Source organism: Pseudomonas sp. TH08 (assembly GCF_016651275.1).
In the GTDB taxonomy this organism is placed as follows: domain Bacteria; phylum Pseudomonadota; class Gammaproteobacteria; order Pseudomonadales; family Pseudomonadaceae; genus Aquipseudomonas.
The window spans coordinates 178225-235895 of the sequence record NZ_JAEKEE010000002.1; the positions used below are offsets into that span (position 1 = coordinate 178225).

At 59.0% G+C, this 57671-nt stretch carries 49 protein-coding genes (2 of these 49 only partly in view); 16 read left to right on the plus strand and 33 right to left on the minus strand.

Annotated features, from left to right (window positions below):
- The 3 genes from serC to mtnA form a co-directional block, all read right to left on the minus strand.
- Nucleotides 1-232 carry the beginning of a 3-phosphoserine/phosphohydroxythreonine transaminase gene (serC, locus tag JFT91_RS10455; protein ID WP_201232349.1) on the minus strand. The gene continues 854 nt to the left of window position 1, outside the view, so only the first 232 of its 1086 coding nucleotides appear in the window; its start codon is at nucleotides 230-232; its stop codon lies beyond the left edge, outside the window.
- 253 nt (nucleotides 233-485) lie between these two features.
- Nucleotides 486-3260: a DNA gyrase subunit A gene (gene gyrA / locus JFT91_RS10460; protein WP_201232350.1), complete on the minus strand. Its 2775-nt coding sequence runs from the start codon at nucleotides 3258-3260 to the stop codon at nucleotides 486-488.
- A gap of 425 nt (nucleotides 3261-3685) precedes the next feature.
- Nucleotides 3686-4762, minus strand: coding sequence for an S-methyl-5-thioribose-1-phosphate isomerase (gene mtnA / locus JFT91_RS10465; protein ID WP_201146747.1), 1077 nt, complete (start codon nucleotides 4760-4762; stop codon nucleotides 3686-3688).
- 108 nt (nucleotides 4763-4870) lie between these two features.
- Here mtnA and JFT91_RS10470 point away from each other — a divergent pair, with 108 nt between their 5' ends.
- The 5 genes from JFT91_RS10470 (at nucleotide 4871) to JFT91_RS10490 (ending at nucleotide 9853) form a co-directional block, all read left to right on the plus strand.
- Nucleotides 4871-6205 carry a TRZ/ATZ family hydrolase gene (locus JFT91_RS10470; protein WP_201232351.1) on the plus strand — a complete coding sequence of 445 codons (1335 nt, stop codon included), beginning with the start codon at nucleotides 4871-4873 and terminating at the stop codon, nucleotides 6203-6205.
- 58 nt (nucleotides 6206-6263) lie between these two features.
- Nucleotides 6264-6962 (plus strand): bifunctional 2-polyprenyl-6-hydroxyphenol methylase/3-demethylubiquinol 3-O-methyltransferase UbiG, encoded by a 699-nt coding sequence (gene ubiG, locus JFT91_RS10475; protein ID WP_007908399.1) that lies wholly within the window; start codon nucleotides 6264-6266, stop codon nucleotides 6960-6962.
- A gap of 4 nt (nucleotides 6963-6966) precedes the next feature.
- Complete coding sequence (gene mupP, locus JFT91_RS10480) at nucleotides 6967-7638, plus strand: N-acetylmuramic acid 6-phosphate phosphatase MupP (protein ID WP_201146749.1); 672 nt, start codon at nucleotides 6967-6969, stop codon at nucleotides 7636-7638.
- Between the two features lie 186 nt (nucleotides 7639-7824).
- A complete protein-coding gene (locus JFT91_RS10485) occupies nucleotides 7825-8565 on the plus strand; it encodes a YciK family oxidoreductase (RefSeq protein ID WP_025113079.1) in 741 nt (246 codons plus the stop codon).
- Nucleotides 8566-8926: 361 nt separating this feature from the next.
- Nucleotides 8927-9853 (plus strand): GGDEF domain-containing protein, encoded by a 927-nt coding sequence (locus tag JFT91_RS10490; protein ID WP_201146750.1) that lies wholly within the window; start codon nucleotides 8927-8929, stop codon nucleotides 9851-9853.
- A 137-nt stretch (nucleotides 9854-9990) separates the two neighbouring features.
- Here JFT91_RS10490 and JFT91_RS10495 read toward each other — a convergent pair whose 3' ends face one another.
- The 7 genes from JFT91_RS10495 to JFT91_RS10525 form a co-directional block, all read right to left on the minus strand.
- Nucleotides 9991-10752, minus strand: a complete 762-nt coding sequence (locus JFT91_RS10495; protein WP_207196858.1) for an iron-containing redox enzyme family protein — start codon at nucleotides 10750-10752, stop codon at nucleotides 9991-9993.
- 79 nt (nucleotides 10753-10831) lie between these two features.
- Nucleotides 10832-13291, minus strand: coding sequence for an EAL domain-containing protein (locus tag JFT91_RS10500; RefSeq protein ID WP_201230956.1), 2460 nt, complete (start codon nucleotides 13289-13291; stop codon nucleotides 10832-10834).
- A gap of 201 nt (nucleotides 13292-13492) precedes the next feature.
- Nucleotides 13493-15319 (minus strand): ATP-binding cassette domain-containing protein, encoded by a 1827-nt coding sequence (locus JFT91_RS10505; protein WP_201232353.1) that lies wholly within the window; start codon nucleotides 15317-15319, stop codon nucleotides 13493-13495.
- On the minus strand, nucleotides 15312-15914 hold the full coding sequence (locus tag JFT91_RS10510) for a DsbA family protein (protein ID WP_201231102.1): 603 nt from the start codon (nucleotides 15912-15914) through the stop codon (nucleotides 15312-15314). Before JFT91_RS10510 ends, JFT91_RS10505 begins: the two co-directional genes overlap by 8 nt.
- A 35-nt stretch (nucleotides 15915-15949) precedes the next feature.
- Entirely contained in the window at nucleotides 15950-16891 is a 942-nt protein-coding gene (gene trhO / locus JFT91_RS10515) for an oxygen-dependent tRNA uridine(34) hydroxylase TrhO (RefSeq protein ID WP_201230959.1), read from the minus strand.
- 174 nt (nucleotides 16892-17065) lie between these two features.
- Nucleotides 17066-17365 carry a BolA family protein gene (locus JFT91_RS10520; protein WP_008079766.1) on the minus strand — a complete coding sequence of 100 codons (300 nt, stop codon included), beginning with the start codon at nucleotides 17363-17365 and terminating at the stop codon, nucleotides 17066-17068.
- Between the two features lie 12 nt (nucleotides 17366-17377).
- Nucleotides 17378-17899, minus strand: coding sequence for a DUF2059 domain-containing protein (locus JFT91_RS10525; RefSeq protein ID WP_008079765.1), 522 nt, complete (start codon nucleotides 17897-17899; stop codon nucleotides 17378-17380).
- 193 nt (nucleotides 17900-18092) lie between these two features.
- Here JFT91_RS10525 and JFT91_RS10530 point away from each other — a divergent pair, with 193 nt between their 5' ends.
- Complete coding sequence (locus JFT91_RS10530; protein ID WP_201230960.1) at nucleotides 18093-19487, plus strand: class II fumarate hydratase; 1395 nt, start codon at nucleotides 18093-18095, stop codon at nucleotides 19485-19487.
- 104 nt (nucleotides 19488-19591) lie between these two features.
- Here the strand turns inward: JFT91_RS10530 and JFT91_RS10535 are convergent, their stop codons facing one another.
- The gene (locus JFT91_RS10535; protein ID WP_201232354.1) at nucleotides 19592-20551 is read right to left on the minus strand and encodes a DMT family transporter; all 960 of its coding nucleotides are present in this window, start codon (nucleotides 20549-20551) and stop codon (nucleotides 19592-19594) included.
- Nucleotides 20552-20758: 207 nt separating this feature from the next.
- On the opposite strand from JFT91_RS10535, the gene JFT91_RS29520 reads away from it, so the two are divergent.
- A complete protein-coding gene (locus tag JFT91_RS29520) occupies nucleotides 20759-20953 on the plus strand; it encodes a DUF6316 family protein (protein ID WP_242489251.1) in 195 nt (64 codons plus the stop codon).
- Between the two features lie 97 nt (nucleotides 20954-21050).
- Here JFT91_RS29520 and JFT91_RS10540 read toward each other — a convergent pair whose 3' ends face one another.
- Together JFT91_RS10540 and pap are read right to left on the minus strand one after the other, a co-directional pair.
- The gene (locus JFT91_RS10540; protein WP_201232355.1) at nucleotides 21051-22235 is read right to left on the minus strand and encodes a thiolase family protein; all 1185 of its coding nucleotides are present in this window, start codon (nucleotides 22233-22235) and stop codon (nucleotides 21051-21053) included.
- 103 nt (nucleotides 22236-22338) lie between these two features.
- Nucleotides 22339-23853, minus strand: a complete 1515-nt coding sequence (gene pap / locus JFT91_RS10545; protein WP_201230963.1) for a polyphosphate:AMP phosphotransferase — start codon at nucleotides 23851-23853, stop codon at nucleotides 22339-22341.
- 351 nt (nucleotides 23854-24204) lie between these two features.
- Here pap and mnmC point away from each other — a divergent pair, with 351 nt between their 5' ends.
- Nucleotides 24205-26184, plus strand: a complete 1980-nt coding sequence (gene mnmC / locus JFT91_RS10550) for a bifunctional tRNA (5-methylaminomethyl-2-thiouridine)(34)-methyltransferase MnmC2/FAD-dependent 5-carboxymethylaminomethyl-2-thiouridine(34) oxidoreductase MnmC1 (RefSeq protein WP_201232356.1) — start codon at nucleotides 24205-24207, stop codon at nucleotides 26182-26184.
- Nucleotides 26185-26187: 3 nt separating this feature from the next.
- On the opposite strand, the gene JFT91_RS29525 is transcribed toward mnmC, so the two are convergent.
- The 3 genes from JFT91_RS29525 to JFT91_RS29535 are packed head-to-tail and all read right to left on the minus strand — an operon-like array spanning nucleotide 26188 to nucleotide 31021.
- Nucleotides 26188-28479, minus strand: coding sequence for an NEL-type E3 ubiquitin ligase domain-containing protein (locus tag JFT91_RS29525; RefSeq protein WP_242489252.1), 2292 nt, complete (start codon nucleotides 28477-28479; stop codon nucleotides 26188-26190).
- A complete protein-coding gene (locus tag JFT91_RS29530; RefSeq protein ID WP_518524866.1) occupies nucleotides 28476-30341 on the minus strand; it encodes a dermonecrotic toxin domain-containing protein in 1866 nt (621 codons plus the stop codon). Before JFT91_RS29530 ends, JFT91_RS29525 begins: the two co-directional genes overlap by 4 nt.
- Nucleotides 30227-31021 carry a dermonecrotic toxin domain-containing protein gene (locus tag JFT91_RS29535; protein ID WP_242489254.1) on the minus strand — a complete coding sequence of 265 codons (795 nt, stop codon included), beginning with the start codon at nucleotides 31019-31021 and terminating at the stop codon, nucleotides 30227-30229. The genes JFT91_RS29530 and JFT91_RS29535 overlap by 115 nt, the downstream gene beginning before the upstream one ends.
- A gap of 250 nt (nucleotides 31022-31271) precedes the next feature.
- Here JFT91_RS29535 and JFT91_RS10560 point away from each other — a divergent pair, with 250 nt between their 5' ends.
- The 5 genes from JFT91_RS10560 (at nucleotide 31272) to JFT91_RS10580 (ending at nucleotide 38435) form a co-directional block, all read left to right on the plus strand.
- Nucleotides 31272-33005, plus strand: a complete 1734-nt coding sequence (locus JFT91_RS10560; protein ID WP_201232357.1) for a dermonecrotic toxin domain-containing protein — start codon at nucleotides 31272-31274, stop codon at nucleotides 33003-33005.
- 152 nt (nucleotides 33006-33157) lie between these two features.
- The gene (locus JFT91_RS10565; RefSeq protein WP_201232358.1) at nucleotides 33158-34930 is read left to right on the plus strand and encodes an N-acetylglutaminylglutamine amidotransferase; all 1773 of its coding nucleotides are present in this window, start codon (nucleotides 33158-33160) and stop codon (nucleotides 34928-34930) included.
- 3 nt (nucleotides 34931-34933) lie between these two features.
- The gene (gene ngg, locus JFT91_RS10570) at nucleotides 34934-36682 is read left to right on the plus strand and encodes an N-acetylglutaminylglutamine synthetase (protein WP_201232359.1); all 1749 of its coding nucleotides are present in this window, start codon (nucleotides 34934-34936) and stop codon (nucleotides 36680-36682) included.
- Between the two features lie 164 nt (nucleotides 36683-36846).
- Nucleotides 36847-38037 carry an osmoprotectant NAGGN system M42 family peptidase gene (locus tag JFT91_RS10575; RefSeq protein WP_201230968.1) on the plus strand — a complete coding sequence of 397 codons (1191 nt, stop codon included), beginning with the start codon at nucleotides 36847-36849 and terminating at the stop codon, nucleotides 38035-38037.
- 170 nt (nucleotides 38038-38207) lie between these two features.
- Nucleotides 38208-38435, plus strand: coding sequence for a YheU family protein (locus tag JFT91_RS10580; RefSeq protein WP_003192759.1), 228 nt, complete (start codon nucleotides 38208-38210; stop codon nucleotides 38433-38435).
- Between the two features lie 5 nt (nucleotides 38436-38440).
- On the opposite strand, the gene csrA is transcribed toward JFT91_RS10580, so the two are convergent.
- The 3 genes from csrA to JFT91_RS10595 form a co-directional block, all read right to left on the minus strand.
- The gene (gene csrA, locus JFT91_RS10585) at nucleotides 38441-38626 is read right to left on the minus strand and encodes a carbon storage regulator CsrA (RefSeq protein ID WP_201230969.1); all 186 of its coding nucleotides are present in this window, start codon (nucleotides 38624-38626) and stop codon (nucleotides 38441-38443) included.
- Nucleotides 38627-38764: 138 nt separating this feature from the next.
- Nucleotides 38765-39097, minus strand: coding sequence for a YnfA family protein (locus tag JFT91_RS10590; protein WP_201230970.1), 333 nt, complete (start codon nucleotides 39095-39097; stop codon nucleotides 38765-38767).
- Nucleotides 39098-39160: 63 nt separating this feature from the next.
- On the minus strand, nucleotides 39161-39976 hold the full coding sequence (locus JFT91_RS10595; protein ID WP_201230971.1) for an SDR family oxidoreductase: 816 nt from the start codon (nucleotides 39974-39976) through the stop codon (nucleotides 39161-39163).
- Nucleotides 39977-40300: 324 nt separating this feature from the next.
- On the opposite strand from JFT91_RS10595, the gene JFT91_RS10600 reads away from it, so the two are divergent.
- Nucleotides 40301-40459: a DUF3309 family protein gene (locus JFT91_RS10600; protein ID WP_169432680.1), complete on the plus strand. Its 159-nt coding sequence runs from the start codon at nucleotides 40301-40303 to the stop codon at nucleotides 40457-40459.
- A gap of 74 nt (nucleotides 40460-40533) precedes the next feature.
- On the opposite strand, the gene JFT91_RS10605 is transcribed toward JFT91_RS10600, so the two are convergent.
- The 10 genes from JFT91_RS10605 to JFT91_RS10650 form a co-directional block, all read right to left on the minus strand.
- Nucleotides 40534-42627, minus strand: coding sequence for an LTA synthase family protein (locus tag JFT91_RS10605; protein WP_201232360.1), 2094 nt, complete (start codon nucleotides 42625-42627; stop codon nucleotides 40534-40536).
- Nucleotides 42628-42933: 306 nt separating this feature from the next.
- Nucleotides 42934-43539 (minus strand): START domain-containing protein, encoded by a 606-nt coding sequence (locus tag JFT91_RS10610; RefSeq protein ID WP_201230973.1) that lies wholly within the window; start codon nucleotides 43537-43539, stop codon nucleotides 42934-42936.
- 41 nt (nucleotides 43540-43580) lie between these two features.
- The gene (locus JFT91_RS10615) at nucleotides 43581-43835 is read right to left on the minus strand and encodes a YkgJ family cysteine cluster protein (RefSeq protein ID WP_201230974.1); all 255 of its coding nucleotides are present in this window, start codon (nucleotides 43833-43835) and stop codon (nucleotides 43581-43583) included.
- Nucleotides 43836-44001: 166 nt separating this feature from the next.
- A complete protein-coding gene (locus JFT91_RS10620) occupies nucleotides 44002-44472 on the minus strand; it encodes a translation initiation factor 2 (protein ID WP_201232630.1) in 471 nt (156 codons plus the stop codon).
- A 78-nt stretch (nucleotides 44473-44550) separates the two neighbouring features.
- Nucleotides 44551-45990 carry an aminotransferase-like domain-containing protein gene (locus JFT91_RS10625; RefSeq protein WP_201232361.1) on the minus strand — a complete coding sequence of 480 codons (1440 nt, stop codon included), beginning with the start codon at nucleotides 45988-45990 and terminating at the stop codon, nucleotides 44551-44553.
- Nucleotides 45991-46192: 202 nt separating this feature from the next.
- Entirely contained in the window at nucleotides 46193-47005 is an 813-nt protein-coding gene (locus tag JFT91_RS10630; RefSeq protein WP_201232362.1) for an OmpA family protein, read from the minus strand.
- On the minus strand, nucleotides 47002-47358 hold the full coding sequence (locus JFT91_RS10635) for a DUF4398 domain-containing protein (RefSeq protein ID WP_201230978.1): 357 nt from the start codon (nucleotides 47356-47358) through the stop codon (nucleotides 47002-47004). The genes JFT91_RS10630 and JFT91_RS10635 overlap by 4 nt, the downstream gene beginning before the upstream one ends.
- Nucleotides 47359-47367: 9 nt before the next feature.
- Entirely contained in the window at nucleotides 47368-48201 is an 834-nt protein-coding gene (locus tag JFT91_RS10640) for a substrate-binding periplasmic protein (protein WP_201232363.1), read from the minus strand.
- Between the two features lie 79 nt (nucleotides 48202-48280).
- Nucleotides 48281-49210, minus strand: coding sequence for an electron transfer flavoprotein subunit alpha/FixB family protein (locus tag JFT91_RS10645; RefSeq protein ID WP_201230980.1), 930 nt, complete (start codon nucleotides 49208-49210; stop codon nucleotides 48281-48283).
- Nucleotides 49211-49960, minus strand: a complete 750-nt coding sequence (locus JFT91_RS10650) for an electron transfer flavoprotein subunit beta/FixA family protein (RefSeq protein ID WP_007908338.1) — start codon at nucleotides 49958-49960, stop codon at nucleotides 49211-49213.
- 550 nt (nucleotides 49961-50510) lie between these two features.
- On the opposite strand from JFT91_RS10650, the gene JFT91_RS10655 reads away from it, so the two are divergent.
- Entirely contained in the window at nucleotides 50511-52175 is a 1665-nt protein-coding gene (locus JFT91_RS10655) for a 4Fe-4S dicluster domain-containing protein (protein ID WP_201232364.1), read from the plus strand.
- A gap of 183 nt (nucleotides 52176-52358) precedes the next feature.
- Here JFT91_RS10655 and JFT91_RS10660 read toward each other — a convergent pair whose 3' ends face one another.
- Nucleotides 52359-53249 (minus strand): AraC family transcriptional regulator, encoded by an 891-nt coding sequence (locus JFT91_RS10660; RefSeq protein ID WP_201148342.1) that lies wholly within the window; start codon nucleotides 53247-53249, stop codon nucleotides 52359-52361.
- Nucleotides 53250-53440: 191 nt separating this feature from the next.
- Here JFT91_RS10660 and JFT91_RS10665 point away from each other — a divergent pair, with 191 nt between their 5' ends.
- Nucleotides 53441-54493 (plus strand): NAD(P)-dependent alcohol dehydrogenase, encoded by a 1053-nt coding sequence (locus JFT91_RS10665; protein WP_201230983.1) that lies wholly within the window; start codon nucleotides 53441-53443, stop codon nucleotides 54491-54493.
- Here the strand turns inward: JFT91_RS10665 and JFT91_RS10670 are convergent.
- The 3 genes from JFT91_RS10670 to dgoD form a co-directional block, all read right to left on the minus strand.
- The gene (locus JFT91_RS10670) at nucleotides 54490-55293 is read right to left on the minus strand and encodes an IclR family transcriptional regulator (RefSeq protein WP_201232365.1); all 804 of its coding nucleotides are present in this window, start codon (nucleotides 55291-55293) and stop codon (nucleotides 54490-54492) included. The two genes, JFT91_RS10665 and JFT91_RS10670, sit on opposite strands and share 4 nt — an antisense overlap.
- A 60-nt stretch (nucleotides 55294-55353) precedes the next feature.
- A complete protein-coding gene (locus JFT91_RS10675) occupies nucleotides 55354-56664 on the minus strand; it encodes an MFS transporter (RefSeq protein ID WP_201232366.1) in 1311 nt (436 codons plus the stop codon).
- A gap of 172 nt (nucleotides 56665-56836) precedes the next feature.
- Nucleotides 56837-57671, minus strand: partial view of a galactonate dehydratase gene (dgoD, locus tag JFT91_RS10680; protein ID WP_007903915.1) — the 3' portion only. 314 nt of this gene lie beyond the right edge of the window; 835 of the gene's 1149 nt are visible here — the last part of the coding sequence; its start codon lies beyond the right edge, outside the window; the stop codon is at nucleotides 56837-56839.

Consider the following 57671-nt stretch of genomic DNA (forward strand, 5'->3'; position numbering starts at 1 on the left):
TGGCGCCACCTTGCAAAAACAGCACTTTATAGTTCGAAGGGATATTCAGCAGGTCACGCAGGTCCTGCTCGGCCTGGGTGGCAATGGACACGAACTCATCACTGCGATGGCTCATTTCCATGACCGACAGACCCTTGCCGTGCCAATCAAGGAGTTCACCCTGGGCGCGCTGCAGGACAGCTTCAGGAAGCGCCGCAGGACCGGCGCAGAAGTTATAGGCTCGCTTGCTCACATCCAATCTCGCTCTGATTTGGTGGTATCACGCAATAAATCGTATCGACCGTCGACACTGGAACGGCGATGAAACGCTTTCCAGTGTAGGAGTGAGCCTGCTCGCGATAACGGTGTGTCAGATAAAGATTCGCTGACTGGCACACCGCTATCGCGAGCAGGCTCGCTCCCACAGGGGATCTCCATGATGTCGAAATTTAATACCGGACAAATAACAAGGGGGCGAATTCTCATCCGCCCCCTCGTTTATCCGCTTATTGCTGCGGTTCTTCGTCTGCTGCGGCGTCGAGTTGCTGGTCTTCGACAGCATCGTCGCTCACGACCTGCGCACCGGACACCAGCCCTTCTTCACCCTCGAGCTCTTCGCCCTCGACTTCCGACGGCTCCTGAACCCGCTCCAGACCGACCAGCGTTTCATCGTTGGCCAGCTTGATCAGCGTCACGCCCTGAGTGTTACGACCCAAGCTGGACACTTCATCAACACGGGTCCGCACCAGAGTGCCCTGATCGGAGATCAGCATGATTTCTTCGCCATCCTGCACCTGAACCGCGCCGACCAGACGGCCGTTACGCTCGTTGCTGACCATGGCGATAACGCCTTGGCCGCCACGCTTGTACTCAGGGAACTCGGTGATGGCAGTACGCTTGCCATAACCACGCTCGGAAGCAGTGAGGATCTCGCTGCCTTCTTCCGGAATCAGCATGGAGATCAGCTTCTGCCCTTCTGGCAGACGCATACCACGCACACCGCGGGCGGTACGGCCCATGGCGCGAACTTCGGATTCCTTGAAGCGAGTCACCTTGCCACCGTCGGAGAACAGCATGATTTCCTGCTCGCCATCGGTGATGGCAGCGGAGATCAGGATGTCGCCTTCGTCCAGCTCCAGAGCGATCAGACCGACGCTGCGCTGACGGCTGAAGGCCACCAGCGGAGTCTTCTTGACCGTACCGTTGGCAGTCGACATGAAGATGAACGGTGCCTTCTTGCGGTCGGCAGCCTTGATGCGCGCACGGCGCTCTTCGTCGGTTTCGTTGCTGTTTTCGATTTCTTCTACGTCAGCCTCAACGCCTTCGGCCTCTTCTTCTTCAGCCTGACGCTTCATGGCTTCAAGATCGATCTGCAGCATGGTGGTGATGGTTTCATCAGCTTCCAGCGGCAGCAGATTGACCAGCGGACGGCCACGCGCAGCACGCGATGCTTCTGGAATTTCGTAGGTCTTCAGCCAGTAAACCTTGCCTTTGCTGGAGAACAGCAACAGCGTGGAGTGACTGTTGGCGACCAGCAGGTGAGCGATGTAGTCCTCATCCTTGATACCGGTGGCCGATTTGCCTTTACCGCCACGACGCTGAGCCTGATACGCAGCCAATGGCTGGGTCTTGGCGTAGCCACCATGGGAAATGGTCACGACGCGCTCTTCTTCCGGGATCATGTCGCCCAGGGTCAAGTCGAGACGGGCATCGAGAATCTCGGTGCGACGCTTGTCGCCGTATTCGGCGCGGATCACTTCCAGTTCTTCGCGGATCACTTCCATCAGGCGCACAGCGCTGTTGAGGATGCGGATCAGCTCGCCGATCTGGTTGAGGATTTCTTGATACTCGGCCAGCAGCTTTTCGTGTTCCAGACCGGTCAGGCGGTGCAGACGCAGTTCCAGGATGGCTTGCGCCTGTTCTGGCGACAGGAAGTACTTGCCTTCACGCAGACCGTATTGCGGATCGAGGTTTTCCGGACGGCACGAATCGGCACCGGCACGTTCAACCATGGCCACCACCGCCGAGGATTCCCAAGGCGTGCTGATCAGCGCTTCCTTGGCTTCCGACGGAGTTGGCGACGCCTTGATCAGCGCGATTACCGGGTCGATGTTCGACAGGGCAACGGCCTGGCCTTCGAGAATGTGGCCACGCTCACGCGCTTTGCGCAGCTCGAAAACGGTACGACGGGTGACGACTTCACGACGGTGACGTACAAAGGCTTCCAGCAGATCCTTGAGGTTGAGGATCCGCGGACGGCCATCGATCAGCGCCACGATGTTGATGCCGAATACCGATTGCAACTGAGTCTGGGCGTAGAGGTTGTTGAGGATCACCTCAGGCACTTCGCCACGACGCAATTCGATCACGACGCGCATACCGTCCTTGTCGGACTCGTCGCGCAGTTCGGTGATGCCTTCCAGTTTCTTCTCTTTAACCAGCTCGGCGATCTTCTCGATCAGACGCGCCTTGTTCAACTGGTAAGGGAGTTCGGTGATAACGATCTGCTGACGACCACCGACCTTGTCGATGTCTTCAACCATCGAACGCGCACGCATGTAAATGCGGCCACGACCGGTGCGGTAGGCTTCGATGATGCCGGCGCGACCGTTGATGATCGCAGCGGTCGGGAAGTCCGGACCAGGGATGTATTGCATCAGTTCGTCGACAGTCAGCTCGGGATTGTCGATGAGTGCCAGGCAACCGTCGATGACTTCACCGAGGTTGTGCGGCGGAATGTTGGTCGCCATGCCCACGGCAATACCGCTGGAACCGTTGACCAGCAGGTTGGGGATCCGGGTCGGCATGACCGCCGGGATCATCTCGGTGCCGTCGTAGTTCGGCACCCAGTCCACGGTTTCTTTGTGCAGGTCGGCCAACAGCTCGTGCGCCAGTTTGGTCATGCGCACTTCGGTGTATCGCATGGCCGCAGCGTTGTCGCCGTCGACCGAACCGAAGTTGCCCTGACCATCTACCAGCAGGTAGCGCAGAGAGAAAGGCTGAGCCATGCGGACGATGGTGTCGTACACCGCAGTATCACCGTGAGGGTGATACTTACCGATCACGTCACCGACAACACGGGCAGATTTCTTGTACGGCTTGTTGAAGTCGTTGCCCAGCTCGCTCATCGCGAACAGCACGCGACGGTGCACGGGCTTGAGGCCATCGCGCGCATCCGGCAGTGCACGGCCGACGATCACGCTCATCGCGTAGTCGAGGTAGGACTGCTTCAGCTCGTCTTCGATATTGACCGGGAGGATTTCTTTGGCCAGTTCGCCCATGAGAAGCTCGATTCCTTTTTCTGGTGAAACCTCGTCACATCCATAGGGATCACGAAGCTCGTCGATGCAGACTGAGTGCCATGCGCCGACTTACGACAAATCAACAAGTTGAACCCTGGATTTGCGCAGTGAAGACAACCCCGTGGGACTGCCTCGGAAAACGCCGGATGCTACCACAATCGCCGCCACGCACCTATCCCCCATAAGCGCATGGTGCATAGTTAGTTGACCAGTAATCGCCTGAAAGGGGGACGAGAGAGGCTTAGAGAGTTAATGAATGAAGATTTTGTGATCGGTTTAGGCTTGTTTATTGACTTTTAGGGCTTCATCGCCAGCAGACTGGCTCCCACACTGATCTCCAGTGATCACAATACCTGTGGGAGTGAAGCTGCTCGCGATGGCGCCCCGACAGACGCCAGAGCCAATCAATGCAGGCGCTTGCGGCACATCAACTGGGCCATTTTGGCGGTATCCGGGCGCTCGACGATGCCTTTCTCGGTGACGATCGCATCGATCAGATCCGCCGGCGTCACGTCAAACACAGGGTTGAATGCTTCAACGTCCGCGCCAACGCGCTTGCCGCCCACTTCCAGCAACTCGGCTCCGTCACGCTCCTCAATCGGGATGTCGTCGCCGCTGGCCAGGTTCATGTCGATGGTCGAACTCGGCGCCACGACCATGAAACGCACGCCGTGGTGCATGGCGTTGACCGCCAGTTGATAGGTGCCAATCTTGTTCGCCACATCACCGTTGGCGGTGATGCGGTCAGCGCCGACGATCACCCAGGTCACGCCCTTGGTTTTCATGATGTGCGCGGCCGCGGAGTCGGCGTTCAGGGTCACCGGAATGCCTTCATTGGCCAGCTCCCACGCGGTAAGGCGTGAACCCTGCAGCCAGGGCCGGGTTTCGTCGGCGTAAACGCGTTCAACCATGCCTTCGATAAAAGCCGCCCGAATGACCCCCAGCGCCGTACCGAACCCGCCGGTGGCCAGCGCGCCAGTATTGCAGTGGGTCAAAATTGCCTGCGCATTGCCCTGATGCTTGCGGATAAGGTCGACGCCCAGTTGCGCCATGGTCAGGTTGGCTTCGCGGTCGCTTTCATGAATGGCGATGGCTTCGGCTTCCAGCGCCGCCAGCGGATCGGCATTGTCTTTCAAGCGATCGAGGCGATCGTGCATACGCCCCAACGCCCAGAACAGATTGACCGCCGTGGGGCGGGAGTCTGCCAGCAGGGCGAAATCCTCTTCCAGCGCCGCATACCAGTCGCCACCTTCAGCGACCCGCGCGCGGGCTGCGAGCACAATGCCATAGGCCGCACTGATACCGATGGCCGGTGCGCCGCGCACCACCATCGAGCGAATCGCCTCAGCGACGCCGGCGGCGCTGGTGTAGGCAATCCAGGTTTCCTCGAACGGCAAAATACGCTGATCCAGCAGGTGGAGCGCGCCATCTCGCCAATCGATGGCCTTTACTTTCTCCGCAGCCAACAGTCGATCGCGCATCCCTCACCCCGCACTCATGAACAAAAGCCGCCGATTATAGCGATCCCCCCGCCAAGACGCTCGGGTATACTTCGCCATCCTTTACAAAAGCACTGGAACCGACCCTCGATGCCGAAACCTGCCATTGCGCTCGACTTATTATTGCTGCCGACCTGGCTGGTACCCGTCGAACCTGCTGGCGTTGTGCTCAAGGAGCATGGCCTGGGTATCCGCGACGGGCGCATCGTGTTTATCGGCCCACGCGCCGAAGCGTTGAAGTGTAACGCCACTGAAGTGCGCGAATTACCGGATGTTTTGCTCAGCCCCGGCTTGATCAACGCCCATGGCCACGCGGCGATGACGCTGTTCCGTGGCCTGGCTGACGATCTGCCGTTGATGACTTGGCTGGAGAACCACATCTGGCCGGCCGAAGCCAAATGGGTCGATGAAGATTTTGTCCGTGACGGCACCGATCTGGCCATCGCCGAGCAGATAAAGGGTGGCATCACCTGCTTCTCGGACATGTACTTCTTCCCGAAGGTTGCCAGCGAGCGCGTGCACAACAGCGGCATTCGCGCGCAGATCGCGATTCCGATCCTTGATTTTCCGATTCCCGGTGCCAGCAGCGCCGATGAAGCCATTCGTCAGGGTGTCGAACTGTTCGGTGATCTGAAGCATCACGAACGGATCAAAATCACCTTCGGCCCTCATGCACCCTACACCGTCGGCGACGAGAACCTCGAGAAAATCCGCGTGATTGCCGAGGAGCTGGACGCATCGATCCACATGCATGTCCACGAAACTGCTTTTGAGGTGCAGCAATCGCTGGAGCAGCGCGGCGAGCGCCCCCTGGCCCGTCTCGGCCGTCTGGGCCTGCTCGGCCCACGCTTCCAGGCCGTGCACATGACCCAGATCAGCGATGACGACCTGGCGTTGCTGGTAGAAAGCAACACCAGCGTCATTCACTGCCCGGAGTCGAACCTGAAGCTGGCCAGCGGCTTTTGCCCGGTCGAGCGTTTGTGGCAGGCTGGGGTGAATGTCGCGGTCGGCACTGACGGCGCGGCGAGCAACAACGATCTCGACCTGCTCGGCGAAACCCGCACCGCCGCGCTGCTGGCGAAAGCCGTCGCCGGTTCGGCCACGGCGCTGGACGCCCATCGTGCGCTGCGCATGGCGACACTGAATGGCGCGCGTGCGCTGGGGATCGAAATACAGGTTGGTTCACTGGAAATCGGCAAAGCCGCCGACATCGTCGCCTTCGACCTGTCTGGCCTGGCGCAGCAACCGGTCTATGACCCGGTGTCACAACTTATCTATGCCACCGGTCGCGATTGCGTGAAACACCTGTGGGTCGCCGGCAAACAACTGCTCGACGACCGCCGCCTGACGCGACTGGACGAACAACAACTGGGCGCCACCGCCCGCGCCTGGGGCCAGCGCATCAGCGGCCACACCGAATCGTAAACACCGCGGAGCAACCTCCGCGGCTACAACCCTTTTCAAGTTTTAGAGGATTGAACACATGAGCAACGTCGACCACGCCGAAATCGCCAAATTCGAAGCCCTGGCCCATCGCTGGTGGGACCGCGAAAGCGAGTTCAAGCCACTGCACGACATCAACCCGCTGCGGGTCAACTGGATTGACGAGCGGGTCAATCTGGCCGGCAAGAAAGTCCTCGACGTCGGTTGCGGCGGCGGCATCCTCAGCGAAGCCATGGCCCAGCGTGGCGCCACCGTGATGGGCATCGACATGGGCGAAGCGCCGCTGGCGGTCGCGCAACTGCATCAGCTGGAATCCGGCGTCAGCGTCGAATACCGGCAGATCACCGCCGAAGCCCTGGCCGAGGAAATGCCCGAGCAGTTCGACGTGGTGACTTGCCTGGAAATGCTCGAACACGTGCCAGACCCATCGTCGGTGATCCGCGCCTGCTTCCGCATGGTCAAGCCGGGCGGCCAAGTGTTCTTCTCGACCATCAACCGCAACCCGAAGGCGTACCTGTTCGCCATCATCGGCGCCGAATACATCATGAAGCTGTTGCCGCGCGGCACTCACGACTTCAAGAAGTTCATCCGTCCGTCCGAGCTGGGCGCGTGGAGCCGCATGGCCGGCCTGACCGTCAAGGACATCATCGGTCTGACTTACAACCCGCTGACCAAGCACTACAAGCTGGCCAACGACGTAGACGTCAACTACATGATCCAGACCCTGCGCGAGGAGTAAGCCGATGGCCATCAGAGCAGTCCTTTTCGACATGGACGGCACCCTGCTCGACACGGCGCCGGACTTCATCGCCATCTGCCAGGCAATGCGCGCGGATCGCGGCTTGCCGCCGATCAACGACAAGCACATCCGCGACGAGATTTCCGGCGGCGCCAAAGCCATGGTCGCGGTGACGTTTTCGATGGATCCGGAGTCGCCGGGCTTCGAGGCGCTGCGTCTGGAGTTCCTCGAGCGTTATCTGGTCGGTTGTGCCGTGCACAGCAAACTGTTCGACGGCATGGGCGAACTACTCGCCGATATCGAGAAGGCCAATCTGGTATGGGGTGTGGTCACCAACAAACCACTGCGCTTTGCCGAACCGATCATGCGGCAATTGGGGCTGGCCGAGCGTTCGGCGCTGCTGATCTGCCCGGATCACGTGAAAAACAGCAAGCCTGATCCCGAGCCGTTGATCCTCGCGTGCAAGATGCTTGATCTGGATCCATCGACGGTTTTGTTTGTGGGCGATGATCTGCGTGATATCGAATCGGGGCGCGATGCCGGCACAAAAACGGCGGCGGTGACGTTTGGCTACATTCATCCTGACGACAACCCGCGGCATTGGGGAGCGGACGTGGTGGTGGATCATCCGTCGGAATTGCGCAAGGTGCTCGATAGCGCGCTCTGCAGTTGCTGACCCGACTGTTTGCAGGATGCCTTTTGTGGCGAGGGGATTTATCCCCGATCGACGGCGAAGCCGTCGTTAAATCTGCACGTCAAATCGACCTGAACGAATGCTGGGGCTGCTGCGCAACCCATCGGGGATAAATCCCCTCACCACAAAGGGTGAAGCAGGTCTTCATGAATGGATTGTGAGGTTTTTATGTTTGATTACTCCGCTCGTCCCGAATTGCTCAAGGATCGGGTCATTCTGGTCACCGGTGCCGGTCGCGGCATTGGCGCGGCTGCGGCGAAAACCTACGCCGCACATGGAGCGACCGTGCTGCTGCTGGGCAAGACCGAAGCCAATCTGACTCAGGTCTATGACGAGATCGAAGCAGCGGGCCATCCGCAGCCGGCAGTCATTCCGTTCAATCTCGAAACCGCCCTGCCGCACCAGTACGATGAACTGGCGGCGATGATCGAAACCGAATTCGGCCACCTCGACGGCTTGCTGCACAACGCTTCGATTATTGGCCCGCGCACGCCGATCGAGCAGTTGTCCGGGGAAAACTTCATGCGTGTCATGCAAGTCAACGTCAACGCCATGTTCATGCTGACCAGCACATTGTTGCCGCTGCTCAAGCTGTCGCAGGACGCCTCGGTAGTGTTCACTTCCAGCAGCGTCGGCCGTAAGGGCCGTGCCTACTGGGGCGCCTACGGCGTGTCGAAATTCGCCACCGAAGGCTTGATGCAAACACTGGCCGACGAGGTCGACGGCGTTGCGCCGGTACGCTCCAACAGCATCAATCCCGGCGGTACCCGCACCAGCATGCGCGCTCAAGCGTACCCAGGCGAAAACCCGCTGAACAACCCGACACCCGAGGAGATCATGCCGGTCTACCTCTACTTGATGGGCCCGGACAGCACCGGCATCAATGGTCAGGCATTCAACGCCCAGTAGTGCCATACGTCGCATTTGTTGCCGTGGCGGTTTACCGTCGCGGCATAGATTTGCCGCTGCCGACCACAATAAATAAGTCAATTATCCAGCGCCCTCCTTCATCGATATTGCTCAAGCCATTGAATCAAAAGGGTTTTAATAAACCTGAACTGAATGGCACGACTTTCGCTCTAAATTTCCTCAAAGCATGCCGTGTGAAGGCACTGGGGCAAGCCCGGTTTCGATAGCTTACTAATCGTCATCAGGCAGACTAAACTTACGCCAAATGTCCTACGGGACTGATGGATCAGTATGACGCGCAGCCCATAGCCGCTCTCACCCAGCCTGTAAGACAGACTTACTGCTTAGGGGCTCACGCCATATGAAATCACCCTCCCAGACCAATGCAATTGACTTCGACAGCGCCAAATTGCAACGCCTGGGCTTTGGTCAACTGCCTCCCTTGCTGGAGCGGCCGACCAGTCTTGCGCAATTGCGTCAGCAACTGAGCCTGCAACTGCAAACCAGCCTTGAACCGCAACGGATCCTCGGTCTTTTTTTCCGAGAAGTTCAGCGTCTCGTTCCGCTGGACGCCTTGAGCTACGTGCACCAAGGCAGCGACCTGCGCCTGGAGTTCGGCGCTCGTGGTCATCATTCCGTCAGCTACAGCCTGAGCCACGAAGGCGAGCACATGGGCGAACTGGTGTTCCGCCGCAATCAGCGCTTCAACGATCAGGAACAAGGCAATCTCGAATCGCTGCTGTCGTCACTGCTCTATCCGATGCGCAATGCCCTGCTCTACCGCGCCGCCACTCAAAGCGCGTTGCGCGATCCGTTGACCGGCGCTGGCAATCGCATCGCCATGGAGCAGACCCTGCAACGCGAGATCGAAATGTCACGCCGGCACCTGCAACCGTTGTCGGTGCTGATGCTCGACATCGACCATTTCAAACGGGTTAACGACAGTCATGGTCACCGCGCCGGCGATGACGTGCTCAAAGCCGTTGCCGCGTCGATCAAAGGGCAACTACGCAATGTCGACATGGTGTTTCGTTATGGCGGAGAAGAGTTTCTGATACTGCTGTCCAACACCAGCCGTGAGGCGGCGGCAATGGTTGGTGAGCGTTTGCGTTATGCGGCGCAGGCGGCGGAGTATTACGCCGATGGCCAGTTACTTGAGCTGACTGTCAGCCTGGGATGCTCGACGCTGTTGCCGGGCGAGTCGGCCGAGAGCCTGGTGCGACGTGCCGATAGCGCGCTGTATGTGGCCAAGCGTGAAGGCCGTAATCGCTTGGCGATGGCGGGCTGACATTCTTCGACCGCCACAAAACAGTGTGGGAGCGAGCCTGCTCGCGAATGCGATTTGACACTCAACAATGAGTTGACTGACACACCGCCTTCGCGAGCAGGCTCGCTCCCACATTGGGTTGTACGTGAAGCCGAAAATCAGCTTTCGACTACAGCCCTGCGCTCACGGCTTACAAGCAAACGCTCGGACGTCTCCAATTGCATACAGCGCTCCAGGAACAGGTACATGTAGTCGTAACTCTTGCACACTGCCTGACGTAGTTCGGCTTGCAGAGCCTTGCTCGGGTTCATGCCAGCCAGGGTGCAGATGATCTCCAGCGCTTCCCATGGATGAGCATCATCGTACTGGGCATGCATCTTCAGCCACTTCATCGCACGCTTTCGATCTTCCTCCGGGAATGCCGCGGCATAGACACCCGTAGAACAGACCAGCGCCGACCACTCCCCGGTCGCGCCCTCGATTGCATAGTTGGTCGCGGCGATGGCCACGATCAGCGAATCGGCCGAACTGGTGTGCCAGCACCAATGACTCAAGGCATGCAGTTCGGGCGGCACTTGCTGCGCCTGCAAGTCTTCCAGGCTCACGCCATGGGCTCGACTCCAATGCAGCCAGTAATCGGCGTGATTGAGTTCGACGCGAATATTGCGCATCAGCCAGCGTCGCGCCATGTCTTCGCCCGGATGGCGGGCAAACTTGGTCTTGGTCAGGTTCTGCGCCATGTACAACGCGAATTGCTCAACCACGGGCCAGCCTCCTACGAGGTACTGACGCATTGTTCTGGCGCTGAGCTTGTTATCACGCATGCGCATATATAACTCATGTTCGACAACCCGGCGCTTGCTCTCGCTGCAATCCTGAATGAGCTGTTGTGCCCAGGCAGGATAACTTGCAGCTTCCATGAGTGGTCCGGTTCGGTTGAATGTGTCGATCACTGTTCGGCTCCTTTTGATTTGTGATTGTAAGGATCGGCAAGAGACTTCAACGGAACGTGCCAGGCGCTTTGAATAACAGCGGCTGCGGTCTGGCGGGCCGACTTTGCAAACTGTCACAGGTAAACAATTGCGGACGTTCGATGACGTAACCCTGAGCGTAATCAACGCCGATTTCAAGCAATGCCTGCTCAATCAGCGTTGTTTCAACAAACTCGGCAATTGTCTGCTTACCCATGACATGCCCGATGTGATTGATCACTTCGACCATTGCGCGGTTAATCGGGTCGTCCAGCATATCCTTTACGAAACTCCCGTCGATCTTCAGGAAGTCTACAGGTAAATGTTTCAGATAAGCGAATGAAGACATTCCGGCGCAAAAGTCGTCCAGCGAGAAGTAACAACCTAAACCTTTGAGTTCATTAATAAATCGGATAGCGCTGCCTAAATTTGCAATGGCGCTAGTTTCGGTAATTTCAAAACAAATCATTTCAGGCGGTATGGCATAGTTAACAAACTGTTCCCGCAGGAAGTGCAAAAACGCGTCATCTCCTATAGTAATTCCTGACAGATTAATCGCACACATCGCTAACGGACCTTCATGTTGTTCCGTAATACACTGAGCAATAATCTTAAATACGTTTTGCACCACCCACCGGTCCAACTGACTCATCAAACCGTAACGCTCGGCGGCCGGAATGAAACTGTCCGGCAAAATCATCCGCCCGGCCTCGTCATGCAGTCGAAGCAGAATTTCAATGTGCGCGCGCTCTTCCTTGACGCTTCCCAGCGGAGCGATTTGCTGGGCGTAGAGACAGAAGCGGTTTTCCTCCAGTGCCATATGCAAGCGTTGCACCCAGGCCATTTCACCGAAGCGCAGCGACAATTCCGAATCGTCGGCATGGTAGACCTGCACCCGATTACGGCCCTTTTCCTTGGCCATGTAGCAAGCCATGTCGGCGGCGCGCAAAGACGTTTCGAGCGTGGTCGGTGTCTGGGTGATATGCACCAGGCCGATGCTGACGGTGGTCAGAAATGGCCGTCCCTTCCAGACAAAGTGCAGGTTTTGCACGGTCTGGCGCAGGCTTTCGGCAATCTTTTCCGATGCCTCCGGTGCGCAGTTTTCCAGAAGAATGCCGAACTCGTCACCGCCGAGCCGAGCCAGGGTATCGCCCTCTCGCAAGCCCGATTGCAACAAGGCGCAGATGTGCCGCAGCAATTCATCGCCCGCCGCGTGGCCGCAGGTGTCGTTGACCAGTTTGAATTGATCGAGATCGAGGAACATCAGCGCGTGGCGCCCACCCTGACGCGTGAGGTTGTGCAACGCCTGCTCCAGGCGATATTCGAATTCACGACGGTTGGCCAGCCCGGTCAGCGCATCGTGAGTGGCCTGCCACGACAGATTGGCGATGTATTGCCGCTCCTGAGTCATGTCGTGCAGCACCAGCACCGTGCCACTGACTTTTCCGGCATGGCGGATCGGCGCTCCCACCAGCGTCACCGACACCGTGCTGCCGTCCAGCCGCTGGATCAGCTTGGAGTGTTCGCTACCACCGCTGAGCTGGCCGCTGAGAATGTGTTCGATCAGCGTCAGCCCCTCGGTCTGAGCATTGTCATCCAGCAAATTGAACAGTGCGGCCAGCGGCAGACCAGCCGCCTGCTCGGCTTTCCAGTGAGTCAGCGCCTCGGCAGCCGGGTTCATGTAATCGATGGCCCCGGCGACATCAGTGGTGATCACCCCGTCGCCAATCGAATGCAGGGTGATGTGCGCGCGGTCTTTCTCCAGCTGCAGCGCCTCGGCAAAGGCATGGCGTTGCTTGAGCAACTTATGCGTGCGCAACAAGGCCAGCACGATCAACCCCAGTGCCGTGGCCAGGTTGGTCAACAGCAGCAGCCGCAGGATCATTCGCGATCCTTCGCCCAATGCATCGCTGAACGCCTTGGCCGCCGGCGTCACGCCATCGTTGATGGCGAAAATCTGCTCTTTCCAGCGGCGGATATCCGTATCGCTGGCGCTGTTGCCGGTGATCCTTTGGTGCATCTCGCGCGCGACGTTATCCAGCTCCACCAGATAGGCATCGCCCACGGTCCAGCGGTCGATGGCGGTTTCCAGATAACTGAAATGACGAAAATTGAGGTACAGCCAGATCAGGCTGGAGACGTCGTCCGGGTGGTTACCGCCTTTGAGAATGCCCTCGCGCGCCGAGGTCAGGTCCGGCGGCTGACGATCGAGCGCCAAACGCAGTTGATGGCCACCCTGAGGAACGGCAATCGCGTTTTTGTATTTGAGGAAAATCGCCTCGTCACGACTGTCGGCATACAGATTGAGGTAGTAGATGGCGTCCTTCTGGCCCTTGGACCAGAGGCTTTCGCCCGCCACATAACCGCGAACTGCCGACAGGACGTAAAGACTCACGCCACCCAATAACGCCTGAAACACCACGACGGCGATGAAGGGCCAGACGATGCCCAGCAACCGAGGCGTTCCGAGAGTCCGCTTTTGCTTCATGGGATCCCTTGCGCAAGCACTGCCAGTTGAACACCGGAAAATCCCGCTCCTGACAGCTCAGCCTAGGCTAATTTTCGACATGTCAAAGGGGCAGCTCTGCCGTCCACTATGTCGATCGTGCAACCTGGTTGTCTGCGGAGGTATTCCGGGCGTCTTTACTCAAAGCAATTCAAGCACTAAGCACAGAAACGCGGATAAAACTCAAGGGCGCTGGATTTGTTGCAAATGCCCATAGAGTTTGGCGTACAAACCGCCATCGGCGATCAGTTGCTGATGATCGCCATCCTCGGCCACTTGCCCACCGTCAAACACCAGCACACGGTCGGCTTGCTTCACTGCCGATAGTCGATGGGCAATGATCAGCGTGGTGCGCCCACTGAGGAAGCGCGCCATGGCCTGATGCAGGTTGTACTCGGTGGCGGCGTCGAGGGCCGAGGTGGCTTCGTCGAGAATCACGACTTTCGGCTCGGCGAGGATCATCCGCGCAATCGCCAGGCGTTGCCGTTGGCCGCCCGAGAGGCGCACTCCGGAGCGACCGACAATGCTGTCGAGGCCATCCGGCAAGGCGCGGATGGTCGCTTCGAGCTGGGCGATTTCCAGTGCCTGCCAGCAGGCCTCGTCACTGCGCGTACGGCCCATGGTCAGGTTGGCGCGTACGGTGTCGTTGAACAGCGCCGGATGTTGCAACACCACCGCGACGTTTTCGCGAACAGTATCCAGACCGATTTCCTGCTGGGTCGAACCGCCGAAACGGATAGTCCCGGAGAGCGGCGTGTACAGTCCGAGCAGCAATTGCACGAGGGTACTTTTACCACCGCCACTGGCGCCGACAATCGCGACTTTCTCACCGGGTGCAATCGACAGATCAAGTTGATCCAGCACCAGTTCATCCCCGTAACCGAAGCTCAAGCCTTGCACCTGAATGCCCACGGTGTCGCGGCCCTTGAACGGATCGACGCCACCGGGATACTGCGGCTCATCGGCGCGCGCCAGCAGCTCGTTGATGCGCGTCAGCGCGCCGCCAGCCGCGTAATAGGCATATTGCAGATTGAGCAGTTGTTCGACCGGGCCGATCATGAACCACAGATAACTGAACACCGCGAGCATCTGCCCGATCGACAAATCGGAGAACAGCACCGTAAGCATCGCTGCCGCTCGGAAGATGTCGATGCCGAACTGAAACAGCAGACCACTGGCGCGGTTGGAGGCGTCGGTTTTCCACTGCGAGTTGACCGCGTAGTTGCGCACCTCCTGCGCCCGCAACCCGAGCCGGCCGAGGAAGAAACCCTGACGATTGCCGGCGCGTATTTCCTGTATCGCCTCGAGGGTTTCGCTCAGCGCCTGGGTGAAGCGCGAGGTGCTGTCGTTCTCGAGTTTTTTCAGGTGTTTGACGCGCTTGCCCAATTGCACCGTGGCGTAGATCACCAGCGGATTGAACAGCAGAATCAGCAGCGCGAGTTTCCAGTGCATCCACATCAGGATGCTCGCAGTGCCCACCAGCGTCAGCATTGCCACCAGAAAACGGCTGAGGGTTTCGCCAACAAACTTGTCGAGGGTATCGAGGTCGGTGACCAGATGCGTGGTCACAGTGCCACTGCCCAGACTTTCGTATTCGCCCAGAGAAATGCGTTTGAGGCGTTCGATCAAGCGCACGCGGATGCGATAGACGATGTCTTTGGCCAAACGTGCAAACAGCCGCGACTGCAATACGCCAAAACACAGGGAGCCGCACCGCAACGTCAGCGTCACCAGCAACATCAGTCCGATATAGCCTGCCGCTTGTTGCCACATCGACGGCAGCACATGGTTCATCACTTTCAGCGCGGCGTCGCCGTGACCGAGCAGCACTTCGTCGACCAGCAATGGCAGCAGCAGCGGAATCGGCACGCTGCACAGCGTCGCCAGAACGGCCACGCCGTTAGCGATCCACAGGGATTTTTTGTGATGCAGTGCCAATCGCCGGACTTCTGCCCAGCTCAGCCGGTCGACACGCTTTACGGCTGGCGTGTCATCGGCCAGGTCAGGCACAGGCAGCGCGCTCCAGCCAGCGGCCGAGCAACGGCGACAGCTCGCTGAGTGGTTGATAGCCGTTGGTCAGCAGCGCCAGTTGACCATTGCGCTCGGCGAGCAGGGTCGGAAACCCGGCGATGCCGAGATCCTGCACCCAATTGAAATCCGCCGCGGTGGCTTCATGCTGATCGGCACGATCAAACAGCGCAGCAAATTCGATGCGCGGCACGCCGGCCTGCTCGGCCAGTTCCACCAGCACGCTGGCCTGGGTGACGTCGCGACCTTCAGCGTAAAAGGCCTTCTGAATCAGCCCCAGCAATGTCCACGCGCAATCCGGCGCCAGACTGCGCGCGGTGACGATCGCACGGCAGGCAGGCTCGGTGTCGTAGACAAAACCATCGGGCAACGCGCCGTCGAACTTGAACGGCTGGCCGGTGGCCTCGGTGACCGCTTGCCAGTGCTCAAGAATGTAACGGCGGGTCGTCGGTTCCAACGCTGCACCGCTGCCGGTGCGCAAGCCGCCGACCACCAGGTGCAGCTCAACCCCGGCTGCTTGCGCCTGCTCAACCAATGCCTTGGCCACGGGAGCGAACCCCCAGCACCAGGAACACATCGGATCCATCACATAAAGCAGGCGCGCAGACATGATTAAGCCTCGGTGGATGCTTGCTTATAGTTGTAGCCGATCGGGTGCGGCTGGTTGCGCGCCTTGGCCAGTTCGATCTGCTTTTGCCGATCGATGGCGCTGCGGCGGGTTTTCTCGCTCAGCTTGTCCCAGCAGTGCGGGCAACTGATACCGGCCACGTAGTGCTCGGAGGCGCGATCTTCAACGCTGACCGGTGTGCGGCAGGCATGACATTGATCGTAGTCGCCTTCGCTGAGGTCGTGACGCACGGTCACACGGTTATCGAACACAAAGCAGTCGCCCTGCCACTTGGTTTCTTCCTGCGGCACCTCTTCGAGGTACTTCAGGATGCCACCCTTGAGGTGGTAAACCTCCTCGAAACCCTCACCGAGCATGTAGCTCGAGGCTTTTTCGCAGCGAATGCCACCGGTGCAGAACATCGCGACCTTCTTGTGCACGGCCGGGTCGAAGTGCTCTTTGATGTAGTCGGGAAATTCGCGAAAACTGGTGGTTTTCGGATCGATGGCGCCTTCGAAGGTGCCAATCGACACTTCGTAATCGTTGCGCGTATCGATCAACAGCACTTCAGGGTCGCTGATCAACGCGTTCCAGTCTTGCGGATCAACGTAGGTGCCGACCTTTTTGTTCGGGTCGACGCCATCGACACCGAGGGTGACGATCTCTTTCTTCAGTTTGACCTTGGTGCGATAGAACGGCTGCTCGTCGCAGTACGACTCTTTGTGATCGATGTCGATCATGCGTGGGTCGTTCTTGAGCCAGGCGAGCAGGCCGTCAATGCCTTCGCGGGTGCCGGAAACCGTGCCGTTGATGCCTTCTTCGGCAATCAGCAGGGTGCCTTTGATTTCGTTGTCGACCATCGCTTGCAACAGAGGCTCGCGCAGGTTGACGTAATCTTCGAGGGTGACGAACTTATACAGTGCCGCCACGACAATCGGTTGTGTCATGGGTATTTCTCCAGGTGGCTACCCTCGCAAAGGGTGAACCGGATTCAAAAAAAACGCGCCGGGTGAGCGGCGCGTTGCGGATTCTAGCAAAAACACTGTGGTTTTAGGATCTGCTGATGTTTCTTTGGAAAAATCCCCTCACCACAAAAGCCCCTGCCACCACTGCATCCAATATTAGTGTTTGCTTCCTCCTGCACAGGTCGGCGACGCCGGGGCGGCGCCGGTCTCTGCCCATTCCTGCGGGGTGTAGGTGTGCAGCGCCAACGCATGGAACTCGCCCATCAGCTCGCCGAGCGTGCCGTAGACTTTCTGGTGGCGCTTGACCCGGTTCAGACCTTCAAACTGCGCGCTGACCACCACAGCCTTGAAGTGGGTTTGCAACCCGCGACTGTGCATGTGGCTTTCATCCAGCACTTGCAGGTGCTCAGGCTGTAACAGGCCCAGCGTGGATTCGATGCGTTGTTGCATGCTCATCAGAAACTCCGCTTACGGCTTTTTCTTGGCCGGAGCAGCGCCTTTCGGGGCCAGCTCGTTGGTCATGTCTTCCAGCAGTTTGTTGACTACCGGTACTGCGCTTTCCAGCTTGGCCTGGGTCATCTGGGCCGATTGCTGAGTCAGCTGCGGCATTTTTTCCAGGACTTTTTTGCCCAGTGGCGACTGGTAGAACGCAACCAGGTCTTTCAGCTCGGATTCGCTGAAGTTGGTGGTGTAGAGCTTGACCATGTCAGGCTTCAGCTTGTTCCAGCCAATGGCCTGATCCAGCGCGGCGTTAGCTTTGGCCTGATAGGTTTCCAGCGTGGCTTTCTTGGATTCCGGGGCTTTGGTCTGTTCAAAACGCTGAGCGAACATTTGCTGCACTTGCATGTACACCGGAGTGCCCAGTTTGTCAGCGTGCGCCAGGGTCAGGAAAGCTTCGGCACTGGCGTTGTGGCTGGCGGTATCGGCAAGCACCTGGCCGCTGGCGCAAACCAGTGCAACCGCGGTACAGATGGCACGAAGACGAGTCATCGAGTTTCCTTTTAAGCAAAGCGAGGTAAAACCCCAAGGGCGACCATTCTGCGCCTAAAAATCGCTGCGGCTCAACCCCCGAGCCTTGCAGCGCTTGATTGGCAGGGTTTTACCGGTCAACAATCGGATCGAGGGAACCACCTGGGCCGAAGCCGGCCTAAACTGCGCAAACAGACCAACAGGAGTGTGCACGATGAGCCGTATCGAAACCGACAGCCTGGGCCAGATAGAGGTCCCGGACGACGCCTATTGGGGTGCTCAGACGCAACGCTCGCTGATCAACTTTGCCATTGGTCAGGAACGCATGCCGCTGCCGGTATTGCACGCCCTGGCCCTGATCAAGAAAGCCGCCGCGCGGGTCAACGACCGCAACGGCGACCTGCCCGCCGACATTGCTCGCCTGATCGAACAAGCCGCCGACGAAGTGCTCGACGGCCAGCACGACGACCAGTTTCCGCTGGTGGTCTGGCAGACCGGCAGTGGCACCCAGAGCAACATGAACGTCAATGAAGTGATCGCCGGGCGCGCCAACGAACTGGCCGGCAACCCGCGCGGCGGCAAAACGCCGGTACACCCCAACGATCACGTCAACCGCTCGCAAAGCTCCAACGACTGCTTCCCCACCGCCATGAGCATCGCCACCGTCAAAGCCGTGCAGGAGCAACTGCTGCCGGCGATTGCCGAACTGTCCGGTGGCCTCGCCGAACTGGCCGCGCGGCACATGAAACTGGTGAAAACCGGGCGCACGCACATGATGGACGCGACGCCGATCACCTTCGGTCAGGAACTTTCCGGGTTCATAGCGCAGCTGGATTACGCCGAACGGGCGATCCGCGCCGCGTTGCCGGCGGTGTGTGAACTAGCGCAAGGTGGCACCGCTGTCGGCACCGGGCTCAATTCACCGCACGGTTTTGGTGAGGCGATTGCCGCAGAACTGGCGGCGCTGTCCGGCCTGCCATTCGTTACTGCACCGAACAAGTTCGCCGCCCTTGCCGGCCATGAGCCGCTGACCAGCCTCTCCGGGGCGCTGAAAACCCTTGCCGTGGCGCTGATGAAAATCGCCAACGATCTGCGCTTGCTTGGCTCTGGCCCCCGCGCAGGTTTTGCCGAAGTGCGCTTGCCGGCCAACGAACCGGGCAGCTCGATCATGCCGGGCAAGGTCAACCCGACCCAGTGCGAAGCGCTGTCGATGCTCGCCTGTCAGGTGTTGGGCAATGACGTGACCATCGGCATCGCCGCCAGTCAGGGCCACTTGCAGTTGAACGTGTACAAACCGGTAATCATCCACAACCTGCTGCAATCGATCCGCCTGCTCGGCGATGGCTGCAGCAACTTCCAGCAGCACTGCATTGCCGGCCTTGAGCCGGACGCCGAAGTCATGGCCAAGCATCTGGAACGTGGACTGATGCTGGTAACCGCACTGAACCCGCATATCGGCTATGACAAGTCGGCGGAGATTGCGAAGAAGGCTTACGGCGAAGGGCTGACTTTGCGTGAGGCGGCTTTGGCGCTGGGGTATCTGACGGATGAAGAGTTTGATGCCTGGGTACGCCCGGAGAATATGATCGAGGCCGGCGCCAAGGGCTGAGAAATTCATCGTCTGAAAGTCAGTCATCGCGAGCAGGCTCACTCCTACAGGGGATCGCATTCCCCTGTAGGAGCGAGCCTGCTCGCGAATGAGGTCGACGCGGTTTAACGGGCTGCCAACTTCATCCGCCGCGCCTTGAGACCGGCAATCAACGACGGCCCCAACGCCACCAGCGCCGAACCCAGCACCACCAGCACTGCCCCGCCGTAGCCGAGACCATTGATCTGCTCGGCATGCACATACTCCGGCCACATCCATGCGGCAATCGCCACCGCACTGAACGTCACCAACGGCGTGATCGCCAGGGTCGCACTGACCCGCGATGCCTCCCAATGCGCCAACGCTTCGGCAAACGCGCCATAGGCAATCAAGGTGTTCATGCAGCACGCCAGCAGCAACCAGCCCTGCAACGGGCTCAACTCAAGCGCTTCGAGCGGATGCACCCACGGCGTCAGCAACAACGCGCAGAACAGATAAATCACCATCATCACCTGCAGCGAATTCCACACCGTCAGCAACTGCTTCTGACCCAGCGCATAAAAGGTCCAGACCGTCGACGCCAGCAGCACCAGCAACACCCCGGCGGTGTAATCCGACAGCGAGGTCAGCAACTCCGCCAGACGCTGATTGAAGAACAGCACAAAACCAATCAACAACACCGCAAGACCTATGCCCTGGCCGATGCTGAAGCGTTCCTTGAACACAAACAGACTGGCGATCAGCAACATGATCGGCCCCATCTGCACCACCAGTTGCGCAGTGCCGGGACTCAGCAGATTCAGGCCCATCAAGTACAAAACGTAGTTACCAACGAGCCCGAGCACCGCCATCAATACCAGCCAGCCGCCCTTGGGCCCGAGCACTTTGCGACTCGGAAGACGTTTGACCGCGGCCAGATAAATGAACAGACAGCCACCGGACACCGTCAGGCGAAACCAGGTCACCGTGATCGGGTCCATCACCAGCAAAACCTGTTTGAGCTTGATCGGCAGGATGCCCCACAACAACGCCGTCAGCAGCGCCAGGAACAAGCCGTACACCCAGCGACCCGATGAAATGTGCATGCGAACCCCAATGCCTGCTGGCGAGAGCGCTCATTCTAGGCTTGGCAACGTACGCAACACAGGGACAGTTCAGGACACGCCGCGAATGAAACTGTGCAGGTCGCAGCATTAAATTGACGTGTGCCGTTGATCGGCAGAGCAGGCACGGTAAGTGCTACAGGCATAAGCTCTTTGGATCCACAGTCACCGCCATCAAGGAGACCCGTCATGTTAGGCATGCGCCGCCAGGATCCCGCCCCCGCCACGCACTTTCGCAGTGATCGCATATGCCGGGTCAATGGCGAGCTTTTTTTCAGCACTCGGGAAAATACCCTTGAGGGGCCTTTCGACAGTCCCGAGAAGGCTGAGGAGGAAATCCGGGCTTATATAGCGCGGATGCAGCTGCAGGACTCCAACCGCTAGTCCGTGGTGAGTTCATTCGCGAGCAGGTGATCGCATTCCCCTGTGGGAGCGAGCCTGCTCGCGAAAGCGGTAGATCAGACTACAAACAGGTCAGCGCTTAACGCACCGCCTCAAACAACCCAGTCGCGCCCATCCCCCCGCCCACGCACATGGTGACGATGCCGTAACGCAAATTGCGTCGCTGCAACTCCCGCACCAGATGCCCGACCTGCCGCGACCCGGTCATGCCAAACGGGTGACCAATGGAAATCGAGCCGCCGTTGACGTTGTACTTGTCGTTATCGATCTCCAGCCGATCACGGCTGTACAGGCACTGTGAAGCGAACGCCTCGTTAAGCTCCCACAAATCGATATCCGCCACCTGCAAGCCCTTGGCCTTGAGCAACTTCGGCACCGAGAACACCGGGCCGATGCCCATCTCGTCCGGCTCGCAGCCAGCCACGGTAAATCCACGGAAAAACGCTTTCGGTTTGAGGCCCAGTTGCAGCGCCTTTTCCAGGCTCATCACCAGCGTCATCGACGCGCCATCGGACAGTTGCGACGAGTTGCCCGCCGTCACCGAACCGTCTTCGGCAAAAACTGGTTTCAGGCCGGCGAGGCTTTCGTAAGTCGTGTCCGGGCGGTTGCAATCGTCGCGATCGACGACGCCATCAAGGATCTGCACTGCACCGCTGTTCTTGTCCTCGACGCGGTACTTGACCGCCATCGGCACGATTTCATCATTGAACAGCCCGGCAGCCTGCGCCTGAGCGGTGCGCAGCTGACTTTGCAGCGAGTAACGATCCTGCGCCTCACGGCTGACGCCATAACGCCGCGCCACCACTTCGGCGGTCTGGCCCATCGTGTAATAGATGCCCGGTGACTGCTGCTTGAGCAGCGGGTTGATCAGGTGATCGGTATTGACGCTTTTCATCGTCAGGCTGATCGACTCGACGCCGCCGGCGACGATGATGTCGCTGCAACCCGAAGCAATCTGGTTGGCGGCAATCGCGATGGCCTGCAAGCCTGAAGAGCAAAAACGGTTGAGAGTCATGCCCGCTGTGCCGGTACCCAAGCGCGAGAGCACCGCCACGTTGCGCCCGATGTTGTAGCCCTGCGCGCCTTCGTTGGAGCCGGCGCCGACGATGCAATCCTCGACGCTGGCCGGATCGATGTCATTGCGCGACAACAACGCGTTGACGCAATGAGCCGCCATGTCGTCGGGGCGGGTCTGGTTGAACTTGCCGCGAAAGGATTTGGCCAGGCCAGTCCGCACGCTGTCGACGATCACCACTTCACGCATGGCATACCTCATTGTTGTTGTCGGTTGAGAGTGGACCTGAGCATAAGTCCACCGCAACAACGACCGCGACAATCATTCACCCCGCGTATGCGCGCCCATCGGTTCAGTCCTTGTGCTTTTTGGCCTTCTTGTCGGACTTCTCGAACGCTTCTTCGAGCGCGCGGTTGATCGTGCGCAACACCTTGACCCGGGCCCAGCGCTTGTCGTTGGCTTCAACCAGCGTCCACGGGGATATCTCCGTGCTGGTGCGGTCAACCATGTCACCCACCGCCGCGCGATAGGCATCCCACTTGTCGCGGTTGCGCCAGTCGTCTTCGGTGATTTTAAAGCGCTTGAACGGAATCTCTTCACGCGCCTGGAAACGCTCCATCTGTGTGTCCTTGTCGATGGCCAGCCAGAACTTGACCACGATCACGCCCGCGTCGGCGATCTGCTCTTCAAAGTCATTGATTTCACTGTAGGCGCGCAACCAGTCGGCCGGGCTGCAAAAACCCTCGATCCGCTCCACCAGCACCCGGCCATACCAGGAACGGTCGAACACCGTGAACTTGCCGCGCGCCGGCAGGTGCCGCCAGAAACGCCACAAATACGGCTGCGCCCGCTCCTCCTCGGTCGGCGCGGCAATCGGCACGATGCTGTACTGACGCGGATCGAGAGCCGCCGCGACCCGGCGAATCGCCCCGCCCTTGCCTGCTGCGTCGTTACCTTCAAATACTGCAACCAGAGCATGGCGACGCATGCGCTTGTCGCGCATCAGCCCGGACAGCCGCGCCTGCTCGGTGATCAGTTGCTCTTCGTAATCTTTCTTTTCCAGGCGCTGGGTCAGATCGAGGCTGTCGAGCAGGTTCAGTTGATCGACAGCGGTGCCCAGCGGCGCAGCGTTGACCTCTTCGCTGTGCACATCCGGACGCTTCAGCGCGTTTTGCAGGCCCTCCAGCAGAATCTTGCCGACCGCCAGACTGCGGTAGTTGGCGTCCACTCCCTCAATAACGTGCCACGGCGCGTAGTCGCGACTGGTACGGCGCAGCACGCGCTCACCGTATTTGACGAACTTGTCGTAGGTTTGCGATTGCTGCCAGTCCAGCGGACTGATGCGCCAGCTGTGCAGCGGGTCATCGGCCAAGGCCTTGAGCCGTGCCTTCATCTGTTTTTTGGACAAGTGGAACCAGAACTTGAAGATCAGCGCACCTTCATCGCAGAGCATTTTTTCCAGACGCTCGGCAGCATTGATCGCCTGATCCAGACGCGGGTCCTTGAACAGACCATGCACCCGCCCTTGCAGCATCTGGCTGTACCAGTTGCCAAAGAAAATCCCCATCCGCCCTTTGGCCGGGAGCATTCGCCAGTAGCGCCAGGCCGGTGGTCGCGCCAGTTCTTCGTCGGTCTGCTGATCGAAGGTGCGCACCTCGATCAGGCGTGGGTCCATCCACTCGTTGAGCAGTTTAACCGTCTCGCCCTTGCCGGCGCCTTCGATGCCGTTGATCAACACGATCACCGGGAATCGCTTCTGCTGCTGCAACTCGAACTGGGCTTCCAGCAACGCTTCACGCAACGCGGGGACGGCAGCCTCGTAAGTTTCTTTGTCGATGGCGTGACCGATTTCAGCAGATTCAAACATTGCACGGCTCCTTCCAGGATTCAGCAAGACTAGCGGATTGGGCACGGGCAAGGCGGAGAAATTCCCACACTCTCAGGGCTGCATAAGGTCCCTGTGGTGAGGGGATTTATCCCCGACCGGCTGCGTAGCAGTCGTAAATCCAGCAGATACGGTTAATCCGAAGTAATCGGATTGAATGGTTTTGGGGCCGCTTCGCTGCCCATCGGGGATGAATCCCCTCGCCACGGGGTTATCGGTTCAGGTCTTGAATCACCCATTGTCCTTGAGCTTGCAAAGCCAGGCTTTGCCATGGATCAAGCACCCCTCGCCCGATCGGCTAGAATGGCCGCCTTGTCGTTTGCCGAGCCTGCCATGAAGCCCGTATTGCCCCACGCCCAACTCGATTGGGATGACCAGGGACGCCCGCGTTCGCGAGTGTTCGATGACGTGTATTTTTCCGACAAGTCAGGCCTGGATGAAACCCGTTATGTGTTCCTCGAACAGAACCGGCTGGCCGAGCGCTTTGCCGCGTTGCCAGCAGCGGGCCGATTGGTCATCGGCGAAACCGGCTTCGGCACCGGGCTGAATTTTCTCTGCGCGTGGCAATTGTTCGAGCAACATGCAGTCGCCGGTGCGCGCCTGCATTTCGTCAGCGTCGAAAAATACCCGCTGAGCCCTGTCGATCTGCAGCGCGCCTTGGCGTTATGGCCGGAACTCAAGTTGCTGGCCGATCAGTTGCTCAAGCATTACGTGGCCATCCATCAAGGCTTTCAGCGCATCACCCTGGCCAACGGTCGCGTGACGCTGACGCTGCTGATCGGCGACGCGCTGGAGCAATTGCCGCAGCTCGATGCGCAGATCGACGCGTGGTTCCTCGACGGTTTCGCCCCGGCGAAAAACCCTGACATGTGGACCGCCGAACTGTTTGTCGAACTGGCACGACTGGCGGCGCCCGGCTCGACCATCAGCACGTTCACCAGCACCGGCTGGGTGCGGCGTTTGCTCAATGCCGCAGGCTTCAAGATGAAGCGCACGCCGGGCATCGGCCATAAGTGGGAAATCCTCCGCGGCGAGTTTCTCGGTTGGCCCGCAGACGTTGCGCCGCCCGCTCCTGAAAAACCGTGGTTCGCTCGTCCTGCGCCCATTTCCGCTGAGCGTCGGGCGCTGGTGATCGGCGCGGGTCTGGCGGGTTGCGCCACGGCGGCCAGCCTCGCCGCTCGCGGTTGGCAGGTCAGTTTGCTGGAGCGCCACGAAGCCGTTGCGCAAGAAGCTTCGGGCAACCCGCAAGGTGTGCTGTACCTGAAACTGTCCGCCCATGGCACCGCGTTGTCGCAACTGATCGTCAGCGGTTTCGGTTACACCCGTCGTCTGCTCGAAACCCTGCAACGTGGCACGGATTGGGATGACTGCGGCGTGCTGCAATTGGCCTTCAATGCCAAGGAGGCCGAACGCCACGCTCAACTGGCAGACGCCTTTGCGGAAGATCTGTTGCAGTGGCTCGATCAGCCTGAGGCACAGGCCCGCGCCGGTGTCGCTCTGGCGCATGGCGGTTTGTACTACCCGGAAGGTGGCTGGGTGCATCCGCCTGCGTTGTGTCAGGCACAAGCGGCACAAGCGAACATCGAGTTGCTCAGCCATCACGAAGTGCTTGAGCTGCGCAAGGTCGATGAGCACTGGCAAGCCTTCGACGGCGAACGTCTACTCGCCAGCGCACCGGTGGTGGTATTGGCCGGCGCTGCCGAAATCAAACGTTTTGCACAAAGTGCCGAGCTGCCGCTCAAGCGCATTCGCGGGCAGATCACTTGTCTCGCCGAAACCGCGCAGAGTCAGGCATTGACCACCGTGGTGTGCGCCGAAGGCTACGTCGCCCCCGCCCGTTTGGGCGAACACACGCTCGGCGCCAGTTTCGATTTCAACAGCGATGACTTGACGCCAACGACTGCCGAACACCAAGGCAATCTGGCGATGCTCGAAGAGATTTCCAGCGACCTGGTCGCCCGTCTGCACCTCAATGAACAATCTGTCGAAAGCCTTCAGGGCCGCGCCGCTTTCCGCTGCACAAGCCCCGATTACCTGCCGATTGTCGGCCCCCTCGCCGACCGCGAAGCGTTCATTCAAGCCTACGCCGCCCTGAGCAAGGATGCGCGCCAGATACCGGACATCGCCTGCCCATGGCTTGACGGTCTCTACGTCAACAGTGGCCACGGCTCACGCGGCTTGATCACCGCGCCGCTATCGGGCGAGTTGCTCGCCGCGTGGCTGAACAACGAACCGTTGCCGCTGCCTCGCAGCGTGGCCGAGGCCTGTCACCCGAATCGTTTCGCGCTGCGACAATTGATTCGCGGCAAGTAGAGCTCACGCCTCGGCTATCGCACAGAGACCCAGATCGGCCAGACGTATCGCATCGTCGGTCAGGCGTGAGAGCTCGGCGTCGACAGCCTGTTCCCGCTTTAATTTGATGGCGTCCATCTGGCCCAGGTAATCAGCGGTGGTCAGTTGGGTCGCCTGTTCGAAAACTGTATTCATCTGCGGCGCAAACGTTTCATCGATGGCGGCGAACTTGCGTGGAAACGTGCGTTTCAGGTAATCGCCCCAAAAAGGCTGGCGCTGCATGAATTTCAACCATTCGGAAGACAGCTCCGCGGCATTGACCGTGCTCTTCGCAGTCTCCAGATCGGCCTCGGTCACTGCGCCCAACATGGCAAATTTCATATGCCGTGGCTGCCCCGGCAGATCGAGTGCATCGGCCAGTCCGGTGCGATAGGCCAGGTTCACTTCCAGCGGATCGGCCTTCGGATGTTTGCTGGCATGCTCGCGCGCAATCGCGTCGAGCTGGTCCAGCCGAAACAGGCCTCGACCCAGCTTGAGCAGCGGTTTCGCACGGACGGTTTGGCCATCCGCAATCCGCGTCACTCTGCTCACTTCCACCGCAAGTTCGAGATGGCTGAAGTTTATCGCCGCACTGTCAGTACAGTTGATCGGGTTGGCGGCCAGATTCAGCACTTGCTCGCTGAGGATCGCGTCGGGCTCGGCCGTTTCAAGCACCGCCCAAACCCGTCGATGCATGTCTTCGCTGACCTTTTCGGAATCGGCCGTATTGCCCAGTTCCGAGAGCAAATGAAACAGGCCCTCAGCCCTTGGATCATCCTTGAAGGCCGTCCAGATGCGGTTACGCCGCCCCCAATCCTCACCGGCTCCGTCCTTGAACCACAACGAGCGCGCCTGCTGTTCGTCGAGACGGGCGATGTCATCCTCCAGATAGCCCATGCCGATGCCGATGTTTTTTCGGTAATCGGTCAGATGAGTGCGACTGGTCAGCGCCAGAGGGTTACCGCGCAAATTGATTGCCCGGCTGAAATGCCTGGAAGTCTTGAACAGCCACGCCGGCAGATCCTTGATCTCGTTATTGCGCAAGTCCACCCAATCCAGATGAGGCAAGCGTGCAAGACCTTTGGGCAATTCGGTGGCGCGGGTGTCGCGCAGGGACAAGGCACGCAAGTCGAACAGCTTGCCAACATCCGGGGTCGCCCCCAACGGGTTACCGCTCAAGTTCAGTTGCTGCAGGGTGCGCAACTGGCCGAGTTTCGCCAGGGTGTGCTCGGTCAATTTGATCTGGTTGCCTGCCAGGCTCAACCGGGCCAGTTTGGGCATATGCGACAGCACTTCCGGCAGCCGGGTGAGTGTGTTGTTGTCGAGTTCCAGCGATTCGACCTGTTTGAAGGCCTTGAGGAAATAAGCGAGGTCGTCGTCCTGCGCCATGTTTTTCAGCGACAACCGCTGTATATGATCGAAACTCAACCCGGGCGGTAAGGTCGGCAGTTTGCCCACCCGCATGCCGTCGAGATTCAGGACGCAGACTGATTTTCCACGCTCATCGGTCGCCAGATAAATCCGCCGAAATCCGTCCTCGATCTGCTCTGCGGCCCACTTGCGGCTTCGCCGCAGTTCACGCAGGTCGCCGCCCACAGCTTTCATGGCGTCCTGATCCTCACTCCATTTTTCCAGCACTTCGCGCAGATGTGCACGATCGGTCAGCAACGCTTGTACCCGGGTGGCGCGGGTCAGCACGTCACTGCCCAAGCCATCGATAAACTCACTGGCCCGGGTTTCAGAAAATCGTGGATAGAGCTTTCTGACCTTGCGCAGTAACGCGCGGGGATGGCTCGGCGTTGCTGGCGTTTGATCGGCCTGAAGACAGGCGGGCTCAACCACCAGCGGTTCAAGTTTGCCGTCGCGCAAGATCTGCGCACTGGCTTCACGCTCATCCAGTGCGACATTCAGCAATTCACTGCGCAGCCGTGCACTGTCGGCGTCAACCGGATCGGGAAAACCGGCGGCGAGTCGCTGGCGCGGCGGCAGCGCCTTGAGAATGCCGGCATAGAGGCTGTCGGGGCCCGCCGCGACGCGTCCGAGGGATTTACCGTCACCGGCGAACACTTCATAACCACCGTTGGATTTGACCAGCGTGCACGTATTCGAAGGCGTCGCCGACGCCTCTCCGATGGCTTCAAGCACCGGCCCGGTCAGCGTCTTCTCACGCACCGTCAGACGCAGGGCCGGGTCCCAGCCGCGCAAACGGGGCAACAACTGGATGGCCAGTTTTTCGCTATCGGCATTGGCAATCTGCGGCAGGTGAAACCCGCTCAACGCCCGATCCAGGCGCACCGCAGCGCTGGCATCGCGGACCTTTGCGCCAGGCCCAAGGGCACCCGCCCGGTGGCGCGCAGATGCACACGCTCGACGCTCGGCGCCTGGTCGATCAGGCGCTGAGCGTAACGCGCAGGAAGCTCGGCAAACACGCTGCGCAATTGCTTCACCTCGTCGACCTCAGTCTGGTCATAGCGTTGATACATGCGTTCGAAAACCGCTCCGCGATCGGCCTTGAATGCCGCGCCCAGCTTCTTCGCCAGCGCCTGGCTTTCGCCGCCGGCATTGACTTTACTGCCCAGCAACGTATCGACCTCCTTCTGATACAGGCCGTCGATCACCGTCTGCAGCAACTGCCCGGAATCCAGCTGGTCCTGGCTGACCACCACGCTGAGCGTGTCGTCAGGGATGGCGGGCGCGGGATACCTGGCACTGACGGCTCCCTCGCTATCGTTGACCTCGATGTAGCGGTCCGTCGGCCAGCCCGGCAACTTCGGCAAGCCGTGCAGCTGTTCCTGCACGGGCTGACCCGAGTGAATTTCACCGGTGCCCAGCTCGCGCATGAGCTGGCTTAACTCGCGCTCGATGCGCAGGCGTTCGACGGTGTCGCGCAAACGCACAGGCAACGCGAGGTTGTCGACAAAGGCGCGCTGCAATTGCTCGTGGCTGACGTCGCTGAGTCGGCGCATCGTCTCCAGATCGCTGTCGACGAACTCGCTCAGATGCGGGTCCATGCGCTTGAGGGTATAGGGCGTGCTGGTCCACTGTTCGGGATGTTCAGTCGTCAGGCGCCACCCGCCCTCGACATGGCGCTCCAGCTCAGGCGCGTAGGCTTGCGAGCGATGGGGATGGTCGAGGCGCCAGCGCTGGGTCTGCGCATCGATAGCGCCGGAGACGATCCGATGGTCGACGCGGCCGACGATCTTGTCGCGGATCTCGTACATCTCCTCGGAGTCGGCGGCCACAGTGAAACCTTCCGGCAGCCGATGCTCATATGTCGCGAAATCAGGCTTCCACAGCCGTGCTTTTCCGGCCGGATGGGTAATCGCGGTGAACTGCGCGAAAAACTCCGGATGGGTACTGACCAGCTTGCGTCCCAGCAACCCCACTGCTTTCTGCCCACCGGCAAACAACCCCATCAAAGCAATGTTTTCCGCCACGCTGAACAGATGCGAAAGAGCCGCCTGCTGATCGCCCCGGCGCCAATCCTCGACGCCTTCGTAAACCTCGGCGAGCAATTGCCCAGCCGCGACGCCCATCATCAATTGGCCGATGACCGGCACGAAAAAGCCCGCCACCGTCGCAATCGTCACGCCCAGTTCAAGAAAATCGAGCAGACGCTTATCCCGCACATCCTCATCGATATCAGCGGTCGGCACAGCCAGTTTGCGCGCATCGATCTGCAGCTTGCCGACGTGGCTCTGCACCATGAACTCGAACAACGGCACGCTGATCGGCAACTGCCGGATGTGCCCCAGATCGGCAGTGCTGGCGAAGGTCTTGAAGAAGTCTGCCTTGTCATCTTCATCAAGGCTGTTGGCGAAGTAGTCCTTGTAGCTTTTCACGCTCAGCTGCTGCGTGAGGTACTGCTTGAACGCGGTAAAACTGGCGTATTCGTACAGCGGCCGTTCGGGCTCGCCGGGCATGTACACCAGGCACCACTCGTCCGGGTACAACTCGACCGACCGCACGGAAAACACCACAACGCCCCAGATGCAACTGTCGAGGATTTCGATGCCTTGCAAGATCATGGGTTTTTGCCCGTAGCGCAGGCTTTGCGCGGACGGTTTGCCGTCCGCGGCCGCCAATTGCTGGAGCATCCGCACGCCCTCCGGCGTGATGTGCGACCTGAGCCCGGCCAGATGCATATCCAGTTGCAGCAGGCTTTTTTCATCGTGGCGATGTCGCGGGTCATGCTGCTGGTCGCGACGACCTTGCCGTCGCTTTCGGTGATGCCGAACACCTGCTGAAAGTGTTCCTGATAGCGCTTGCCCAGATCCAGTTCACGACAGAATTTGGCGAACGCCGCCGGGGTCAAGCCGTCCACACCTGACGGCGCACTGTTCACCCGCACCAGACTGCCCACGGGAAAACTGTCGCCCTCCTCGTCTTCGCTGAAATTCTGCATGGCGGCCTGCAGCAGCGTCTGGGTGGCATGCGGGACGGTTTCAATGCCCTTGTTGTCGGTCGATGTCGGCGTACAACCACAATCGGGTCCCGGCAGACTCAGCAGATCCTGTTCGACATCAAACACCGCCGGCCATTTGTCTTTCAGCGCACGGGTCAATTCAGTGATGCAGAAGGTGTTCAGGGGTTTGAGCTGGAGCAGATCCTTTTCAACCTTGAGCTGAACGGCATGCAGGTCACGCACGGTCTGATCAAGTGCAGCCAGGGTGTCAATCGAGCTTTTCAGGAGTATCTCGGGCAGGCACTTTTGCAGTGCCTGGGCGCTCTCCAGATCGCCAGTGGCTTCGAGCAAGACGCCGAGAATTTCGTTCTGTGTTGGCGCCCGTGGTTCGGTTTTGTTTTGAGTAGTCGTCATCGCAATAGTCCTTTATTGCAGGTATGAGCCATTGACCTTATCGATTTAAAACAAAACGGCAAACATAAAAACTGATCATTTTCACTGGCATTGCAACAGGCACACTTCCTCGATAAATGTGCGGTACATAGGTATATCAAACGTTCAAAATTCAGCTGAACCTTGCCCCTAAACCATTCATTAATGGCGTTATTTTTTCGCACTCAATGCGCCTAATATCAAGTTTCCTTTCCGATACGAGACTTCCCGCATGACTTCATCAATGGAGAATTCATTTACCACTCCGCCAAACAACGAGCCGCTCAACGGAGTATTCAACAGGATCAATGATTGGGACAAAGCCAAAACCATCGAAAAATGTATAACCGACAAACTGCCCAACGCCGAAAAAACAAGAATCGATGCGTATCGCTCTGCACTTGAAAAGTTTCTTCCTTACCGAACTTATTTCGAAAACCTGCTAACCAACATTGATCATCCCGCTGTTTTTTGCCGAAGAAAGCTTCAGGAAGAACTGCGTAAAACGTACGGAACTCAATTCAGGGTGGGGGATAAAATCAGACTCAAGCCCAAGGCCTCCTCGAAGAGAGGCAAGCATGTCTACACCCTGCTGCAGGCGGCCATGCTGAACTTCAGCAACGCAGAAGCCGCCGTTGATTATTTCTCCACCGATAGCGAAACGTTAGCCGATTTGTCAGACGCGCCAGCCGAAGGCCCTACAGACAGCAAGATCACTGCGCATTCATTCGCTGCCCTGAGTCGCAATCTGGACCTGGGTAACGAGTACCAGAAATACGTCAGCCATATACTCCGCGTTTCCAGTGTCCGGTTACATGCCGAGCAACTTGCCAGACTCGACATGAAGCTGGCGGCGTACACCCAATACTTCAACGATGCTATTCATCAGTCTGCGCTGCTCATGCTAACCCAACTTGTGGATGGCCACGAAGACATACTTAACGGCAGCACATTCAACAACTCGCCTGTCCAGCTCTATTCAGTACAACTTTTTCGCAAATATGTTGTAGACGCAGTACTCATCGTGTGTCGACTGACAAATGAGTCAACGAAGGATCGCTACTTTTTATATGTGCCTGAAGACCCGGGTTCGATTTTCTACCAGGATGATGACGAGGACAACTGCAGAATCAGACTGGCCGCCAACATGATTGGCCTGACGTCCCTCCGCGAGTTATTCGCATCTGGCTTGAACCAGAGCGATCAAGAAGAGTTTCTAAAGAAAAATCTCCACGACATTTCGATTACCGAGGACATAAGCTTTACCCCGTTAACTCAGGGACTGTTCAACTACCTATTTACCAGGAAAGTGAACAAGTTCTTCTCCGACGCCAAACGAGTGGCGGTTCCCAAAGCAGACATTGACCAGTCAATCCACAGCAACCGTCGTGAAAATACCGTGCTGCAACAACGCCCACCGCTGTCCGAGACGGTGCTGTATGACTTCAGCCAGCGCATCCGCCGAAGTGCGGTGGATGCATTGCTAAGCGAAGTATTTACCGGTGTAGAAGACTGGTCCTGCAGCAATAAGCATACGGCGCTCAACAAGCTGTTGGATATCAAGGAAACATTGGCGTCCGAAGAAGTTTGCGACTCAAGCTGCACTGCAAAAAACGTGTTGGCGGACTACTTCAAAGAGTTCGAGATAGAAGATCACGCCAATGCCCACAAAAACAGTGATCTGCTGTGGAGGCGCGCGCTGGCCGGGTACGAACAACGCGCTCAAGTCGAAAACCGGGTCAAGGATCTGGCCGGTTCCGATCAAGATGACCACCGGGTGCTCAACTTCAATGGAATGCATTTCATCAGGATTGACGGACGGATCTATGAGGTTGAGCGCAACCCTCTGGCCTGGCGCATTCGCCATCCGTTAACTGGCAGTGCATATCGCCCACCCGTGGTGTATTCGCCTGGCAGTGGCTGGAGTTTGCAGCACAAGCAAGCTGTGACTCGGCGCCCGGAATGATCCGATAAAGGTCTGGGCGCAGCGACACCGCCAGCGGTCTTATAACTTATCGATCTAAAACTCCTGAATTTCACACGGGTCAGTTTCTGAGTACCGGCCATGTCGGCCACTGAAGAAATACCCTCCCCAACGGAAAAACCGGTAAGGACTATATGTGCGGATTAGCTGGCGAGTTACGTTTTGATCATCAACCTGCAGACCTTGCAGCCATTGAGCGAATCACCCATCACCTGGCCCCTCGCGGCCCCGACGCGTGGGGCTTCCATGCCCAAGGGCCGATTGCCCTGGGTCATCGACGCCTGAAAATCATGGACCTGTCGGATGGCTCGGCGCAGCCGATGATCGACAGTCAACTGGGCCTTTCGCTAGCCTTTAACGGCGCGATCTACAACTTTCCGGAACTGCGTGCAGAGCTCGAAGCGCTGGGGTACGCCTTCTATTCCGGTGGTGACACCGAAGTGCTGCTCAAGGGTTATCACGCCTGGGGCGAAGCGCTGCTGCCAAAGCTCAACGGCATGTTTGCCTTCGCCATTTGGGAACGCGACGCCAAGCGCCTGTTCATCGCCCGTGACCGTCTCGGCGTGAAGCCGCTGTACCTGTCGCGTACCGGTCAGCGCCTGCGCTTTGCGTCGGCGCTGCCGGCACTGCTGAAGGGTGGCGACATCAACCCGATCCTCGATCCGGTAGCGCTCAACCACTACTTGAACTTCCACGCTGTGGTGCCCGCGCCGCGCACGTTGCTGGCCGGTATCGAAAAGCTGCCGCCAGCGACCTGGATGCGTGTTGAAGCCGATGGCACCACCGAACAGAAAACCTGGTGGACCCTGCCCTACGGCCCACACGAGGACGAGAAAAATCTGACCCTCGAAGACTGGGTCGACCGCGTCCTCGACAGCACCCGCGAAGCGGTGGCGATTCGTCAACGCGCGGCAGTGGACGTTGGCGTGCTGCTCTCCGGCGGTGTCGATTCGAGCATGCTCGTCGGCTTGCTGCGTGAAGTCGGCGTGGAGAACCTGTCGACCTTTTCCATCGGCTTTCAGGATGCCGGTGGCGAGCGCGGCGACGAATTCCAGTATTCGGATCTGATCGCCAAGCATTACGGCACGCAGCACCATCAATTGCGCATCGACGAAAAAGAGATCATCGAGCAGTTGCCCGCCGCGTTCCGCGCGATGAGCGAACCAATGGTCAGCCACGACTGCATCGCGTTCTATTTGCTGTCGCGTGAAGTGGCCAAGCACTGCAAGGTGGTACAGAGCGGCCAGGGCGCCGATGAGCTGTTCGCCGGTTATCACTGGTATCCGCAAGTCGATGGCGCGGCCGATCCTTACACGGCCTACCGCAACGCATTTTTTGACCGCAGCTATGACGATTACGCTGCCACCGTACAGCCAAAATGGCTGACCGCTCATGACGCCGCCGGCGACTTCGTGAAGGAACATTTCGCACAGCCCGGTGCCGACGCAGCGGTGGACAAAGCCCTGCGTCTGGACAGCACAGTGATGCTGGTCGACGACCCGGTCAAACGCGTCGACAACATGACCATGGCCTGGGGCCTTGAAGCACGTACGCCGTTTCTCGATTACCGACTGGTAGAACTGTCTGCCCGCGTACCGGGCAAATTCAAGCTGCCCGACGGCGGCAAGCAAGTGTTGAAAGAAGCCGCGCGTCGAGTCATCCCCAGCGAAGTGATCGACCGCAAGAAAGGTTACTTCCCGGTGCCTGGTCTCAAGCATTTGCAGGGCGATACGCTGAACTGGGTGCGCGAACTGCTGCTCGATCCGAGCCAGGATCGCGGCCTGTTCAACCCAGCGATGCTCTATAAATTGCTGACCGATCCGCAGGGCCAACTGACGCCATTGCGCGGCTCGAAACTGTGGCAACTGGCGGCCCTGAACCTGTGGCTCAGTGAACAAGGAATCTGATCGATGAAACCCCATGCCACGGCCATCAACCAACGCCTGATCCGCGGTCAGACACCGTCCTATGAACGCTTGCAGGCGCGTTTGGCCGAAGACGGCAGCGCACTGGCTGCCGATCCTATCGCCGTACATTGCGGTTGGGGCCGGTTGCTGATCGGCCACACCTTTCCCGACCCGGCCTCACTGGCCCGGGAACTGCTTAACGAGCAGCCCGGCGAGCGTGATATCGCCCTGTACGTCGCCGCGCCGCAGCAGATTCTCGGGCTGGAGCCGACGCAACTGTTTCTCGACCCGTCCGATACCTTGCGCCTGTGGTTCAGCGACTACCGTCAGGCCACCCGGGTTTTTCGCGGCTTCCGTATCCGCCGCGCACAGAGTGAGGCGGACTGGCAGGCGATCAATCTTCTTTATCAGGCGCGCGGCATGTTGCCGATCGATGCCTCACTGCTGACCCCACATCATCAGGGCGGCCCGGTGTATTGGCTGGCCGAGGACGATGACAGCGGCGCGGTGATCGGCAGCGTCATGGGCCTGAATCATCACAAGGCATTCAACGACCCGGAAAACGGCAGCAGCCTGTGGTGCCTGGCAGTCGATCCGCAATGCTCGCGACCGGGTGTCGGCGAAGTGCTGGTGCGGCACTTGATCGAACACTTCATGAGTCGCGGTTTGAGCTATCTGGATCTGTCGGTTTTGCACGATAACCGTCAGGCCAAAAGCCTTTACGCCAAGCTCGGTTTTCGCAATCTCTCGACCTTTGCGATCAAGCGCAAGAACGGCATCAATCAACCGCTGTTTCTCGGCCCGGGGCCAGAGGCGCAGTTCAATCCGTATGCGCGGATCATCGTTGAGGAGGCTCATCGGCGTGGTATCGATGTGCAAGTGGATGACGCCGACGCCGGGCTGTTTACCCTCAGCCACGGCGGCCGGCGCGTGCGTTGCCGCGAGTCGTTGAGCGATCTGACCAGTGCGATCAGCATGAGTCTGTGTCAGGACAAAAGCCTGACGCACAAGGTGCTGAAAGCCGCAGGTCTACAGCTGCCGTCGCAGCAATTGGCCGGTAATGCTGACGACAATCTGGCGTTTCTCGATGAACATCAACGGGTGGTCGTCAAACCCCTCGACGGTGAGCAGGGCCAAGGCGTGGCGGTGGATCTGCAGAGCATTGAAGAGGTGCAGCAGGCCATTGAATCCGCCCGGCAATTTGACACTCGCGTGCTGCTTGAGAGCTTCCATGAAGGTCTCGACCTGCGGATTGTGGTGATTGGTTTTGAAGTGGTCGCCGCCGCGATTCGCAAGCCGGCAGAAGTGGTCGGTGATGGTCAGCATTCGATTGGCGCGTTGATCGAGGCGCAGAGCCGGCGTCGGCAAGCGGCTACCAGCGGCGAAAGCAAAATCCCGCTGGATCACGAAACCCAGCGCACCTTGCATGCGGCCGGTTACGACTACAGCAGCATTTTGCCGGCCGGCGAGCATTTGTTTGTGCGCCGTACGGCCAATCTGCACACCGGCGGAACGCTGGAAGATGTCACGGCAATTCTGCATCCGACACTGGTCGATGCGGCGGTGCGGGCGGCGCGGGCGCTGGATATTCCGATGGTCGGGCTCGACTTGATGGTGCCAGCGGCGGATCAGCCGGAGTACGTGTTTATCGAGGCCAACGAGCGAGCCGGTCTGGCCAATCATGAGCCGCAGCCGACGGCTGAGCGGTTTGTCGATTTGTTGTTTCCGCACAGTCAGCCGGCTGTTTCTTGAATCCTTGGTGACTGGACTGACGCCTTCGCGAGCAAGCTTTGCTCCTACATGTCATTGCGCTCCCTGTAGGACAGGAGCACAGCTTGTTCGCGAAGGCCGACTCGCATTCACCACACATTTTCCTCATCGAAACCATCGATGTGCTCAACCCATCAGGAGTTTCCATGACCCTTCAAATCCCCGAACCGGATCTGAACTACCTGCAAAAAGTCCTTCTGGAAATGCTCGCCATTCCCAGCCCTACCGGGTTCACCGACACCATCGTGCGCTATGTCGCCGAGCGCCTGGAAGAACTCGGCATCCCGTTTGAAATGACCCGGCGCGGCACCATTCGCGCCACGCTCAAGGGCAAAAAGAACAGCCCGGACCGTGCGGTGTCTGCGCACCTCGACACCATTGGCGCCGCCGTTCGCGCGGTGAAGGACAACGGGCGCCTGACCCTCGCGCCGGTCGGTTGCTGGTCGAGCCGATTTGCCGAGGGCAGTCGCGTCAGCCTCTTTACCGACAACGGCGTGATTCGCGGCAGCGTGTTGCCGTTGATGGCTTCCGGGCATGCATTCAACACGGCGGTGGACGAGATGCCGATCAGTTGGGATCACGTCGAATTGCGCCTGGATGCCTACTGCGCAACCAAAGCCGATTGTGATTCGCTGGGTATCAGCGTCGGTGACGTGGTGGCCTTCGATCCACTGCCGGAATTCACCGAAAGCGGGCACATCAGCGCCCGCCACCTCGATGACAAGGCGGGCGTTGCCGCGTTGCTGGCGTCGCTGAAAGCCATCGTCGACAGCGGCCAGGAATTGATGATCGACTGCCATCCGCTGTTCACCATTACCGAAGAAACCGGCAGTGGCGCCGCTGCAGCGTTGCCGTGGGACGTCAGTGAATTTGTCGGCATCGACATTGCGCCAGTGGCGCCGGGGCAGCATTCCAGCGAACACGCGGTGAGCGTGGCGATGCAGGATTCCGGCGGCCCGTATGACTATCACTTGTCGCGACATTTGCTGCGGTTGGCCAGTGACAACGAGCTACCGGTGCGCCGCGACCTGTTCCGCTATTACTTCAGCGACGCGCACTCGGCAGTGACGGCCGGCCACGACATTCGTACGGCGCTGCTGGCGTTTGGTTGTGATGCGACGCACGGCTATGAGCGCACGCACATCGACAGTCTGGCGGCGCTGAGTCGCTTGCTTGGCGCCTACATCTTGAGTCCGCCGGTGTTTGCCAGCGATGCGGCGCCAGCGAATGCATCGCTCGATCGCTTCAGTCATCAGATCGAGCATGACACGCAGATGGAAAGCGATACGCGGGTGCCGTCGGTGGACAGTCTGGTGGGGCAGCGTTCGGACAGTTAAATCATTGTTGGCAGAACCATCGCCTTCGCGAGCAGGCTCGCTCCCACAGGGAAACGCATTACAAATGTGGGAGCGAGCCTGCTCGCGAAGGGGCCAGATCAAGCAACACAAAACTGGCAGGCAACCGGCAATCGCCGTAGCATCCCGACATTGATTCAGCCGAGGTGCCCATGCTCATTCCCTACGACGCTCTTGAAGTCGACACCCTCACCCGTCTCATCGAAGATTTCGTCACCCGCGACGGTACCGACAACGGTGATGACACGCCGCTGGAAACCCGCGTGCTGCGCGTGCGCCAGGCACTGACCAAGGGCCAGGCACTGATCGTCTTCGATCCGGAAAGCGAGCAGTGCCAGTTGATGCTCAAGCACGACGTGCCCAAGCACCTTTTCGACTGAAACCTTCAGCGCGCTTTTTCCGCAGCCTGCTTGCGCTGGATCCGGTCATAGACCTCCGAGCGATGAACATTGACCTTCTGTGGCGCGTCGACGCCAAAGCGCACGCTGGAACCGTTGACTGACAAAACGCGCAGGGAAATGTCGTCACCGATGGAAATCAACTCACCAACAACACGGCTGAGTACAAGCATGAGGTTCGTCCTTCAGGGTTAGCAAACCCTGAAGATGCGCGGCTTGCCGGCGCGCCACAATGCACGGCCGGCAAATCAGTCTTGCCTTACACCTTCGCCAGCATTGAGCTGTCAGACGCTTCCCACAAAACCATCGATTCAGGCCGCAGAGAAGCGCGGCCCGAACAGAATCACGCTGGCGCCGATCACGCACAACGCCACGCCGATCCAATCCGAACCCAGCGGACGCACGCGCTCCACCACCGCCAGCCAGCCGATCGAAGCAACGATATAAATGCCACCGTAAGCGGCATAAGCGCGGCCGGCGTAAGCCGCTTCGACACGCGTCAGCAACAGCGCGAACAGGGTCAGGCTGAGCAGTGCCGGAATTACCCACAACGCACTTTTGCCCTGGCGCAACCACATATAGAAGGCGAAACAACCGGCGATTTCAAACAACGCCGCGAGGAAGAACCACAAATAATTAAGCATGCACACATCTCGGCAAGGTGACCCAGGCGGCCACCCTAACGAGGCGAGCACCAACGGGCAAGGTCAGCCGTTGTTCTGTTTGGCCTTGGCGCGCATTTTCTCGGCCATCGACGTCATTTCGTTATAGAGCAGTTGCGGGTTCTTCTGCTTGATCGCCCAGGCCATGCGCCCTTGTTCGTGGGGAAGGATCATGAATTCACCGGCGGCTACTTGCTGATAAATGTAGTCGGCGATGTCGGCGGCGGTGATCGGCGAACTTTCCAGCAACTTGCCAACTTGCGCTTTCATGGCCGGAGTCGGGCCACGGAAGGAATCGAGCAAGTTGGTCTGGAAGAAGGACGGGCAGACCACGTGCACGCCAACTTCCTGCTGCGCCAGTTCGATCAGCAAGCTTTCCGAGAGCGCAACCACGCCAGCCTTGGCCACGTTGTAGTTACTCATTGCCGGGCCTTGCATCAGTGCGGCCATGGAGGCGATGTTGATGATCTTGCCTTTGCTTTGTTCCAACAGCGGCAGGAACGCTTTGCAGCCCTTGACCACGCCCATCAGGTTGATTGCGATCTGCCAGTCCCAATCTTCCAGCGACAGCTCGCTGAAGAAACCGCCCGAGGCCACGCCAGCGTTGTTGACGATGATGTCGATGCCGCCGAGCTTCTCTTCACAGGCCTGGGCGAAGGCCGTGAGCTGGCTGTAATCGCGCACATCGCAGCGCTGGATGAAACCGTCGCCGCCCGCCTCGCGAACCTGTTTCAGGGTTTCCTGCAAGCCGGGTTCGCTGACGTCGGACAAGGCCAGCTGCCAGCCTTCACGTGCCCAGCGCAGTGCGATTTCGCGGCCCAAACCCGAGCCCGCGCCAGTGATCATCATGCGATTTTGCATAGCAGACAGCCTTGTTGTTCCGGGGAAGATGCGCGGAGTGTAGCGAAGGTTCTGCGCGCGCCCACGCTCCATCAAGTTGCTGAATGGAGGATCAAAAGATCGCCGCCTGCGGCAGTCCCTACACCGATTCACGCAGGCACTGTCGCAGGCTGCGATCTTTTGATCTTGCGCTTCAAACGAAATAAGCGAGCAATCCAAATACATTAAAAAAACATTGAATTTTCTTTCATTCGCACCGGTCGGATTTTGTAAGCCGTCTGGAAATTACTTACTCTCCAGCCGCCCTTTGAACACCAAGACTTCTCGAACTCTCTCAACAAGGAAATCGACATGGGCACAATTCTTATCATTATCCTGATCCTGTTGCTGATCGGTGGTCTGCCGGTCTTCCCGCACTCCAGAAGTTGGGGCTATGGTCCGTCGGGCATTATTGGTGTGGTGCTGGTCGTGCTGTTGGTGCTGTTGCTACTTGGCCGGATATAACGATCTAAGCCGCAAAAAAAAGAGGCCCTTTTCAGGGCCTCTTTTTTATCGCGCGGAGTTTATTGCACGAGCAATCAGTCCGGCTTGCCGTTAATCACACCGGCGGTGTTGTCCATCAGACTCTTGGTCGCTGTTTGCAGGAACGCCTCAAGCTTGAGTTTCAACTCGGCGGTGCGCGGAGCATCAGGAATGATCTCGGCACTTGGGTTGGCGCCCAACTGGTACTGATAGATCTTCGGTGCCATTTCTTTCTCTTTCGGCAGCACGAGAATCTGGTCAGCGGTGACGATCGCAGTGGTCTGCTCGCTGCCCGACGGCTTGATCACACCGAAACCGGTGTCGCCTTCCGGCAGGTTGAGCAGGTCACGGCCCCAGCACTGATGACGCACTTCGCCACCGAGACGACCCATGATGGTCGGCACGATGTCGATCTGCGTACCCACGGTGTGGTCACGGGTGCCGAACTTGTCCTGGATGCCCGGCGCGATCATCAGCATCGGCACGTTGAAGCGACCCAGGTCCATTTCGGTGATCTGGCGCTCGTTGCCGAAACCGTGGTCGCCGACGATGACAAACAGGGTCTCCTTGAAGTACGGCTCTTTACGCGCCTTCTCGAAGAACTGGCCCAGCGCCCAGTCGGAGTAGCGCATGGCGGTCAGGTGTTCGTTGAGGCTGCCACGATCGGTTACGCGCTCGACCGGCAATGGCGTCGGCAAGGCATACGGCGTGTGGTTCGACAGGGTTTGCAACAAGGCGTAGAACGGCTTGCCGTTTTCCCGTGCCTTCAGCTCGACCAGACCGCGGTCGAACATGTCCTGGTCGGACACGCCCCAGGTCGGATCGGAGAACACCGGGTTGACGAAGTCGTTACGGCCAACGAAGTTGGTCATGCCCTGGTTGCTGAAGAAGCCCGACTGGTTGTCCCAGGCGAAGTCGCCGTTATAGACGTAGACGTCGTCATACTTGCGTGCGCTGAGCAACTGCGGCAGACCCGACAGCTTGTGGCTGCCTTCCGGTGTCTGCATCAGGTATTCGAAACCCGGCAGGTTAGGGAAGCACGCCATGGTGGCGAACATGCCCTGGTGGGTATGCGTGCCGTTGGAGAAGAAGCGGTCGAACAGCAGGCCTTCTTTCGACAATTTGTCCAGATACGGCGTGATGTTGCCCGGCGCGCCCAAGGCACCGACGGAGTGACCGGCCATGCTCTCCATGAGGATCACGACAACGTTCTTGATCGGCAGGGTTTTGTCGGCGGGTGGCGTGTAATCACGGCGCACGGCAGCGATGTCAGCGTCGACCAGTTTGTCGTCCGGCATCACCAGCATCTCGCGTACCACTTTCTGCGCCTGTTCTTGCGGCAGTGTGGCTTTCCAGATGTTGTCGCGGTCTTCGCCCATGCGGTCCTTGGCAGCCGCGATCAGCGACAGCGTGCCGTTGAGGCCGAGCTGGTTGGCGAAGTTCGATTCGGTGGTGTAGACGTCCCCCCAACGCAGCGGTGGGCCCTGACGCAGGGTGCCACGGGCGGCGACCACGCAGATCAGCAGGCAAACCACGAATACCCCGAGGCGCGCATACCACGGCGCGATCTGACGCGTGCCGACGCTGCCACCACTGAAAGGCCCGCGCGGACGCGTGGCGCGGTCGGCACCTTTGAATGCCAGGGTCAGAATGACCGTGCCGATGACCCACGCCAGCAGATAGCGCACCACCGGGAAACCGTACCAGAGCATGCTCATCACGGTTTTCGGGTCTTCTTTCACGTACTGGAACACCAGGCCGTTAAGGCGCTGGTGGAACTCGCGGTAGAAGTCCATCTCCATCAGGCCGAGGAACAGCGCGATGCTCGAAGCGACGGTGAGCCACAGACGGAAAAAGCCGCGCGCGGCCATGGCACGGGCGCTGAACAGCGCCAGCACCAGCGGAATGCACACGTAGACCACCAGGCGCAGGTCGAAACGCAGGCCGTTGGCGAAGGCTTCGAGGAAGGTCGAGGCCGGGGTGTCGAGGATCATCTCGCGGTTGTAGACCAGCAGCGCGAGGCGCAGCACGGAAAACATCACCATCATGACCAGCGCACAAAGCAGCGTGTAGGCCAGATGCGATTTGACGGTCGGTTGCAGCAGGCGACTGGAAGATCGCTGCTGATTCAGGGCGTCCGGGTTTGCCATGTCGTTTTAGGACCCATTGGAAGTTGAAGTTGCAAAAAATACAGCGGCGCCATGCCCTCTATTGGTCATTCCAGACCCCGGGGCGTGCGCGGTGCGCAAATGTTGCACGATCACCCGCACCATTGCCATTGATTACTGCCCTGCTGTCAGACACTTTCATTCAAAGCCGGAACAGCGTGTAAACAGTGCGGGCGGATTGTCTTGAACGCTTTGTGAAAATTTCGTTCAACGCATATCTGGAAACACAATATAGATACAAAACAAAACGCCCCGAATCGATCGGGGCGTTTTTGTGCAAAGCGTTGCTTACTTCTCGGCGCGCTCTTTCAAAGCTTTGAGGGTGTTGAACGGCGCATCCACCACGAACTTGTTGGCCACCATCGCCGGCACGCTGCCGCCTGGCTCAGTGTGCACTTGATAGGTCACTTCGACCTGATCACCTTTTGGTACGAACTTCCAGAAACCTTTGACCTGTGCCACACGGATAAAACCTTTCTCTTCCGGAAGGTACTTCGGCACGCCTTCAAGGTTACGGGTCAGGCTGCCATCAGCGCCTTCAACGGTGGTGACGTGCAGCACCGAGTCACGCGGCGTGACCGGCCACGGCGTGTTGAACTGGGTGTAGGTCCAGCTCTGGTCGCCTTCGTGCTTGAGCAGCTTCTGGGTTTTGCACTCGTGAATCCAGGCGCAGGCGCCGGAAACGTCTTCTTGCAGTGCGCGCAGTTTGGCAACGGTGGTCTTCATCAGCGCGACACCCTGATAGGACTTGTAGTCCGAACCCGGCACTTCACTCAGAGAAACCTTGATGCCCTCTTCGTTCTTGGCGACCTTCCAGTCTTCCGCCTGAGCAACCGACGTAGCCAGCACAGCCGTCAAACCACACAACACAGCGATACGATGCAGCGAACCCATAGTCTTATTCCTTATTGTTGAAGTTCCGTTCGTTTGACACATCACGCCGCCGTCATTTGCTCCCACCAGCCGATCAGTCTGATCGCTTCTTCCGAACTGCTGCCGCAGACTTCGATGTCGGCAGAGAAGCCGGAACAGACTGCCGGGCGCTCCGGGCGGCCAAAAATGCTGCACAGGTTTTCGACCGAAAGTTGCACGCAACGTTCGCCGGCAGGTTTGCCCTGGGGCATGCCGGGAATCGGTGAGCTGATGGAAGGGGCAATGCAGCAAGCGCCACAGCCTTCACGGCATTTCATGACGAACAAATCCTCGCGACGGGCGATGTGTAAAAGAGACGCGGAACAGAGTAACCGCTAAAACGGCTGTTTAAAATTCCCTGAACCGGGGTTTTTACCGATAAGTGAATGTGACTGACCAGTCTCCGACAAAGCGTCTGGTCTGCGGGTCACAGACGGATGGTATTTACTGTTTGAATTCGAAATCCAACGCTGCGCCTTCCACTTCGCGGCGCTCATCGTTGCGCAGTTGCAACTGCATTTCGTTGCTGAGCAGACGGCCGTTAAGTTGGAAACCGCTATTTTTTTCGCCGAACATCTGCGGCAGGATTGGCTCGCGCTTAGGCAGGTCAATGGTTCCCTTGGGCTTCAGTTCTTGAACCATGTCCCTGGGCAGGCTGAGATCGAGTTTGGCCGCTGGTAATTTGGTTTTCGCCACTTCACTGGCGGGTTTCGACTTGGCAGCTATCGGTGGGCGTTTCTTGACGATTTTCTGTTGGGGCTTCTTGGCGGGCACTGCTTTTTTCACAGCCACCGATTTTTTCGCTGTACTGGTGGCGGCCGGTTTTTCCTGAACCGTGGCCGCCACAACAGCAGGCGCATGACCGATCATCAGCAAGCACAGCAAAACCCAGGTGGCAGGAAAAATCGCTTTCATGGACCCAACGAGTCTGACGGCAGAGGGCCATATGCTCGCTTGTTGGACGTCACAAGACAAGCGCGACCCTTCGTTCGTTCAGAATCCGCCAGCCGTTTCCTGACACAATTGCGTCGCCAGCAACCCCAGCGTCATCAACGCCCGCTCGGCCTCGCGGTTCCACGGAATGCCGCAATTCAGGCGGATACAGTGGTTGAACTGCTCGGTATTACTGAAGATCAGTCCCGGTGCAATGCTGATGCCCTGCTGCAATGCGCGAACATGCAATTCCTGGGTATTGACCCTCCCCGGCAGACTCACCCAAAGGATGAAACCGCCTGTGGGCCGGGTCATTTGCGTGCCTTCGGGGAAGTACTGCTGCACGGCCAACTGGAAGGCGCTGAGATTTTTTCGGTATTCCTGGCGGATGTACCGTAAATGCCGGTCATAACCGCCGTTTTCCAGATAAGCGGCAATCGCCATCTGCGTAACGCTGCACGCCGAGTGCGTGGTGAACGTCTGCAAGCGCTGGATTTCCTGCTGATACTTGCCGGCGATCATCCAGCCGATGCGCACACCGGGCGACAAGGTCTTGGAGAAGCTCGAGCAATAGATCACCCGGTCCAGACGGTCGTAGGCTTTCAGCGCCTTGGTGCGCCCCTGCTCAAACATGAGTTCGCCATAAATATCGTCTTCGACGATCTGAATATCGAAATCCGAGGCTAGCCGCAGCAGCTGTTTCTGCCGCTCTTCAGGCATGGTGCCGCCCAGCGGATTGCTCAGGCGCGTGGTCAGCACCAGCGCCTTGATCGACCATTGGTTGGCCGCCAGTTGCAGCGCTTCGAGGCTCATGCCGGTGGCAGGATCGCTGGGAATTTCAATGACTTTCAGGCCCAGCAGATCGGCCAGCTGCAGGAGGCCATAGTAAGTTGGCGATTCTGCGGCAATCAGATCGCCCGGACGGGTAAGCACCCGCAACGACATTTGCAGGGCATCGACACATCCATGGGTGATCACCACCTCCGACGGATCGACTACCACGCCAGCGTCGCGCATGCGGATCGCCACTTGCCGGCGCAGCGGTTCAAAACCGGGACTGAACATGTAGCTGAATGCGCGCGGGCTATGGAATCGGGTGACTTTGGCCAGTTGCTGGTGCAACGCGCGCACTGGCAAGTAATCGACGCTGGGCACCGCTGCGCCCAACGGGAACACGCCTTCGCGGCGCGACTCGACCAGTACCTGCTGAATGATACTGCTGCGCGTGACCAGCCCCGGTCGCTCGACCCGGGCGATGTCCGGCGTCGGTGCGGTCAGCGCGGGCGTCTGGTGTACGTAGTAACCGGACTGTGGCCGTGCGCGAATCAGCCCCTGATCTTCGAGGTTGGCATAAGCCTGCAATACCGTCGCATGGCTGACGTTGAGCTGCGAACTCATCTTGCGTACCGAAGGCACGCGTTCCCCCGGTTGATAGACACCACGGCGAATGTCTTCGGCCAGTTGCTGAGCAATACGTTGGTAGAGCAAGAGATTGGTCATGACGCAGCACTCGATTTCACGGGCATTTTATTCTTGTGTGAAACAATACCGGAACAGTTTAGAAGTGTACTGGGACAGTTGCCACTTTAGTCGACCATACAGTGCGGTGTCTGCCCCCGACTGTACTGATTTGCGAGCCATTCGACAGACGTAAAAAAGCCCGGTACTGCATGACAGTCCGGGCTTTCCAGAGACGCAACCCTTAGCGGGCGGCGCCGAGCTGGCCTTTTTCGTCGGAGAAGACGATTTCCACCCGACGGTTCTGTGCCCGCCCGCGCTCGGAAGCGTTGGCGTCCACCGGGTATTCGTCGCCGTAGCCTTCGACTTGAATGCGTTTGTCCTCGATACCCAGATCCATCAGCACGTCAGCCACGGCTTGGGCGCGATCGCGAGACAGTTTGAGGTTCTCCTGCTTGCCGCCAGTACTGTCGGTGTAACCCTCGATACGCACCACGCGTTTCGGGTTCAGTTGCAGGAACTGCACAATCTTCAGCACTACACGGTTGGCGGAGTTTTTCAGCTCGGCCTCGCCGGTATCAAACAACACGTCGCCGAGGGTCATCACCAGACCCCGGTCGGTCTGCGTGGTGGCCAGCGCAACGATCTGCTCTTCCAGCCACTTGCCCTGTTGCTGCACGCTCAGCAGTTTCGATTCCCGCAGGGCCAGTTGCAGGCGCTGACGCTCCAATTCGAGCTTGGCGATGCGTTCTTCGTTGAGCACCTGATTGGTGTGCTCGCGGGCGATTTCGCTGTAGCGCTGGCTCAGGTAGGCGTAATGCACCACGTCCGAACCGCTGCCCCAGTAGGTCGACAGGCGATCGGCACGGGCCAGGGATTCTCCGGCACGGATCACGTCTTTCGGCGCGATGCGCAGCACGTTGGAGTCTTCTTTGACTTTCTGGAAGTCAGCGCCCGCCTCTTGCAGAGCCGATTCGCTGTGTTGACCGGCGCAGCCGTAGAGGCTCGCGCAACCGGCGAGGATCAGTGCACCGATGGCTTTGGACTTGAGGCTCATTGGGCATCTCCCAGTTGCTTGCGCAGACGGACGATGCGGGTGTTGAGCACATTCACCTGTTCTTCACTTTTCTGGGTCAGCACTTTGGCTTCAGCCAAACGTGCATCCAGTTCGGCCTGCTCGGCACGCATGCGCGCATTGCGATAGGACTCGTCAGCCATATTGCCTTTGGCGCGGTCGTACTTGGCTTCGGCCAGTTTCATTTCCGGCACGTCGTCGGCAGTGGCACCGACGGCCTTGGCCTGGGTGATGGCCTGCTCGGTGAGGCGCATTTGTTCATTGGGTGCCGGATCGCTGGCGCAACCGGCCAGGGCCAGAACGGCCACAGCCGCGAAAAGAGGTCGAATACTCACTAAGAATCCCTACTGTTTTGGGGCACTGACAGGTTGTTGCGGTTGTTGCTGCTGCGCCTTCCAGCGTTCGATATTGCGTTGCAGCGCGGCCTCTGTCAGTCCGGACGCGGGCAATTCTGTCATCTTTTTGGCCAACTGTCCGCGCAACCACGGATCGTTGCAGGCTGAGTTGTGGGAAACCGCCAGGAACAGCCCCGGCCGATCAATGGGTTGCTCAAACGCCAGCAGGTCGTTGGTCATCCCCAATGCCTGTGCGGCGGCCATGCCCGAATAGCGACCGGCGAGTACATATTCCACTTCGCCGAGGAGCAATTTCTGCAGAGCCTGGGTAAGGTTTGCTGTACGGGTGAGGGTCAGATTCTGCTCGGCGAAAGTGCCAAATGCCTGGGTAATCCGAGACTTTTCCGACAACGCACCCGCGTGTCCATGGAGGTCTTTGGCCTCGCTGTAGACCAGTGTCGAGCCTTTGCGCGTCCACACCAGATAGTCGTTTTGCAGCAGCGGCGGGTAAATGTAGTCGAGGTTTTCCAGCTCATTAAAAGTCAGCGGCGCGTCGGCCAGCATGTCCATGCGCCCGCTTCGCACTTCATCAAGGGCTTGCGAGCGTTTGCCGGCATAAAGTAATTCGACCTTGATACCGAGGTCTTTGGCCACTTGTTGCAACAGATCAGCGCTGGCTCCGATCAACTGCTTGGGATTTTGTGGATCCTGCCACAGGTAGGGCGGCGCATCCGGGCTGCCAGTGACGACGAGGCGCTCGCACTTGCCGGCGGCCGTGGCCAAACCCGGCAACAAGGCCAACCCCAGCAATACCGAGTAACGCAATCCGCAGCGCAGATCCATGGCAAAACGCTCCCACTCAAATCCGAGACAAAAAAAGCCCGACCAAAAGGTCGGGCTCTTTATAAGTCAGGCTGCTGGATTAGACCAGCTTCTCGAACTCGGGTACCGCTTCGAACAGATCAGCCACGAGACCGTAATCGGCCACCTGGAAGATCGGCGCTTCTTCGTCCTTGTTGATCGCAACGATCACTTTGGAGTCTTTCATGCCGGCCAGGTGCTGGATCGCGCCGGAGATACCGACGGCAATGTACAGCTGAGGCGCAACGATCTTGCCCGTCTGACCGACCTGCATGTCGTTCGGTACGAAACCTGCGTCGACTGCCGCGCGCGAAGCGCCAACAGCAGCGCCCAGCTTGTCGGCCAGAGCGTACAGGTGTTTGAAGTTGTCGCCGTTCTGCATACCGCGGCCGCCGGAAACGACGATCTTGGCAGCAGTCAGCTCTGGACGATCGGACTTGGCCAGCTCTTCGCCAACGAAGCTCGAAGTGCCAGCGTTGTGCGCAGCACCAACCGCTTCAACAGCGGCCGAACCACCTTCAGCAGCAACCGGGTCGAAACCGGTGGCACGCACGGTGATCACTTTGATCGCAGCGGTCGATTGCACGGTAGCAATGGCGTTACCGGCGTAGATCGGACGCTTGAAAGTGTCAGCGCTTTCGACCGAGATGATCTCGGAGATCTGGTCAACGTCCAGCTGAGCGGCAACGCGCGGCAGGATGTTTTTGCCGTTGGAGGTCGCGGCAGCCAGGATGTGGCTGTAACCAGCGCCCAGCTCTGCAACCAGAGGAGCAACGTTTTCCGGCAGCTGATGCGCGTAAGCCGCGTTGTCAGCGTTGAGGACTTTGCTCACGCCAGCGATTTTCGCAGCGGCTTCAGCCACGGCGCCAGCGCCTTGGCCGGCAACCAGAACGTGAATGTCGCCGCCGATTTTGGCTGCGGCAGCCACGGTGTTCAGTGTGGCCGGGGCCAGCACTTTGTTGTCGTGTTCAGCAATAACCAAGATAGTCATTTAGATTACCTTCGCTTCATTCTTGAGTTTTTCAACCAGTTCAGCCACCGACTTGACCTTGATACCCGCGCTGCGTGCTGCCGGCGCTTCGACTTTCAGGGTCTTGTTGGTGGAGGCGGTGGAAACGCCCAAAGCGTCCGGAGTCAGCACTTCGAGAGGCTTCTTCTTGGCTTTCATGATGTTTGGCAGGGACGCATAACGCGGCTCGTTCAAACGCAGGTCGGTGGTGACGATCGCTGGCAGTTTCAGCGAAACGGTTTGCGCGCCGCCGTCGATTTCGCGGGTCACGGCAACGCTGTCACCGGAGACTTCGACTTTCGAAGCGAAAGTGCCCTGACCGTAACCGCTCAATGCAGCGAGCATCTGGCCGGTCTGGTTGTTGTCGCTATCGATCGCCTGTTTACCGAGGATCACCAGCTGAGGCTGTTCCTTATCGACAACAGCTTTCAACAGTTTGGCCACGGCCAGCGAAGTCAGATCTTCAGCGGATTCGACGAGGATGGCACGGTCGGCACCCAGAGCCAGTGCGGTACGCAGCTGCTCCTGAGCGGTGGTCGGGCCGATGGAGACGACGACGATTTCAGTCGCAACACCTTTCTCTTTCAGGCGTACGGCTTCTTCCACTGCGATTTCGCAGAACGGGTTCATCGACATCTTGACGTTGGCGAGATCGACGCCGGAATTGTCCGCCTTGACGCGAACCTTGACGTTGTAATCCACAACGCGTTTGACAGCTACAAGAACCTTCATGGATTCCTCGTTACTCTCCGGTGAAAAGAAAGTCGCCTAGGCGAACCTGGCGGTTGATGCTCATCAGGCTAAAAGGGCACCTCTAAAAACGCCGACGTGGGTGCGGGGTGATTCACGTCGCGAAGCGCTGTGACCGTTCGTCAGTGGTGACCGACAAGTCATGGATCTTCACGCTGTGTAAACTGCGCGCCGGACCTGCGCTGCACATCACCTGCTACTGCCTGTGCCCTGTCTTTAGAGGTGCTCTTGAAACCGCCAGTCTGCCTACGACGAGCGCAAAACCGCCCGTATCTTGACCGGAACGCCTATTCCGGTCAATACGGCAAAATGGCCGTTCATAAGCCGCGCTTCTTTGATTTCTCTGGGCTGGAGCCAATTCAAACAAACGTTTGTATTGGACGCTAGGAGTGGTGTAGATATAATGCGCCCCCTAGAGAGAAAGGTGGCTTCTCCTTTATCCCCCTTGACGTTAACGTAAAGGCATAACGGATGCGACATCAAACCTCCAAATTAGAAAAAAAACTGTTGAGCCTTGAGTAGGAGATAGCCTGTGGAACGCGAATACATGGAATTCGACGTGGTCATCGTCGGTGCCGGCCCCGCTGGCCTGTCCGCCGCCTGCCGTCTGAAGCAGAAGGCCGCCGAAGCCGGTAAGGAAATCAGCGTCTGCGTGGTCGAAAAAGGCTCCGAAGTCGGCGCACACATCCTTTCCGGTGCCGTGTTCGAACCACGCGCTCTGAACGAACTGTTCCCGGACTGGAAAGAACTCGGCGCACCGCTGAACACACCGGTCACCCGCGACGACATTTTCGTGCTGAAAAACGCCGAAAACGCGCAAAAGATTCCAGACTTCTTTGTGCCCAAGACCATGCACAACGAAGGCAATTACATTATCTCCCTCGGCAACCTGTGCCGCTGGCTGGCCCAGCAGGCGGAAAACCTCGGTGTAGAAATCTACCCGGGCTTCGCTGCTCAGGAAGCGCTGATCGACGAGCAAGGCATCGTCCGCGGAATCATCACCGGTGATCTGGGCGTCGACCGCGAAGGCAACCCGAAAGAAGGCCTCTACACCCCGGGCATGGAACTGCGTGGCAAATACACGCTGTTCGCCGAAGGCTGCCGTGGCCACATCGGCAAGCAACTGATCAAGCGCTTCAACCTCGACAGCGATGCCGACGCCCAGCACTACGGCATCGGCCTGAAAGAAATCTGGGAAATCGACCCGGCGAAACACCAGCCAGGCCTGGTGGTGCACACCGCCGGTTGGCCACTGGACATCATGGGCACAGAAAACACCGGCGGCTCGTTCCTCTATCACCTGGAAAACAATCAGGTCGTAGTCGGTCTGATCGTCGACCTGTCCTACAGCAACACGTACCTGTCGCCGTTCGACGAGTTCCAGCGCCTCAAGCATCACCCGGTGCTGGCCCAGTACCTGGAAGGTGGCAAGCGCATCAGCTACGGCGCTCGCGCCATCTGTAAGGGCGGCCTGAACTCGCTGCCGAAAATGGTCTTCAAAGGCGGCGCGCTGATCGGTTGCGACCTCGGCACTCTGAACTTTGCCAAGATCAAAGGCAGCCACACTGCAATGAAATCCGGCATGCTCGCCGCGGAGTCGGTGGCTGAGGCGCTGTTCGCTGAAAAGGATGGCACCGAAGAACTGACCACTTACGTCGACGCGTTCAAGAAGAGCTGGCTCTACGACGAACTGTTCGCCAGCCGCAACTTCGGCCCGGCGATCCACAAGTTCGGCGCCATCGTCGGCGGCGGTTTCAACTGGCTCGATCAGAACATCTTCGGCGGCAAACTGCCGTTTACCCTGCACGACACCAAGCCGGATTACGCTTGCCTCAAGCTCGCGGCCGACTGCAAGAAGATCGACTACCCGAAACCCGACGGCAAACTCAGCTTCGACAAACTCAGCTCGGTGTTCATCTCCGGTACCAACCACGAAGAAGAACAGCCTTGCCACCTGAAGCTGACCGACCCGAGCATCCCGATCAGCAAAAACCTGCCGCTGTACGACGAACCGGCGCAGCGCTACTGCCCGGCCGGCGTATACGAAGTGATCACCAAGGAAGACGGCGAGAAGCGCTTCCAGATCAACGCCCAGAACTGCGTGCACTGCAAGACCTGTGACATCAAGGACCCTTCGCAGAACATCACTTGGGTCACGCCGGAAGGCGCTGGCGGCCCGACTTATCCAAACATGTAAGTCGACCTGCTGGACAACAAGGCTCCCGAATCGGGGGCCTTTTTGTTGCCCATAATTCAGTGCATCACATCAATACCTGTGGGAGCTGGCTTGCCAGCGATGGCGGTGGATCAGGCGATATCTATGCTGAATGTGCCGGCCTCATCGCTGGCAAGCCAGCTCCCACAATGATTGTGTAAATCCTCAGGCAGCGCGTTCGTCGCCCGGGCTGCGCTCGAAGTAGCGTTTGTACTCGCGGCTGAACTGCGACGTGCTCTGATACCCCACCCGATGCGCCACCTGCGCCACGCCCAGCCCTTCCGCGACGAGCAACGTCTGCGCCTTCAGCAGTCGCAAGCGCTTCAGATACTGCACCGGCGACAACAACGTGCTGCGCTTGAAATGCTCGTGAAACGTCGACACGCTCATATTCGCGCAACCGGCCAAAGTCTCGACGTTCAACGGTTCGGTGTAATGCGCATGCAGATGACTGATCGACGCCGCCACCCGTGCGAACTGCCCCTGCTGTTCCACCAATGCGCGCAGCACATCAGCCTGCGGCCCACGCAGTGCAGTGAACAACAACTCACGCACTCGCGCCGGCCCGAGAATCTGGCATTCCAGCGGATCGTGCAGACAACTCAGCAAGCGCTCGACGCATCCGCGCATGGCGTCGTCCAGCACCACCGAAGTCATCGACTCGGGCGTCTGCGCCGGAATATGCCGGCCCGGCGCCAGCCCCATCGCCAGCACCAGCTCACCGAGCAGCACCCGGTCAATCGCCACCGAAACACCCAGCAACGGCGCATCCGGCAAGGCAAAGGTTTCGCATTCGAACGGCACCGGCAGCGCCTGAATCAGATAATGCCCGGCACCGTACTCCATCGTCCGAGGCCCGAGAAACGCCAGTTTGCTGCCCTGGGCGATGATCATCAGGCTCGGCTCATAAATGTGCGGGCCACGGGCGACGTCGCAACTGGCGCGCAGCACCTGCACGCCCGCAAGCCCGGTCTGGCTATAACCATCGCGCAGCGCCAAAGGTTCGATCAGCGAAACCAGCCTGGCATTGGCATCAAGGTGACGGGTCAATTGCATCAAAGTGTTCTTCAAAAAAAATCATGGAAAAAGGGATAAAAGCATCATCGCAGATCCTTTTGCCAATGCGACCGATCAAACCCGCATGCCGGAGGATTAGGCATAAGACCCGGAGTAATCGTCATGGCCGCAGCGGCGGTCGGCGCCCAGAATGCGCCGCCTCACCTGTCATTGCTTTTGCGAGGTTTCATATGTACACCGCCATCGGCTACGCCGCCCAATCGGCCACCACGCCCCTCGCCCCGATGAAATTCGAACGTCGCAGCCCGCGCGCCGACGACGTTGCCATCGAAATCCTCTACTGCGGCGTCTGCCACTCCGACATCCACCAGGCACGCAACGAATGGGGCATCGCTGTTTACCCGTTGATGCCCGGCCACGAGATCGTCGGAAAAGTCACCGCCGTCGGTGCGAATGTTACCCGTCACAAAGTAGGCGATCTGGTTGGCGTTGGCTGCATGGTCGACTCCTGCCGCACCTGCGAAGCCTGCCAATCGAACCTTGAGCAATACTGCCTCGAAGGTCCGACCATGACCTACGCCACTCCGGATCGGGTCGATGGCAGCAACACCATGGGCGGTTATTCGGACAGCATCGTCGTCAGCGAGCACTTCGTCGTACGCATCCCGGAGAAGCTCGATCTGGCCGCCGCCGCACCGATCCTCTGCGCCGGCATCACCACCTACTCGCCGCTCAAGCACTACGGCGTCAAGGCTGGCGACAAGGTCGGGATTCTCGGCATGGGTGGCCTCGGCCATATGGGCATCAAGTTCGCCAAAGCCATGGGCGCTGAAGTGACCTTGTTCACCCGTTCGGCGAGCAAGGCCGAGGAAGGTCGTCGTCAGGGCGCCGATCACGTGATCGTCTCCACCGACGACGAGCAGATGAAGGCCGCCGCCGGTCACTTCGACTTCCTGCTCGACACCATTCCGGTGCAGCACGACCTCAACCCGTACCTCGACACCTTGCGTTTCGACGGTGTGCACATTCTGGTCGGGCTGATCGAGCCGATCGATCCGCCAGTCCATGCCGCCAAACTGGTGCTGGGCCGTCGCGTGCTGGCCGGTTCGTTGATCGGTGGCGTCGCCGAAACCCAGGAAGTGCTGGATTTCTGCGCCGAGCACAACATCACCTGCGACATCGAAATGCTCGACATTCGCCAGATCAACGAGGCTTACGCCCGCATGATCGCTGGCGACGTGAAATACCGTTTCGTCATCGACATGGCAACGCTCAAGGTTTAAACCTTAGCGCCAAGCTCCGCTGACAACCGAGCTGTGACCCCTTTGATCAGGGGAATCAGCTCGGCCATTTTTTCCAGCGGCATGTACGGCACCGTACTGGCGATACTGATCGCTGCGACGATGCGTTTACTCGCATCGCGGATCGGCGCCGCCACGCAACGGATCGATGGCTCGTTATCCTCCAGATCGAATGCGTAGCCACCGGCGACGTATTCGCTCATGCGCTGCTCAAGCTGTTCCCACGACTGCTGGGGATGCTGCGGCTGGAACTGACTTTTCCCACCCGCCGGCAGGCTGATGTCGTACAGCCGTTGCCAATCCTGCGCTGAATCATCGAGCATCAACGCCTTGCCGATCCCGGTGCGCGCCAACGGCATGCGATGGCCGACCCGCGAACGCATTTCCGGGCCATTACGCCCCGGATTCTTCAGCAGGTACAGCACTTCATCGCCTTCACGAATCCCCAAATGAACGGTGTCGCCGGTCAGTGCCGACAACTCGTCCAGATACGGCCCGGCCAGACTCACCAGCGGCAACTCTTCGCGTGCCTGGAAACCCAGCTCGATCAGCTTCGGCCCCAACAGATAACCGACTTGCGGCACCACGCGAAGGTAGCGCTCGTCCACCAGACAACTGGCCAGGCGATGAGTGGTGCTGCGGGTGGTGCCGATCAGCCGGGCAATCTCCTTGAGATCGCGCGCACCACTGGCCACCGCTTGCACCACACCCAGGCCGCGCAGCAGCGTTTGCGTGCCGGTGGGCGCGGCGTCCTTGGTTTTTTCCGGAGCGTCTTCCTGCATATCCAGCCTTTACCGTTGAGCGAGGGAACGGGCGGCATTATGGTCGCCCGACGTTGACCACTACAACTCGATACGCTCGACCTTACCGACCAACAGCACGTAGGACAAAGCGCCGATCAATGCGAGAACCGCGATATAGGTGATCGCCGGCGCGAACGAATCGCCGCTGGCAAGAAAGCCGATGACGATCGGCGTGGCAATCGCCGACAGGTTTCCGATGAAGTTGAACACGCCGCCGGTCAAACCGAGCAGACGTGCCGGTGCCAAGGTCGAGACCAGCGACCAGGTAATCGAAGCCAGACCGTTACCGAAAAACGCCAACGCCAGAAAGGCAATCACCAGCGGGGTCGACTCGACGAAGTTGGCGCCGATGATCGAGGTAGAAATCAGCAACCCGCCAATGATTGGCAACTTGCGCGCGAAACCCACGGTATAGCCGCGACGGATCAGGAAATCGGAAAAGAACCCTGAACACAACACGCCAACAAACGCGGCGAGAAACGGCAGCGACGCCAGCAGGCCGGACTTGATGAAGTCCATGCCGCGATACTTCACCAGATAGGTCGGGAACCACGTCAGGAAAAACCACAGCGTCGAGTTCAGGCAGAACTGGCCGAGGTAGATGCCCCACAATTTGCGTTTGGTCAGGACGATACCGAGATCCTTCCAGCTGAATTTGGCTTTGACCCTGGCTGACTCTTGCTGAATATCGACCAGACCACCGCCCTCGCGGATCAGGTCGATTTCGGCTTCGTTGGCGCCCTTGAAATCTCGCGGCTCTCGATAGACCGCGTACCAGATGGCTGCCCAGATGATGCCGACGGCGCCGGTTGCGACGAACACCATGTGCCAGCCGAATTCGTGTTGCAGCCAGGCAAGAACCGGGGTCAGGAATGCCAGACCAACGAACTGCCCGGAGGTGTAGAAACCAATCGCCGTAGCGCGTTCACGCTCCGGAAACCACGTTGTGACCACGCGGCTGTTGATCGGATACGCCGGCGCTTCCAGCGCGCCGACCGCCATGCGCAGCACAAACAGCGCAATGAAACTCGCAGCGAAACCGAGCATCACCGTGGCCACCGACCACAGCAGCAGCGCGACGCTATAGAGAATGCGTGGCGGCACACGATCCACCAGCCAGCCGCCGGGGATCTGCATGGCCGCGTAGGTCCAGCCAAACGCCGAGAAGATCAGCCCGACGTGAATCGGATCGATGCCTAGCTCACTGGTCAGCGCCGGGGCGGCAATCGACAGGTTACTGCGGTCGAGGTAGTTGATGACCACGGTGATAAACAGCAACACCATGATGAAAAACCGCTTGCGGCTGGGCGTGACTAAAGACGCCTGCCCGGTGAGGGTTTGCGGTTGCATGAGAGATGCCTCTTCTTATGTTTATTTGAGGTCGGCCTGAGGCCTTGCACAAATCCCTGTAGGAGTGAGCCTGCTCGCGATAGCGCCTTGTCTGTCACATCAATGCTGGATGTCACACCGAATCGCGAGCAGGCTCACTCCTACATTTGAACTGTGGTGAATCAGAGGGGACTCACCACTCGGCAAAACTGCCATCGGCATGACGCCAGATCGGGTTGCGCCAGCGATGCCCTACGGCTGCGCGCTCGATCACGTATTCCTCGTTGATCTCGATACCCAGGCCCGGGCCGTTCGGAATTTTCACGAAACCCTTGTCGTAGTCGAACACCCGCGGGTCCTTCACGTAGTCGAGCAGATCGTTGCTCTCGTTGTAATGGATGCCCAGGCTCTGCTCCTGGATAAACGCGTTGTAACAAACCGCGTCCAGTTGCAAACATGCCGCCAGCGCAATCGGGCCCAGCGGGCAATGCAGCGCCAGCGCCACGTCATAGGCCTCGGCCATGTTGGCGATCTTGCGGGTTTCGGTGATGCCGCCGGCGTGAGAAGCGTCCGGCTGGATGATGTCGACGTAGCCTTCGCTCAACACGCGTTTAAAATCCCAACGCGAGAACAGCCGCTCACCGAGGGCGATCGGCGTGCTGGTCAGCGGCGCCAGTTCCTTCAGCGCTTCATAGTTCTCGCTGAGCACCGGCTCTTCGATAAACATCAGTTTGTACGGGTCGAGTTCCTTCATCAGCACTTTGGCCATCGGCTTGTGCACGCGGCCGTGGAAGTCGACGCCGATGCCGACGTTTGGCCCGACCGCATCACGCACGGCGGCAACGTTGGCCAGCGCCAGATCGACTTTCTCGAAGGAGTCGAGGAACTGCAGCTCTTCGGTGCCGTTCATTTTCACGGCGGTGAAACCACGGCTCACGGCTTCCTTCGCCGCACGCGCGGTGTCGGCTGGACGGTCGCCACCGATCCACGAATACACGCGAATCTTGTCGCGCACCTGACCACCGAGC

Coding starts and splice junctions, on each gene's coding strand:
- JFT91_RS10670 (WP_201232365.1), bottom strand. CDS start 55,293: ATGCAGGAAGACGCTCCGGAAAAAACCAAGGACGCCGCGCCCACCGGC.
- JFT91_RS10605 (WP_201232360.1), bottom strand. CDS start 42,627: ATGGCAAACCCGGACGCCCTGAATCAGCAGCGATCTTCCAGTCGCCTG.
- JFT91_RS10630 (WP_201232362.1), bottom strand. CDS start 47,005: ATGAGCCTCAAGTCCAAAGCCATCGGTGCACTGATCCTCGCCGGTTGC.
- trhO (WP_201230959.1), bottom strand. CDS start 16,891: ATGACACAACCGATTGTCGTGGCGGCACTGTATAAGTTCGTCACCCTC.
- JFT91_RS10575 (WP_201230968.1), top strand. CDS start 36,847: ATGACCCTTCAAATCCCCGAACCGGATCTGAACTACCTGCAAAAAGTC.
- JFT91_RS10620 (WP_201232630.1), bottom strand. CDS start 44,472: ATGAAAGCGATTTTTCCTGCCACCTGGGTTTTGCTGTGCTTGCTGATG.
- JFT91_RS10650 (WP_007908338.1), bottom strand. CDS start 49,960: ATGAAGGTTCTTGTAGCTGTCAAACGCGTTGTGGATTACAACGTCAAG.
- JFT91_RS10660 (WP_201148342.1), bottom strand. CDS start 53,249: ATGCAATTGACCCGTCACCTTGATGCCAATGCCAGGCTGGTTTCGCTG.
- JFT91_RS10490 (WP_201146750.1), top strand. CDS start 8,927: ATGAAATCACCCTCCCAGACCAATGCAATTGACTTCGACAGCGCCAAA.
- JFT91_RS10675 (WP_201232366.1), bottom strand. CDS start 56,664: ATGCAACCGCAAACCCTCACCGGGCAGGCGTCTTTAGTCACGCCCAGC.
- JFT91_RS10645 (WP_201230980.1), bottom strand. CDS start 49,210: ATGACTATCTTGGTTATTGCTGAACACGACAACAAAGTGCTGGCCCCG.
- mupP (WP_201146749.1), top strand. CDS start 6,967: ATGGCCATCAGAGCAGTCCTTTTCGACATGGACGGCACCCTGCTCGAC.
- ubiG (WP_007908399.1), top strand. CDS start 6,264: ATGAGCAACGTCGACCACGCCGAAATCGCCAAATTCGAAGCCCTGGCC.
- JFT91_RS10625 (WP_201232361.1), bottom strand. CDS start 45,990: ATGACCAATCTCTTGCTCTACCAACGTATTGCTCAGCAACTGGCCGAA.
- JFT91_RS10615 (WP_201230974.1), bottom strand. CDS start 43,835: ATGAAATGCCGTGAAGGCTGTGGCGCTTGCTGCATTGCCCCTTCCATC.
- JFT91_RS10610 (WP_201230973.1), bottom strand. CDS start 43,539: ATGGGTTCGCTGCATCGTATCGCTGTGTTGTGTGGTTTGACGGCTGTG.
- JFT91_RS10560 (WP_201232357.1), top strand. CDS start 31,272: ATGACTTCATCAATGGAGAATTCATTTACCACTCCGCCAAACAACGAG.
- gyrA (WP_201232350.1), bottom strand. CDS start 3,260: ATGGGCGAACTGGCCAAAGAAATCCTCCCGGTCAATATCGAAGACGAG.
- mnmC (WP_201232356.1), top strand. CDS start 24,205: ATGAAGCCCGTATTGCCCCACGCCCAACTCGATTGGGATGACCAGGGA.
- mtnA (WP_201146747.1), bottom strand. CDS start 4,762: ATGCGCGATCGACTGTTGGCTGCGGAGAAAGTAAAGGCCATCGATTGG.
- ngg (WP_201232359.1), top strand. CDS start 34,934: ATGAAACCCCATGCCACGGCCATCAACCAACGCCTGATCCGCGGTCAG.
- JFT91_RS10500 (WP_201230956.1), bottom strand. CDS start 13,291: ATGAAGCAAAAGCGGACTCTCGGAACGCCTCGGTTGCTGGGCATCGTC.
- csrA (WP_201230969.1), bottom strand. CDS start 38,626: ATGCTTGTACTCAGCCGTGTTGTTGGTGAGTTGATTTCCATCGGTGAC.
- JFT91_RS10525 (WP_008079765.1), bottom strand. CDS start 17,899: ATGACTCGTCTTCGTGCCATCTGTACCGCGGTTGCACTGGTTTGCGCC.
- JFT91_RS10530 (WP_201230960.1), top strand. CDS start 18,093: ATGAGCCGTATCGAAACCGACAGCCTGGGCCAGATAGAGGTCCCGGAC.
- JFT91_RS10520 (WP_008079766.1), bottom strand. CDS start 17,365: ATGAGCATGCAACAACGCATCGAATCCACGCTGGGCCTGTTACAGCCT.
- JFT91_RS10565 (WP_201232358.1), top strand. CDS start 33,158: ATGTGCGGATTAGCTGGCGAGTTACGTTTTGATCATCAACCTGCAGAC.
- JFT91_RS10580 (WP_003192759.1), top strand. CDS start 38,208: ATGCTCATTCCCTACGACGCTCTTGAAGTCGACACCCTCACCCGTCTC.
- JFT91_RS10595 (WP_201230971.1), bottom strand. CDS start 39,976: ATGCAAAATCGCATGATGATCACTGGCGCGGGCTCGGGTTTGGGCCGC.
- JFT91_RS10535 (WP_201232354.1), bottom strand. CDS start 20,551: ATGCACATTTCATCGGGTCGCTGGGTGTACGGCTTGTTCCTGGCGCTG.
- JFT91_RS10640 (WP_201232363.1), bottom strand. CDS start 48,201: ATGGATCTGCGCTGCGGATTGCGTTACTCGGTATTGCTGGGGTTGGCC.
- pap (WP_201230963.1), bottom strand. CDS start 23,853: ATGTTTGAATCTGCTGAAATCGGTCACGCCATCGACAAAGAAACTTAC.
- JFT91_RS10590 (WP_201230970.1), bottom strand. CDS start 39,097: ATGCTTAATTATTTGTGGTTCTTCCTCGCGGCGTTGTTTGAAATCGCC.
- JFT91_RS10540 (WP_201232355.1), bottom strand. CDS start 22,235: ATGCGTGAAGTGGTGATCGTCGACAGCGTGCGGACTGGCCTGGCCAAA.
- JFT91_RS10485 (WP_025113079.1), top strand. CDS start 7,825: ATGTTTGATTACTCCGCTCGTCCCGAATTGCTCAAGGATCGGGTCATT.
- JFT91_RS29535 (WP_242489254.1), bottom strand. CDS start 31,021: ATGACGACTACTCAAAACAAAACCGAACCACGGGCGCCAACACAGAAC.
- JFT91_RS29520 (WP_242489251.1), top strand. CDS start 20,759: ATGTTAGGCATGCGCCGCCAGGATCCCGCCCCCGCCACGCACTTTCGC.
- JFT91_RS10495 (WP_207196858.1), bottom strand. CDS start 10,752: ATGGAAGCTGCAAGTTATCCTGCCTGGGCACAACAGCTCATTCAGGAT.
- JFT91_RS10470 (WP_201232351.1), top strand. CDS start 4,871: ATGCCGAAACCTGCCATTGCGCTCGACTTATTATTGCTGCCGACCTGG.
- JFT91_RS10665 (WP_201230983.1), top strand. CDS start 53,441: ATGTACACCGCCATCGGCTACGCCGCCCAATCGGCCACCACGCCCCTC.
- JFT91_RS10510 (WP_201231102.1), bottom strand. CDS start 15,914: ATGTGTTCCTGGTGCTGGGGGTTCGCTCCCGTGGCCAAGGCATTGGTT.